This is a genomic window from Thermanaerovibrio acidaminovorans DSM 6589 (genome assembly GCF_000024905.1).
GTDB classification, from domain to species: domain Bacteria; phylum Synergistota; class Synergistia; order Synergistales; family Synergistaceae; genus Thermanaerovibrio; species Thermanaerovibrio acidaminovorans.
This window is the reverse complement of record NC_013522.1, coordinates 1322421-1380091: the sequence shown is the minus strand read 5'-3', so window position 1 is coordinate 1380091 and position 57671 is coordinate 1322421. Positions and strand designations below refer to the sequence as shown.

Here is a 57671-nt window from a genome sequence, read left to right as displayed (position 1 = left end):
GACCTACCTGGACGTGGTGGGAAACAACATAGCCAACGTGAACACCACCGGCTTCAAGAGGTCTAACGTGCTGTTCCAGGACCTGCTCTACCAGAACGTCAGGGGAGCCATGGCCCCCGACGCGGGTCAGGGCAGGGGGGGCATAAACCCCATGCAGGTAGGTCTTGGCAGCATGGTGGGGGCGGTGGAGACCATCCACACCCAAGGTACCATGCAGTACACGGGCAACCGGAACGATTTCGGCATATCCGGAGATGGTTATTTCGTGGTCAAGACCGGTGCCGATACCTTCTACACCCGTGCCGGTTCCGCCACCATGGACTCCGGTGGCAACTTGGTCATGTCCGGAATGGGCTACATATACCAGGGCTACAAGATGTCGAAGGATCCCACGGATCCGACCAAGTACGTAGAGGGTCCTTTGGGGGACATAAACATACCGGTGGGGCAGAAGCTGGAGGCCAACAAGACAACCCTGGGGGGTTACCGGTGCAATCTGGACAGCCGGGTCAAGGCCCACCTGCCCATGGGGATAACCGGCAACGACTCGGAGTTCAAGATCGTGCTGGGGACCAACACCTACACCCTGAACCAGGTGTCCGAGGGGGGGGCGGTGGCCAGCTTTATGACCTTATCGGATGGCACCAACTCGGTTACGTTGGGCTTCCCTGCCGCGGGTCCCATAGTTGATCCTACGTCGCTTCTTCCCAACCTCACGCAGATAACCACCGCCGGGGCCTTCACCGGCGCCTCCTACGACCCCGCCACCGGGAAGCTGACCGTAACCGACGGCACCAACTCAAGCACCGTGGACCTGGCGGCCCTCATGGACTTCCAGGTGCTCAGCGTGAAGGATGCGCTCAACAACACCTACTACTACCTGGCGGAGTTCAACGACGTGGCCACCACGGGGGACAAAGAGCTGGTTCTCTGGGGGCCCGACGCCTCCGCTGGCGGCGCCATGACCCGCTACTCCGTCACGGTCCCAACCAGGAGGGACGGGACCTTCGATCTGAGCGCGGCCACCAACCTGCTCGCCGCCGCCCAGTCCCCCACGGGGAATGCGGTAACCGTTCAGGCCACCACCGACGGGCTGGGGCTGGTGGTCAAGGATGGGGCCACCACGGTGGCCACCCTGAACCAGCGGCTCTCCAGCGTCCACACCAGCAAGATGGACATATACGACAGCCTGGGCAACGCCCACACCCTGGAGGTCTCCTGGGAGAAGATAGATAACAACCAGTGGCGCTGGCGGGCCTTCCTGCCCAGCGAGCCGGGGATCACCATGACGGACAACACGGGGGTAATAAACTTCACCTCCGAGGGAAAGATCGAGGGGGTGGACACCTTCGACGTGACCATCAACTTCGCCGCCCTCGGGGCCGAGGACTCCACCGTGAGGCTGGACTTCAGCGGTAGGTCTTTCGACAAGGACGCAATAGAGGGGGTCACCCAGTACGGGTCCGCCTTCACCACCAAGGCCTACTACCAGGACGGCTACCCCATGGGGGTGCTTCAGGATTACGCGGTGAGCTCCGACGGCACGGTCCAGGGGGTGTACAGCAACGGTCAGAGGCAGCCCCTTTACAAGCTGGCTTTGGCGCTTTTTGCCAACCCTCAGGGGCTTTTCAAGGAGAGCGGCACGGTCTTCTCCCAGTCCGCCAACTCGGGGATAGCCCAGATAGTTAAGCCCATGGAGGGCGGGGCGGGGCGGATAATGGGTAGCAACCTGGAGATGTCCAACGTGGACCTGTCCCAGGAGTTTGTGAACCTGATCGTGGCCCAGAGGGGTTTCCAGGCCAACGCCCGGGTCATCACCACCTCGGACCAGGTTCTTGAGGAGCTTATAAACCTCAAGAGGTAGTTGGCCTCATGATAGAGCTCACTCGGTTCGGCGGCGGCAAGTTCGTGGTGAACTGCGAGCTCATAGAGACCGTTGAGGCCACACCGGACACGGTGGTGACGATGACCAATGGACATCGCTACGTGGTTAAGGAGCCGCCGGAGGATATAATAGAGAAGGTGGTGCGGTTCAAACGGAGGCTGTGGTCTCCCCCGGGGATCGGTGACGGATCCGGGGGGGCGTGAGCCCCCGGGGTTTGGGGATCTACACTTGATTTCATCGAGGTGAGGCGCCGGTGGATCTTGCGAGCGTGATAGGTTTTCTTTTGGCCTTGATTCTGGTCATCGGGGGCATATTGGCGGGTGGAGACCCGGGGGCCTTTGTGGATGCCCCTTCACTTCTCATAACCGGTGGAGGTACCCTTGGTGCCGCCATAATGGCTAACCCGATAGAGAGGACCAAGGCATTGCCCAAGATCATCCGGAAGGCCTTTTTCAACGACCCGATAGATCTTCCTGGGCTCATTCAGACGCTGGTGAGCTTCGCCGAGAAGGCCCGCTGGGAGGGGCTTCTGGCCCTGGAGGAGGACGCAGCCCAGCTGGACGATCCTTTCCTCAAGAAGTCCATCCAGCTGGTGGTGGATGGCACCGATCCGGAGCTGGTGAAGTCCATCCTTGACACGGAGATAGGGCTCCTGGAGGAGCGTCACGGGGCCGGTAAGGCCTACTTCGACACCATGGCGGAGCTGGCCCCCGCGTTCGGCATGTTGGGGACCCTGATAGGGCTGATCCTGATGCTTGGCAACCTGGACGACCCGGACGCCCTGGGGCCCGGAATGGCCACGGCGCTGATCACCACCTTCTACGGGTCATTCATCGCCAACGTGCTCTGCATCCCCACCAGCAAGAAGCTGGCCTACCGGTCCAGCCAGGAGGTGCTGGCCCGGGAGCTCATGGTGGAGGGTATATTGGCTATTCAGGCGGGAGAGAACCCCCGGATAGTGGAGGAGAAACTCAAGGTCTTCCTCTCCCCGGACCTCAGGGCCAAGATGGAGGAGGAGAAGGAGAAGGAGCAGGGGGGGTGATGACCGTTGGCTCGGAAGAAGAAGCAGCCTGAGGGCCCCACCGGGGCGCCCCTATTCATGGCCACCTACGGGGACATGGTCACCCTGCTTCTCACCTTCTTCGTGTTCCTGTACTCCTTCTCGTCCATAGACGTCCAGAAGTTCCAGAAGATGATCTTCTCCTTCCAGGGGGCACTGGGGGTTCTGCCTGGGGGGAAGACCATCCAGGAGGATGCGGGGGTCTACCAGGGTAAGGTTGGCCAGGATGCGGGGGACTCCATAAAGAGGACCCAGGAGTTCAAGGAGGGCATAGCCAGGCAGCTCCAGGCCCTGGCCAAGGAGGAGGGGCTTCAGAGCCAGATGAAGGTTCATGTGGACCAGCGGGGGGTGACGGTCTCCATGTCGGAGCAGTTCCTCTTTGCTCCCGGTAGTGCGGAGCTGAGCCCCTTTGCCAGGCGGGTGCTCTTCAAGGTTGGACAGGTGCTGCGGGTTGTTCGGTTCCCCCTCTCCTTTGAGGGGCACACGGACAACACCCCAATGGAGGGGGGCCTCTACGGGGACAACTGGGGCCTCTCCGCCGCCCGGGCTGCGGCGGTGGCGTCCTACATGGTTAACCGGATAGGCCTGTCGGACAAGAACGTCCAGGCGGTGGGCTACGGGCCATCCAAGCCCCTGGTGCCCAACGACACGCCGGAGCATCGGGCCATAAACCGGCGGGTGGACATAGTGATACTGACGGAACACTCCATTTGAGCGAGGGGGAGGGACCATGGCTAAGAAGGCTTTGATCTTTGGGGTGATCGGGGTGGTGGTCCTGCTCCTCGGCATAGGGGGCGGGGTGATGGTGGGGCTCAAGTTCTTCGGCTCCGACAAGCCGGAGGAGAAGCTGCTCCCCCCGGGGCCCACCGTTTCCCTGGGAAGCTTCACCATCAACCTGGCGGACCCGGAGCCCCATCTAATTCAGCTGGGGGTTACTTTGGAGCTGGAGGACCAGGAGACCGCCACAATGCTGGCGGATCCCGGGTGGATGTCCAGGATAAAGAACGAGGTGATCCTTACGGTCAAGGACCGTAGGTACGACGACCTGAAGAGCTCCGAGGGGGCCCAGATCCTGGCTCAGGACCTGAGGGGTAAGCTGAACTCCATACTCCCCAGGACCAAGAAGACCCGCAAGGTGCCGGTTAGGCAGGTGTTGTTCGATCAGTTCATGCTGCAGTAAGGGGGTGAGACGATGGTGCCGGAGGTACTCTCCCAAAACGAAATAGACTCCCTGCTGCAGGCCCTCTCAAGTGGAAGCGTTGACCTGGCGGCCATAGAGAGCAAGGACGACCGGAAGATAAAGGTCTACGACTTCCGGCGCCCGGACAAGTTCAGCAAGGACCAGCTGCGGGCCATCCAGATGATCCACGACTCCTTCGCCAGGCAGCTGACCACCTCCCTGTCGACCCTGGTGAGGTCCATGGTCTCCTCCGAGGTGGTGTCGGTGGATCAGCTGGCCTACGACGAGTTCATAAGGTCCCTGGTGCAGCCCACGGTGATCGGGGTGCTGGAGATGTACCCCTTGAGCGGCAACGCGGTGCTGGAGATGAACCCCCACCTGGTTTTCGCCATAATCGACCGGATGTTGGGGGGCAAGGGGGAGCCCATAAGGAAGCCAAGGGACCTGACCGATATAGAGCGGACCGTGGTGGAGCGGGTGATGCTCAAGATCCTTGAGCACCTGGAGGAGAGCTGGAGCACCGTGGTGGACATCCGGTTCCGGTTCGAGAGCATGGAGAGCAACCCGTTCTTCGTCCAGATATGTCCCGGCACTGACATGGTGCTTTTGGTGACGCTTAAGGTTCAGGTGGGCGAGGCGGAGGGGATAATGAACCTGTGCATCCCCTACTTCGTGATGGAGCCCATGATAGACAAGCTGTCGTCCCAGCACTGGTTCGCCTCCACGGGGAGGAAGAACGTGGAGGGTGCTCGGGAGATAATAGAGGCCCGGCTCAGCAAGGTGGCGGTTCCGGTGGCGTTGGAGCTGGGGCACACGGTTCTCTCCCTGGGGGACGTGCTTCAGCTCCGGGAGGGGGATGTGATCCGCCTGGACGCCAAGACGTCGGACCCGCTGGGCCTCAGGGTGGGCAACCGGGTCAAGTTCCTTTGCGAGGCGGGCAGCTTCAACAAGCACTACGCGGCGAGGGTCCTCGAGGTTCTAAGCAGCGAGGAAGGTCTCGCCCATCAGGGGGAGGATTAGGCCATGGGCGAGGATTTCCTTAGCCAAGACGAGATAGACGCCCTCCTATCGGGGGGCAAGCCCTCCGGGGGCGGACCGTCCGGTGGCGGATCCATCGGCGGTGACGAGATGGAGATACTTAGGGAGGTGGCGTCCACCGCCGCCTCGTCGGTGGGCAACGTGATGGGCATGCTGGCCGGCAGGTCCGTGTCGGTCAACGTCACCAACTGCGAGGTGGCCCCCCAGAACTCGGTGGTGGAGAAGGTGGGGGCCATGTCCATCTTCGTCTTCTCCATGAAGTGGGATGGGCTGGACGACGCCCCCGCCAGGCTGGTGACCAGCGACAAGGGGGCCCTGACCCTGGCGGACCTGATGATGGGTGGGGATGCGAAGGAGCTCCCGGAGGAGCCCAACGACCTCTACCTCTCCGCCTCCCAGGAGGGCTTCAGCCAGCTGATCGGCTCCGCCCTTACCAGCATAAGCGGGCTTCTCAAGGGGGCCAAGCTGGCGCCCAAGGACACCTCCGGTGGTTTGGCGGACTTCTCCTGGGTGCCCTTCGACCAGCTGGCGGTGACCGATGAGGCATGGATAGCGGGCATGGAGGTGGCGGTGGACGACGTGGCCCCCTTCCCCCTCTTCCTGGTGCTGCCCGCCCCCAACGCCAAGGATCTGGCGGAGCGGATCAGGGAGGTCTCGGTCCCCAAGGAGGAGCCGAAGCAGGAGGCCAGGGCCCCTCAGGCTGCGGCGGCCCCCAGGGCCCCCCAACCCGCTGCCCCCGCCCGGGACGAGGGGTTCTACGCCCCCAGGAGCGCCTCCATATCCACCGCCCCGGTGGACGTGCGTCCCGCGGAGTTCGCCCCCCTGGGCGGACAGGAGGTGGCTATTTCTGCCAGCGCTATTGACCTGATATCGGACATTCCTGTTAGAATAACCGTTGAGCTAGGCCGGACCCGGAAGACCATCGGGGAGATATTGAACATGAGCCCCGGCTCCGTGGTAGAATTGAACAGGATGGCCGGTGAGCCCGTGGACGTCCTGGTTAACGGCAAGCTGATAGCCAGGGGCGAAGTGGTGGTCATAGACGAGAACTTCGGGGTCAGGGTGACCGAGATCGTCAGCCGGGCGGAGCGAATCCGCTCCATGGGCGTTTGAAGTAGCCATTTTCTTCCAGGAAGGAGAGGGCGGAATGGGAACCAGGGTTCTTATAGTAGATGACGCGGCCTTCATGAGGATGATGCTGAAGGATATCCTCACCAAGAACGGTTTCGAGGTGGTGGGCGAGGCCGAGAACGGCAAGATGGCGGTCCAGATGTACTCGGAGCTGAAGCCCGACGTGGTCACCATGGACATAACCATGCCGGAGATGGATGGCCTTGCGGCGGTGAAGGAGATCAAGCAGCAGGATCCCAACGCCAAGGTGGTCATGGTGAGCGCCATGGGGCAGCAGGCCATGGTCATAGAGGCCATAAGGGCCGGGGCGGCGGACTTCATCGTGAAGCCCTTCCAGCCCGACCGGGTCTTGGAGGCGCTGAGCAAGGCCCTCTCCTAGACGTTATGGGCCTCATCCCCAAGGGGGTGGCGGGGCGGTTCCCCCGGCGCCCCCTTGTGTTTATTTGATCATATTAAATTACGGTTTGGGGTGTCTGATTTGGAAGGGATCTCTATCTGGAACTACCTTCTGAAGGTGGCCCTTGGGTTGTCGGTGATAGGGCTCATGGCCTTTGGAGCCCTCCGACTGTCCCCCAGGTTCAGGGGGATTGGTGGCGGTGGAGTGGTGTCGGTTTTGTCCGTTACGCCCGTTGGGAGGGACCTGCTGTACGTCCTGAGGGTTGGCCCGTCGGTGATGGCAGTTATCTCCTCCCCAAAGGGGGAATTCGCGGTGCTCGATCGGTGGGACTGGGAGAGCTGGAGGGCCGAGGTGGGAGAGGGGGCGAGTGGCGGTGAGGCTTAGGTTGCCGCTGATTTTGGCGCTGGTCCTTGCGGCCTCTGCCGCTTGGGCTCAGCCGGTGCCTCCGACGCTTCCGATACCTGCCATAAGGGTTGGAGTGGAGGCCGCCAGATCCCAACAGGATGTGGCCTTGACGCTTCAGATAGTGGCGCTGATGACGGTGCTCAGCATGGCTCCCGCCATAATCCTCATGCTAACCAGCTTCACCCGGATCCTGGTGGTGCTGGGGTTCGTCAGGAACGCCATGGGGCTCCAGCAGATGCCCCCCAACCAGGTGATAGCCTCCCTGGCCCTGTTCCTAACCTTCTTCACCATGAGCCCCGTATGGGACCAGGTCTACAAGGGGGCCCTGGTGCCATACATGAGGGGGGAGATATCCGCCCAGAGGGCCTTCGATGGGGTGGAGGGGCCGGTGAGGGCCTTCATGCTGAGGCAGACCCGGGAGCCGGAGCTGTCCCTCATGGTGCGCCTGGCCAAGATGAAGCAGCCCAAGAACCCGTCGGAGGTGCCCACCCGGGTGCTGATCCCCGCCTTCGTCATAAGCGAGCTGAAGACCGCATTCCAGATGGGGGTGGTGATCTTCATACCCTTCATCGTGGTGGACATGATAGTCTCCAGCGTGCTGATGAGCATGGGGATGATAATGCTGCCCCCCATGATGATCTCCCTTCCATTCAAGGTGCTCCTCTTCGTGATGGCCGACGGATGGGACCTGGTGATCGCCAGCCTGGTCTCCAGCTTCAAGTGAGGTGACGGACCGTGGAATCCCTCAGCGTGGCGGACGCCTTCCGGCAGGCCCTTTGGATCTCCATGATAAGTAGCATGCCCATCCTGGTGATAGCCATGGTGGTGGGGCTGGTGATAGGCATACTTCAGACCGCCACCTCCATCCAGGAGCAGACCCTGTTGTTCATCCCCAAGATCCTGGCGATCATAGGGGGGCTGCTGATCCTGGGACCCTGGATGGGCAGGACGGTGGTGGACATGGCCCGGTTCCTGTTCCAGTCCCTGCACCGGTTCGTGTCATGAACTACGAGGCCCTGGTGGACGTTCTGGCGGTCCACCTGCTGTGCTCAATACGGGTGCTGGGGCTTTTGATGTCAAGTCCGGTCTTCATGCTCCCCTCCTGGCCCATACCGGTAAGGATGTGGCTGGCCCTGATGCTCTCCCTGCTCATGGTCCCTTCGGTTGATCCCCAGGTGCCCATGGTTCTCCTGGCTACCTGGACTGGCATGGCCATCTTCGCAGTTCGGGAGTTCCTGGTGGGGGCCATGGTGGGGCTCCTTTCCGGGCTCCCCCTCTACGCCCTGCAGCTTTCCGGCTACCTGGAGGGGAGCCAGATGGGGCTGGCCATGGCCACCCTGTTCGATCCCACCCAGGAGGGGAACGTGGCCCTGTTGGGGCAGGTGAAGTACCTGCTGGGCATCTGGTTCCTGCTCCACTGGAACGGGCACCTGGTGCTGATCGAGGCGATTAACCGCAGCTTCAGCCTGATCCCCCTGGGCAAGGGGGTGCTGGACCTGCCGCCGGGACAGCCGTTTGGCAGGTGGATCACCGACCTGTTCCTCCTGGCCATCCGGTTCTCCCTGCCCATCATGGGGGCCCTTCTGCTGGCGGACGTGGGGCTTGGGTTCGTGGCCCGGACGGTCCCCCAGATCAACGTCTTCATCCTGGGGATACCCCTGAAGATAGGCCTGGGGCTCATCCTGCTCATGGCGGTGATCCCCTTCGTGGTGGACCTCTTCTACGGAACCCTCGGGGGGGCCGTGACCGGGGCCCTGGAGGGGGTCATGATGTGGAGGTAGCCCCCATCCGATTGGACCTCCAGTTCTTCGCGGAGGAGAAGACCGAGCCCGCCACCCCGAGGAAGAGGCGGAAGGCCCGGGAGGAGGGGCAGGTGACCAAGAGCCAGGACCTCACCGCCGCGGTGGTGATCGCCTCCGGGCTCCTGGGGGTCCTGGTCTTCGGCGGGTTCTTCTTCCGCCGGTTGCAGCTTCTCTTCGCCCAGGTGATGGGTTACCTGAAGGACCCCTCAATGGGGGGTGAGGAGTGGCTGTTGCTCCCCTTCTCCCGGGCCCTCGGGTCCTACCTTCTCATATGGTTTCCCCTGGGTCTTGCCTGCGCCCTGGCCGCCCTGGGGCTCATGGCCTACCAGGTGGGGCTTATGATAACGCCCAAGCCCCTGGTGCCGAACCTGAACCGGATGAACCCGGTGAGCGGCATGAAGAAGATGTTCTCCGGCCGGTCCTTCGTGGAGATGCTGAAGGGGGTGCTGAAGGCCCTTATATTGCTTCTCATGCTCTATGGGGCCCTGAGGAAGGACCTTTTGACCCTGCTTGGGGCCATAGGGCAGCCCTTCGGGGAGGGCTTGGGGCTTGTAATGTGGCGGGTCTGGGTGCTCTGCATGAAGATGACCCTGATGCTAATGGTGCTGGGTCTCTTCGACTACGCCTACCAGCGGTGGGAGTTCGAGCGGTCCATCAGGATGTCGAAACAGGAGATAAAGGAGGAGTACAAGCAGATGGAGGGGGACCCGCTGGTCAAGCGCCGGATAAGGCAGCGGCAGCGGGAGCTGGCTCGGCGTCGGATGATGTCCGACGTCCCCAAGGCGGACGTGGTGATAACAAACCCGACCCACGTGGCGGTGGCCCTGAGCTACGACCGGAAGGTGGCGGAGGCTCCGGTGGTCCTGGCCAAGGGGAAGGGGCTAATCGCCCAGAGGATAAGGGAGATAGCCCGGGAGAACCGGGTGCCGGTGGTTCAGAACCCCCCCCTGGCCAGGGCCATATACGCCCAGGTGGAGGTGGGGGAGGAGATCCCCGAGTCCCTGTACAAGGCCGTTGCGGAAGTGTTGGCCTTCGTGTACCGTTTGAGGGGCGGGGCCCGGAGGGGCTGAGGGGTTTTAGCCTGGCTTTTTAGGAGGTTTTCATGGGAGGATCCGCTTCGGTTTCCAACAAGGTTCTGAGGTACGCGGACGTGGGAATGGCCGTCCTTTTGGTGCTCATCGTGGGGATGATGATAATCCCCCTGCCCACCTGGCTTCTGGACGTTTTGCTGGCGCTCAACATCACCTTCGGGGTGGTGATACTGCTCAGCACCTTCTACGTGAAGCAGGCGCTGGAGATCGCCGCCTTCCCCACCATACTGCTCATGGCCACCCTGTTCCGGCTTGCCCTCAACGTCTCCACCACCCGGTTGGTGCTGCTCAACGGCTATGCGGGGGAGATAATCAACGCCTTCGGCAACTTCGTGGTGGGGGGCAACTACGTGGTTGGTGGCGTGGTGTTCCTGATCCTGGTGATAATCCAGTTCCTGGTGATCACCAAGGGGGCCGAGCGGGTGGCGGAGGTGGCCGCCCGGTTCACCCTGGACGCCATGCCGGGCAAGCAGATGGCCATAGACGCGGACCTCAACGCGGGGATGATTGACGAGCAGGAGGCCCGGAAGAGGAGGGCCAACGTCCAGCGGGAGGCGGACTTCTACGGTGCCATGGACGGGGCCTCCAAGTTCGTAAAGGGGGACGCCATCGCGGGGCTCATAATAACCGCCATAAACATCCTGGGTGGCCTGGCCATCGGGGTCCTTCAGCGGGGCATGGAGCTACGGCAGGCGCTTAGCACCTACAGCCTGCTCACCGTTGGGGACGGTCTGGTGGCCCAGATCCCCGCTTTGCTGCTGTCCACCGCCACGGGCATAATAGTCACCCGGGCGGCGGGGGAGAGCGACCTGGGCAGGGACATGGTGGCCTCCATGACCAGGAACCATCGGCCCCTGTACATAGGTTCGGGCCTCCTCTTCGCCCTGGCGGTGGTGCCCGGGTTGCCCACCATCCCCTTCGCCCTTTTGGGCTCCGCCATGGCCGCCATGGCCTACGGGATCCAGCGGGAGGCCGCGGAGGCGGAGGTTCCCGCCGGCAGGGGTGAGGGGTCCCCCCAGCCCAAGGGGGCGCCTGGTGCTCCGTCCGCCCCTCCCTCCGCCCCCTCGGGGCCCGAGAACGTGCTGCCGCTGCTTACCGTGGACCCCATGGAGGTGGAGATAGGCTACGCCCTGATCCCCCTGGTGGACCCCTCCCAGGGGGGGGACATCCTGGAGAGGATAGGCACCATAAGGCGCCAGATGGCCATGGACCTGGGGTTGGTGGTGCCCCCGATCCGCATAAGGGACAACATCCAGCTCAAGCCCACCGAGTACGTCATAAGGGTGAAGGGGGCGGAGGTGGGCCGGGGGGAGCTGCTGCCGGATCACTACCTGGCCATGAGCACCGGTGGAGAGGACCTGCTGGTGGGGATCCCCACCAAGGAGCCCGCCTTCGGCCTGCCGGCCCTATGGATATCCCCCGAGATCCGGGACCAGGCGGAGGGGCTGGGCTACACGGTGGTTGACTGTCCGTCGGTGCTGGCCACCCACCTGTCGGAGGTGATCAAGAGGTACGGGGCGGACCTGATGACCCGTCAGGAGGTGCAGAAGCTGGTGGACCTGGTGGCGGAGACCAACCCGGCCATAACCAAGGACCTCCTGGACGTGCTGAGCCTGGCGGACGTGCAGAAGGTGCTGCAGGGGCTCATAAGGGAGCAGGTGTCCATAAGGGACCTGGTGACCGTATTCGAGACCTTGGCGGACCACGGCAGGTATACCAAGAGCCCGGACTATCTGATGGAGCGGGTGAGGGAGGCCCTCTCCCGGGTCATAACCCTGAAGCTCCAGGACCAGGACGGGGTGCTTGGGGTCTACACCCTGTCCCCCCGCTGGGAGCAACGGATAAAGGAATGCATCAAGGGGGACCTTATGCAGGGCTGGCAGCTGAACATGCCGCCTAAGGAGATGCAGGAGCTGATGGAGGCGGTGGGGGCCGCCGCGGAGGCCATGGTGATGGGGGGGCTGACGCCGGTGTTGCTCACCCATCCGGACGTGAGGCTGGTGGTGCGCCGCATAGTGGAGGGGAGCCTTCCCCAGCTCTTCGTGGTAAGCTATAACGAAATAGCCCCTTCAACTCAGCTTAGATCCCTGGGAGTGGTGGAGTGATGCGGGTCCTCAAGCAGATAGAGTTCGAGGCCAAGGATGACGCGGAGGCCATGAGGATCGCCTCCCGCCGGCTGGGGCGGGATGCGGTCATACTGAGCACCCGGCCGGTGAAGAAGGGGGGCTTCATGGGCCTCTTCGGTAAGCGGGTTTTGATGGTGACCGCCGGCATCCTGGAGGACGACGAGCCGGTGATGGATCAGGAGTCCAGGCAGAGGCTCTTCTCCTTTCAGCAGCTTCTGGACATGCGCAAGGAGGTCCAGCGGGCGGTGTCCGGGGTGGAGGCACCCCCCCCGGTTCAGCCCCCGGTGTCGCCCCAGCCCATGGGCCCGTTGAGCCAGGCGGCGGCCCTGGAGGCCTACGGGGCCGCCAGGAGGCCCGACCTGGAGGCCCAGGTGGAGGAGCTTCGCCGGACGTTGGACCAGGTGGTGAAGCGGGTTGGCTCCGGGGAGAGGTACCTGGGGGAGGACCCGGAGGTGAGGCGCCTGGTGGAGGCGGATGTGGACCCGGAGGTGGCCCAACGGATCCTGTCGTCCCGCCGGGGCGGTGAGGACCTGCTGGAGCTTCTGTCCTCCCGAGTGAGGGTCATGGGGTCCGATCCGGTGTCCGCCATGGGGGGGCGTCGGGTCATGTTCGTGGGTCCCACCGGGGTGGGGAAGACCACCACCATAGCCAAGCTGGCGGCGGTGCACTCCCTGTGGGAGGGCCGGAAGGTGGCCCTGGCCACCGCAGACACCTACCGGATAGCGGCGGTGGAGCAGCTTAGGACCTACGCAAAGATCCTGGGCATCCCCATGGAGGTGGTCTTCGAGGCCAAGGACTTTGAGGGGCTTGTGTCCAAGCACCAGGGGTGTGACCTCATAATGCTGGACACCGCCGGCAGGAGCTCCCGGGACGCCAAGAAGATGGAGGAGCTCAAGTGGCTCTACGACGCCTTCCAGCCCGACGCGGTGCACCTGGTGCTGGCGGCGAACCTGAAGTACAAGGACATGCTCAAGGTGATCGACCGGATGGCGGTGGTCCCCATCGGGTCGGTGATATTCACCAAGCTGGACGAGACCTACTCCTTCGGCCCCCTGCTCAACGTTTTGGAGGACTTCAACCTGCCGGTGTCCTTCTTCACCGTGGGTCAGAACGTGCCCAACGATATAGAGGTGGCCAAGTCGGAGCGGCTCGCCCGGCTAATACTGGAGGGGGACCAGATTGGATAGGCCCAACGGCAGGTTCGATCAGGCCTGGGCGCTTAGGGAGGCGGTCATGTCCTCCCGGCAGGCCCAATCCCGCTTCCGGGGGCTTAGGTCCATAGCGGTCGTTAGCGGCAAGGGTGGGGTGGGGAAGACCAACCTGTCGGTCAACCTGGCCCTGGCCATGGGCCAGCTGGGCCGGGACGTGATGTTGATGGACGCGGACATGGGGCTCGCCAACGTGGACCTGCTCCTGGGGGTGGTGCCCAAGCACCACCTGGGCCACGTGATCGGGGGGACCATGGGGCTGGAGGACATAGTGATATCGGTGAACGACCGGGTGAGGCTGATCCCCGGGGGGGCTGGGTTCTCGGACCTGGCGGACCTGGACGAGCAGAGCCAGGCCATGCTGATAGAGCGGTTCTCCGCCATGGAGTCCCAGGCGGAGGTGTTGCTGGTGGACACCGGGGCGGGGATCCACAGGAACGTCATATCCTTCGCCGCCGCGGCGGACCAGGTGTTGCTTCTCACCACCACGGAGCCCACCGCCATAAGGGACGCCTACGGGGTCCTCAAATCCCTGGTCATGGGGGTGTCCTGGAAGCCCAACGTGTCCCTGGTGGTGAACATGGCCATGAGCCAGGAGGAGGCCCTATCGGTGGCGGACCGGGTGAGGATGGCGGCCAGCCAGTTCCTGGACCTGGCCATAGACTACGTGGGGTACGTCCCTTGGGATCAGTCGGTGATGGAGTCGGTGAGGCGCCGGAGGCCTTTCCTCCTGGAGATGCCCGACTCTCCCGCCGCCTCCTGCGTCAAGGTTATAGCCCGGAGGCTGGTGTCCGGGGGGCAGGACCAGGAGGCCCCCCAGGGGCGGGGGCTCAAGGCGTTCATGCTGCGGCTGGGCAGGAGGATGCGGCTCAAGTCCTGATGTTTGGGGGTGGTCTCCTTGGGGTCTCAGGGGTCGAATGCGGGCGTGGCGGAGTTCCCCGTTGGGGCCAAGGCGGAGTTCAAGGTCCACGACGGGCTCTTCAAGGGGACCTACGCTAGCCGGGTGGAGGATTTGAGGGACGGCATGGTGGCGCTGGCGCACCCCATGTTCAAGGGGGGGCTGTTGCCGGTCTACCGGGACATGGAGTGCGAGGTGATATCCGAGGACTCCCGGTCCCCCATGAGGGGCAGTTGTGTGGTGGTCCGGAGCGACCTCTCGTCCCCGGTGCCCCTGCTGTGGGTGAGGATCTCAGGTCCGGTGGAGAGGGTTCAGCGCCGGCGCTACCTCAGGGTAAGCTGCGTCAAGGAGTTCAGGGTGTTCCCCCTGGAGGTGGAGCACCGTTCCCCCCTGTCGGGCCGTTGGCTCCGGGCTGTGGGGGTTGACCTGAGCCTTGGGGGCATCCGGTTCAGGCTGGCGTTCCCCTACCGGCTGTCCAGGGAGGACTCGTTCCTGGGCATGCTACCCTTCGGGGAGGCGGGGGTGCCGGCGGTGCTCAGGCTGACAAGGGTGGAGAGGACCGCCGACGGGCTGTTAGACTGCGGATCCTCCTTCGAGTCCATCCCGGGATGGTCGGAAAAGTATATAATAGAGTTCATACGGACCCAGGAACTTAATTCCCGCCAGGGGAGAGATGCGCCATGACGACCAGCAGAAAGATAAGGGTTATGGTGGTGGACGACTCGGCCTTCATGCGCAAGGTCATCGGCGACATCCTTTCCTCCGATGGCCGTTTCGAGGTGGTGGCCCGGGTCAGGGACGGGGAGGAGGCCCTTCAGAAGTTGCAGGAGGCCTCGCCGGACGTGATAACCCTGGACGTGGAGATGCCCCGGAAGAACGGCCTGGAGGCGCTCAAGGAGATAATGGAGCGGCGTCCCACCCCGGTGGTGATGGTTTCCAGCCTGACCCGGGAGGGGGCGGAGGTGACGTTGCAGGCCCTGTCGCTGGGGGCGGTGGATTTCGTAACCAAGCCGTCGGGCACCATATCCCTGGACATGAACAAGGTGGAGGAGGAGCTCAAGCAGAAGGTCTGGGTGGCCAGCACGGTGGACCGGAGCCGGCTCGGCCTTCGCAGGTTCCCTCCGGAGAGGCGGCCTCAGCCCCCGGTGTCCCAGCCCTCCGCCCCTGCGGCGGCTACGGCGCCCAGGAGGAGGCCCCAGCGGGTGGATCTGTTGCTCATCGCCTCCTCCACCGGGGGGCCCAGGGCCCTTCAGGAGGTGATCCCCGCCATAAGGAAGGACTTCCCCTGTCCCGTCCTGGTGGTTCAGCACATGCCCCGGGGTTTTACCGCCTCCTTCGCCGAGAGGCTGGACGACGCTAGCCAGCTGAAGGTGGTGGAGGGCTACGATGGATTAAAACCGCAAAGGGGTATGGCGGTGATAGCCCCTGGAGGTTATCATATGGTGGTGGACAGATCCGGTGCGGACCTGGTCTGCAGACTCTCCGACGCTCCACCGGTCAGATCCGTGAAGCCCGCGGCGGACATGTTGTTCATGAGCGTGGCGGACGTGGTGGGCGGTTCGGTGGTGGCGGCGGTCCTGACCGGCATGGGCAGGGACGGGGCGGACGGAGCCCTGGCGCTGCACCGAAAGGGAGGGATAATCTTGGCGGAGAGCCCAGAGACTTGCGTTGTCTATGGCATGCCTAGGGCGGTGGTGGAGGCTGGCATAGCGGACGAGGTGATCCCTCTCTACGAGATGCCGGAGGCCTTTCATCGCTGGACCGTGGGTCCTTAGGTTCTAGACTCTAAAAATCCCGTGAACCTGGAGGCGGATAGCCGATGACCAACATGGACATGAGTCAGTACATAGGAGCGTTTCTGGACGAGGCAACGGATCAGCTGAAGAACCTGAACGAGCTGCTCCTGGCGGCGGAGCAGAACCAGTCCGACATGGGCATAATAAACGAGATATTCCGGGTGGCCCACACCTTCAAGGGCATGTCCGCCACCATGGGCTTCGACTCCATGGCGGGTCTGACCCACGCCATGGAGGATCTGCTGGGGTTAGCCCGCAGCGGAGAGCACGTGCTCAACTCCGAGGACGTGGACCTGCTCTTCAAGTGTCTGGATGCCATAACCGCCATGGTGGACAACATAAGGGGTGGGGGTAGCGACAAGGACGTGGACGTGAAGGCCCTGGTGGAGCAGCTCCACCGTTTGGTCAACAAGGCCCACGAGGCCCCCGCCGCCAAGCCCGCCAAGGTGGGGAAGAAGGTGGAGCTCACCGAGCAGGAGAGGGGTTGGGTGAAGGAGGCCCGTCATCAGGGGATGGCGGTCTACGAGCTCAGGGTGGCTTTGAGCCCCAGTTGCATGTTGAAGGCCGCCCGGGCCTACATGGTGGTGACCCGTCTTGGGGAGATGGGGGAGCTGATAAAGACCCAGCCCGGGGTGGAGGACCTGGAGAGGGAGGCCTTCGACACCGAGTTCTGGGTCTACGTGGCCACCCATGAGACCGGGGAGGCGCTGTCGTCGGTGGCGTCCTCCATAAGCGAGGTGGCGTCGGTGGAGGTGACGCCCCTCAACTTCGACGAGGACGGTGGGCTCTCCATAGGGGACATGGAGGACGACGAAGACGAGGAGGAGCAGTCCTCCTCTGGAACCCCCCAGGTTTCCCAGGGGCAGCAGCCTCAGGCGGGTGCGGCCCAGGCGCCCCAGCAGGGTTCCAAGAAGGGTAGCCGCACTGTCCGGGTGGACATAGGGCGCCTTGACAAGCTCATGAACCTGGTGGGGGAGCTGGTGATCGGCCGGGCCAGGATAGAGCGGCTGGCCCAGGAGACCAAGATAAAGGCCTTCGACGAGCCCCTGTCCCAGCTGGGGCGCATATCCGGCGAGATCCAGGAGCTGGTCACCAAGCTCCGGATGGTGCCGGTCTCCATGGTGTTCGACCGGCTGCCCCGGCTGGTGAGGGACCTGTCCCGTCAGATGGGCAAGGAGGTCCGGCTGGTGGTGGAGGGCCGGGAGACCGAGCTGGACCGGACGGTCATAGACGAGATAGGGGACCCCATGGTTCACCTGCTCAGGAACTCCCTGGACCATGGGCTGGAGAGCCCGGAGGAGAGGGAGAGGAACGGCAAGCCCCGGGAGGGGACCATCACCGTGGCGGCCTATCAGGAGGGCAACGGGGTCATCATAGAGGTTCAGGACGACGGCCGTGGGATAGACACCGCCAAGGTAAGGCGGAAGGCGGTGGAGCGGGGCATAGTGACCGCCGAGCAGGCCCAGATGATGACCGACGAGGAGGCCATCCGGCTCATCCTGCTACCTGGGTTCAGCACCGCCGACGTGGTTACGGACCTCTCAGGCCGTGGAGTTGGCATGGACGCGGTGAAGAGCAAGGTGGAGTCCCTGGGGGGCCAGTTCCAGGTGTTTTCTAAGCTCGGAGAGGGGACCCGGGTGGTCATAAGGTTGCCCTTGACGCTGGCCATAGTGTTGGCCCTGCTGATCCGGGTGGGGGATGAGATCTACGCCATATCGCTGGAGAACGTGGAGGAGACCCTGCTGGTGCCCAAGAGCGAAATAAAGTACGTGCACGGTACCCCGGTGACCACCGTGAGGGGAGAGATACTGACCCTTTCGGACCTGGCGGGGATCCTCTCAACCCCGGTGGATCGGGAGGGGGTGGAGGAGCATCCGGTGGTGGTGGTCCGGGTGGGCCGGGACAGGAACCGCATAGGCTTCGTGGTGGACGACTTCGTGGGCCAGCAGGAGATAGTGATAAAGCCTCTGGGCAAGCTGTTGCAGAAGGTCCGGGGCGTGGCGGGGGCCACAATCCTGGGGGATGGCAATGTGGCCCTGATATTGGACGCCGCCTCCCTGTAGGGGCGTACCTTGGATGGAAGAGGGTTTGGGTGAGGCCATGTCGGTTGATTTCGATTCCTTCAACAGCATTCAGATGGACGCCATAAGGGAGGTGGGGAACATAGGGGCCGGCAACGCCGCCACCGCACTGTCCAAGCTATTGGGCCGCATGGTGGACATGGACGTTCCGGTGGCGGAGCTGGTCTCGGTCTACGAGATAGCCAACCACTACGGTTCCCCCGAGGACCTGGCGTGCGGGGTGTTGATCCGGGCGGACGGGGAGTTCTCCTGCAACATCATATTCCTCATGTACGAGGAGGAGGCGTCCACCCTGGCGGATCTTCTCATCTCCATGGACCTGAGCTCCATGGAGGAGGAGGTCCGGATGCAGATAAGGGACAGCGCCCTGGCGGAGGTGGGCAACATAATCCTCGGGGCCTTCCTGAACGCCCTGTCTTCCATGACCGGCTGGGCCCTTCCCGTGTCAGTGCCGGCGGTGGCCCACGACATGCTGGGCTCCATAATGGACGTGGTGGCCGCCATGTTCGGCATAATGGGTGACACCGCCCTTCTGGTGAAGACCACCCTCAAGATCCAGGACTCCGACGCAGAGGCCCGAGGTATGGTGATCATGGTCCCCGATCCTGGGTCGCTGGAAGTGCTCCTTAAGAGATTGGGGGTGCTCTAGCCCATGTCGACCTCCGCTATACACGTTGGGATGGCGGACCTGGTGGCGGTGAGGCACCCCGCCACGCTGATAACTCTGGGGCTGGGGTCCTGCATAGGTCTGGTCATATACGATCAGGCCGCCAGGGTGGCCGCCATGGCCCACATAATGCTTCCGGACAGCCGGGACGCCAAGGAGGTCTTGAAGCCCGGCAAGTTCGCCGACACGGCGGTGCCCCTCATGATGGACAAGCTGATGGAGCTGGGGGTCAACAAGTCCAAGCTGAAGGCCAAGATGGCCGGCGGGGCCCAGATGTTCAACATCCCCGGCAAGGAGAGCTCCCTCCTGGCGGTTGGGGCCAGGAACGTGGAGGCCACCACTGCCATGCTGGCCAAGTTCGGGGTGCCCCTGGTGGCATCCGACGTGGGGGGTAGCAAGGGCCGTAGTGTTGAGTTCTCCACCGACACCTGGGTCCTGGTGGTCAAGACCCTTGGCACCGGGGTCAAGGAGCTCTAGGGGGGCATTTGATGGATGAACGTTTCCCGCCGGGTGATGTGACACCGGTGCCCGATAGCCTGGCTTCGCTGATCCCCGCCCACGTGGTGGAGGATCTGGCGTCCCTTTTGGGGTGTCCCAAGGAGGCGGTCCTGAGCGCCATCACCTCCTCGGGGGTGGACTACGAGAAGGCCGTTGCCATGCTGAGGGCGGCGGCCCCCACTTATGTGGCGGTGAAGGGGCGGTTCGAGACCCGCCGCAGGGGTGACGTCCAGGGGGCCTTCTGCTACGTGGCGGAGGGCATAACAGGGGAGGTTAAGGACCTCACCTTTTGGGTCGGGGCGGGGGGGCTACCGGAGTCCTTCGATGTCTACGCCGGCTGGGAGTCTGTCCGGGCCGCCATAAGGTCCATCCCGGCCTCCCCGGACAGGAGCCTGTACAAGCAGATGGAGTCCCTGCTGGAGAGGCTCTTCCCCCCCACCGCCATAAACTCCCTCTTCAGGGACCCGTCCTCCGCCCCGGCCAAGGCCCATTCGCTCAAGGAGGCCCTGTCCCAGTCCCTCAAGCTTGACGTCAGTTGCACCCTGGAGGTGGAGCGGTTCCACCGGATCCGGTTGGACATGTCGAGCCTCGGGAGGCGGGATGAGGTCCCAGAGCCTAAACAGCAGAAGGAGGATACCAAGTCGAAGCCCTCGGAGCTAACCTTGGCCTGCAAGCCCTACCTGGACCCGGTCAAGGGGTTGAGCGTGGGGGAGCTGAACGTGGGGGCGGTGGTCCCGGTGGACCTGGACGACTCGGGCCCCCTGGGGAGGCTAATTGGCCGCTTCCTGGCCAGGGCGGGGCGCAACGCGGAGTTTCCGGTGGAGTCGGTGGAGAGGTCCCCGGCGGGGGATGCGGTGGTGAAGCTGGCGGTGTCGGATGGCATATCCGCGGTCTTCAAGATGTCCCGGGACATGAAGATCCGGGTTTCCCCCACCTCCCGGCCGGAGCCCATGTCCGCCCCCAGGGGCGGTCCGCTGGCGTTGTTCCTGGGGGCCCTGGGACTCTTCCTGCTGGTGCTCATCCTTCTGCTCAAGAGGTGATCCCGTGAGGTCCGACGACGCCATCCTGTGGGAGGCCTACGCCAAGGAGCCCACGGGGGAGAACCGGGAGAGGATCGTCAAGAGGTATATTCCGCTGGTCAAGTATGTGGCGGGTCGCATGGCGGTGACCCCGCCGCCGGGACTGGACTACGACGACATACTTAGCTTCGGCGTAATGGGGCTCCTGGACGCCATGGACCGGTTCGACCCCTCCAGGGGCTTCTGTTTCCAGACCTTCGCGGTGCCCCGGATAAGGGGGGCCATCCTGGACGAGCTTCGCCGGTATGACTGGATATCCCGGACCGGGAGGGACAAGCTTCAGCGGCTGGAGCGGGCCATGGAGGAGGCGGCTGCGGAGGGCACCCTTCTGGACGACGAGGCCCTAATGGAGAGGCTAGGGATGAACGAAAAGAGCTACAGGGAGCTTTTGGAGATCGCCAGCCGATCCTACGTGGTGTCCCTGGATGAGGTCCTGGGCCTGGAGGACGGGGAGGTCAAGCGGGATGGCCTCTTGGAGGACCCGTCCCCCTCCCCCCAGGAGGAGGTGGAGCGCCGGGAGGAGCTGGCCCTGGTGCGGCGGGCCCTGGAGGAGCTGCCCGAGAGGGAGCGGTTGCTCCTCTCCCTCTACTACCAGGAGGGGCTGACCCTCAAGGAGGTGGGGGCGGTTCTGGGGGTGACCGAGTCCAGGGCCTCCCAGCTTCACGGGCGGGCCATAGCCATGTTGCGCTCCAAGCTCCTTTAGAAACGGGAGGTGTGCTGATTTGGATCGGCCTTTCAAGCTGAGCGTCAGGGATGACGGGATATACCTCACTGTGGAGCCCGAAGGGGAGCTGGTGCTGTCCGATGTGGTGGCCCTCCTCAAGGAGAAGCAGATAGAGGACTACGATGGTCAGCTGGTGGCCAGGGCGGTCCAGGAGCGCACCGGCGAGAGCGTCAAGATAGCGGAGCGGAAGACCGACCTGGACCGTCCCGCCAAGATGGAGATCCGGATATCCGAGGACGGCCTCAGCTGCTCCATGAAACTGACGCCCCCCTTGGGGAAGCTTCCATTACCGTCCCCGGAGGACATAGAGCGGTTCCTGCGGGATCACGGGGTTGTGGAGGGCTTTAAGGCGGACGTGATCCGGGCCCTGGCGTCGGGGTCGCACCTGAACCAGTGGGTGGAGGTGGCCCGGGGCCGCGAGGTGGTGCACGGCAAGGACGCGGCCATAGTCTACAAGGTGGACCTCCAGCGACTGAAGCCCAAGGAGACCCAGGAGGGCAAGCGGGTGGACATGAAGGACCTGGGGACGGTGATAAACGTCCTCAAGGGACAGGAGCTGGCGGAGAAGACCCCCCCGGTGCCTGGGCAAGACGGGATGACCGTCATGGGGAAGCCCATAAAGGCCCAGGCGCCCAAGGACAAGAACCTTCCGGCGGGTTCCGGCACCGAGATGTCCGAGGACCGGATGCACCTCTACGCCGCCCAGGACGGGCACCTGTCCATAAAGGACGGCAAGCTGTGCGTGTTGCCCCTCTTCGAGGTGAAGGGGGATGTGGACTACGGGGTCGGGAACATCCAGTTCGTGGGGCCCGTGATGGTCCGCGGCTCCGTCCGGGAGGGCTTCTCGGTGAAGGCCGGGGGGGACCTGTTCGTGGACGGGGTGGTGGAGGGGGCGCACCTTTCCTGTGAGGGCAACATGGTCATAAAGGTAGGGGTCCGGGGGACCGGCAAGGCCCTGCTGGAGGCCAAGGGGGACGTGTCCTGCGCCTACATAGATCAGGCCCACGTGAGAGCCGGGGGGGACGTAAGGGTATCGGAGGCCATAATGCACAGCCAGGTTTCCGCCCGGGGCTCGGTGATCGTCCAGGGGAGCAAGAAGGGGCAGATCGTTGGGGGCCGGGTCCAGGCGGGCATCGAGGTGGTGTGCGAGACCTTGGGGAGCGAGATGGGCACCAAGACCGAGGTGGTGGTGGGGGTCCCGCCGGAGCTCATGGAGGAGAGGCGGAGGATCGTGGAGTCCCTCAAGGACCTGAAGGCCAAGATGGGGGACGTGAACACCAACCTGGGTTACCTCAAGAAGCTGGAGGAGCGGGACCTGCTGGACGACCAGAAGAGGGCACTCATGGTGCGCCTCACCCGGGCCAAGTTCCAGCTTCAGGGGCAGATATCGGTCCTGGAGAAGCGGATGGCGGCCATCGAGGCGGAGGTGGAGAGCAGCAAGGCCTCCGGGCGGGTCCGGGTGAAGGGGACCTGTCACAACGGGGTGGTGGTCTCCATCCGGGGCATGAACTACATAGTCCGATCGGATCAGAAGTTCGTCAGCTTCGCGGTGGAGGAAGGGGAGATAAGGATAAAGCCCTTCGACTACTAGGGGGTGATGGTCCGTGTCTTTGCGGCCCGTGGACTGGCAGCTATCCATGTGGAACCTGGAGCAGAGGGCCCAGGAGGCGCCCAAGGACCCCCTCTCCGCCGCCCTTGCGGCCTCCCGCCAGGTGGAGTCCCAGCGGAGGCAGGAGGATCAGCGTAGGCGCCTGGCGGAGGCGGAGGCCTCCAGCGCCGACAGGCCCCTGGAAGGGGCCGCCGAGAGGGAAGCTGGATCCGGCGGCGGTCGTCGAGGGAACAAGCGGGGTGGTGGACCGAAGGAGGGCCCGGGGGATCCGGAGGGTGGAGCTTCCGGGTCCTTTGAGGTTTACGGTTGAGCGGAGGGATTGTATGGCCTCTGGGGTGAGCGCCGCTTACGTGGTGGTGGACGAGAGGGACGGGCTTTACGTGGGGGCCGCCCTGGTGGTGGATAACCGGGGGGTCCCCTTGGATTTCAGGTACACGGAGCCCTTGAGGCCCACCAAGATAGAGCGGATCCTCTACGGGGGGGCCCTGGATGTGTACCTGAAGGAGGACGTGATCGTGAAGGGTCTGGTGGACGCCCTTGAGGTCCGCCCCAGCCTGTGGTTGGTGAGGGAGATGGACGCCCTGGGGGCGGTGCGCCAGCACGGCAAGGGGCCCACCGCCCTGGTGGAGTCCACCTCCCTGGCGCCCCTGGACCGGACGGGTCAGGCGGATCTCCAGGGGGAGCTGGAGTTCCTGCTTCAGGTGGATCCCATAAGCTCCCCGGTGAGGGTGGTGCTCACCAAGGATCAGCTTCAGCAGGCGAGCAAGGTCTTCGAGCAGCTGGTCTCGCTGGGGGAGACCATGGAGGTGTTGGAGCCCTTCGGCCGGGTGATCAGGGCCCTGGAGGCCCTCAAGGACGAGCCCCTGTGAGGGGGACGTTGGACTGGGCCCTGGAGGCCCTGGGCCGGATCTTCCTTGGCCGGGTGAGGGTGAGGAGCGGCCTGCGGTCCCGGATGGGCCGAGTCCTGGGCGGCCTTCCCCACCGGGAGCTCCGGGTGATTCGTCGGGCACTGGAGGCCCGGTTCATCTCCGCCTCCTTCGTCCGCTGGCGGTCCGTGCGGGTGGCCTCCGCCTCCCGGTGGGTGCTGGACCCCAGGTCCGTCAGGGTGTCCGGGGGGCTCTCCCTCCCGGAAGGGCGGGTGCTTGGGTTCCGGGTGCGGGAGAAGGAGCCTTGGGTTGGGACCGTGCCCCTTGGCAGGTGCCCTGCGGTGCTGGAGGGGCTTGGGCTGGTGGCCTCCCTGCCCCAGGAGAGGTCAAACCGCATAAGATATGCTCCCATGGAGCTGAAGGGGGCTAGCGCCATGGCCCTTTTCTACCCTATAATGAGGGACATAGTGAAGCGAAGCGTTTTGGACAAGAGGTCCGGGAGGCTTCTGTTGTGGTACCATGGGGCCCAATCGGGTGGCAAGCCCGCTCGGCTCCTCATGGTGAGGGTCTTCGGGGCGGAGGATCCGATCCGCTGGGTGTGGCTTTAGGTTTCCCCCCTGGGGGACAGACGACATAAAACTGGAGGGTCGAGCGGCAAATGGTGGAAGACAAGACGGCAACTACCGCCGGGGTGAACGTGGGTGACGTGGTCACCGGGACGGTGGAGCACATAGCTCCCTATGGGGCCTTCGTCCGGCTGGAGAACGGCCAGAAGGCGATGGTCCACATATCGGAGCTGTCCCACAGCTACGTCAAGAAGGTGGAGGACGTCCTGGAGCTCCAGCAGAAGGTGACCGCCAAGGTCATCAAGATCGACGAGCGAGGACGGATAGACCTCTCCATCAAGGCCCTGAAGCCCCGGGAGAGCCGGCCCCCCCAGCGGGGCTACGGTGGGGGTGGGGAGATGGACTTCGAGAAGAAGCTCTCCATGTTCCTCAAGGCCAGCGACGAGAAGATAGCCGACCTGAACAGCAAGATGAAGGACTCCAGGGGAGGTAAGAGGAAGCCGGGGAAGCGATGAGGTGGCAGGTGCACGCGCCGGGGGGCGGCTGCCCCCCGGTTTTCTACGTTCCCCCCGGCTCTCTTGAGGTCCCCTGGACCCCGCCGGATCGGATAAGGGACCTGTCGGTGGTTAAGGGGTTCTGCGCCCCGTGCCGGCGGGGCTTTCCCCGGGTCCTGTTCTGCGGGCCCCTGGGGGCCAGGGGGCCCTTCCCCACCACCTTCTGGCTGGTGTGTCCCCATCTGGCGGTCCGGTGCGCCGAGAGGGAGTCCCGTGGGGCGGTGGGCAGGATGGAGCTGGCCATGGGGTCCCGTTTGGACGAGATGAGGGTTTATCATCTGATGCACGCCCGTCTCAGGGGGAGCCTGCTGGGTCCCTGGGAGGCCTCCAGGGTGCGGAGGGATCCGGGGTTGCTTCGGGCCATATGGGGCAGGGGGGTCGGTGGGGCTGGCTTCGTCCATGGCTTCGGCGCCAAGTGTCTTCACCTGCACGTGGCCTCCTGGCTGGGGCTTGGGTACCACCCAATGGCTTCCTGGCTGGCCCTGGAGGTGGGGGCCTTGGAGTGCGGAGGACCCGGATGTGGAGGTGAGTCTCTTGTGGAAGGGTAGGTTCAGGGGGGAGACGGACGTTAGGGTCCGGGACTTCACCCAGTCGCTGGATCTGGACTGGTGCCTGGCGGAGGACGACATCCGGGGCAGCCTGGCCCACGCCAGGATGCTTGAGCGGGTTGGGATAATATCCCAGGAGGACCTTCGGCGCATAGAGGAGGGGCTGAGCGAGATCCTGGAGGAGATCCGGAACGGGTCCTTCGAGCCCGATCCGGCCCTGGAGGATGTTCACATGAACGTGGAGGCCCGGCTCACCGCCAAGGTGGGGCCCTCGGGGGCCAAGCTCCACTCGGGCCGTAGTAGGAACGACCAGGTGGCCACCGCGGTGAGGTTGCACCTGCGTCGCAGGCTCAAGGAGCTCAAGGGGGCCCTGGGGGGCCTTCTGAAGGTGTTGCTGGAGCTGTCGGAGCGTCATCAGGAGGTGATAGTGCCCGGCTACACCCATCTGCAGCAGGCCCAGCCCATAAGCCTTGGGCACTACTGGATGTCCCACTTCTGGGCGTTCCTCCGGGACGGGGACCGGCTGGACTTGGCCTTGATGTCCATATCCCGGTGTCCCCTGGGTTCCGGGGCCCTGGCGGGGTCCACGCTTCCGCTGGACCGGTTCATGGTGGCCCGGGAGCTGGGCTTCGAGGGGCCCACCCAGAACAGCCTGGACTCGGTGGCTCAGCGGGACGCGTTGCTGGACGCTCACTACTTCTGCGTATCCTGCGCGCTTCACTGGAGCAGGCTCTGCGAGGACCTGATAATCTACGCCTCCCGGGAGTTCGGCTGGCTGGACCTTCCGGACCAGTTCTGCACCGGTTCCAGCATGATGCCCCAGAAGAAGAACCCGGATGTGCTGGAGCTGTCCCGGGGTAAGGCGTCGGGGGTGCTGGGCCGGTTTGTGGACCTGGCGTGCATGGTGAAGGGGCTGCCGCTGACGTACAACCGGGACCTCCAGGAGGACAAGCGGGGTCTTTTCGAGAGCCTGAGCGTGACAGGGTCAGTGCTGGAGGTGCTGTCCGCCCTTCTGGAGCGGGTGGAGGTGGACCAGACCAGGGCCATGGAGTGCTTCTCCGACGGGTTGGCCCTGGCCACCGACGTGGCGGAGTACCTGGTGATGCGGCGGGTGCCCTTCCGGGAGGCCCACGAGAAGGTGGGGCGCCTGGTCCGGTGGTGTGTGGACCAGGGGCGGCGGTTGCACGGGCTCAGGTTGGATGAGATAATGAGGTTCATCCCCGAGGCGGGGGAGGACCTGCTTCCCCTGTTGGATATAAGGACGTCGGTGGAGCGGCGGTGCACCTACGGGGGCACCAGCCCCTCGGAGGTGAGGAGGCAGAGAGAGGAGGGGGCCCGGCTTCTCGAGTCGTGGCTGGGCTCCGGGAGCCTTGACTAGGGCGGTTTTTCCTGTAGAATCATCCGATGTGGCGAGCCGTTAGCTCAGTTGGTAGAGCACCGGACTTTTAATCCGGGTGTCGTGGGTTCGAATCCCACACGGCTCACCAGGAGTAGAAGTGGGTCCCATCGTCTAGTGGTCTAGGACACCGCCCTTTCAAGGCGGCGGCACGGGTTCGAATCCCGTTGGGACCGCCACAGACACGTGCCGGTGTAGCTCAGCAGGTAGAGCAGCGCACTCGTAATGCGCAGGTCGGCGGTTCGAGTCCGCCCGCCGGCTCCAGAGGATGATCCCCCTTCGGTCTAGGAGGGGGATTTTTTTATGACCCGGCCATGGAGGTGACCCTTTTGGCTTGCAGGATCTTGTTGGTGAGGCACGGCAGGACCGGCTGGAACGCCAGTTTCCGCTACCAGGGGCGAACCGACGTCCCCTGCGATGAGGAGGGGATGAAGCAGGTGGAGCTCACCGTCCGGCGGATCGTCCGGTGGGAGCCCACGGGGATCTACTCGAGCCCCCTGGTGAGGGCCCGGTGTCTGGGGGAGGCGCTGGCGGAGGCGGGCTCATCGGATCTTCGGGTGGACCCGCGGCTCACGGAGCTGGACTTCGGCCGCTGGGAGGGGCTCACCGTCCGTGAGATAGAGGAGCGGTACGGGGAGGAGTACCGGCTATGGCGCCAGGACCCCTTTGGCAGGACCCCGCCTGGGGGGGAGGATCTGGCCTCCATAACCGGAAGGCTGGAGGACTTTGTGGAGAGCTCCGGGATCCTTGGGGAGGAGAGGGCGGTGCTGGTGTCCCACGGTTACGCGTTGAGGGTCCTCATGGGGGTGCTGCTCAAGGTGAGGGACCTCAAGGTCTTCTGGCACCTCCGGGTGGACAACTGCTCCATAAGCGCCGTGGACGTCTATGGGGACTTCCGGATGCTGTGCTTCACCAACGACCGGCACCACCTGATGGGCTACCCGGATAGCCCCCTGGGGGAGTGACGCCCCCCTTGTGGTAGAATTCCCGTGGGTCGTCTATAGGATTGGGGGTGGTGTGTTGTCATCCGAGTCTATGGTTGGTCCAGGGGGTGACGAGGAGGCCCTTTGGGCCCGGTTGGCCCAGGGGGACCAGGAGGCCCGGGAGGAGCTGATCCTGGCGTACCGTCCCATGGTGTTCTGGCTGGCCCGTCGGCTTGGGAACCGGGCCTACCAGGACGTGGTCCAGGAGGGGATGCTGGGCCTCCTGGAGGCGGTGGACAACTTCGACCCGAGCCGGGGACATCGGTTCTCCACCTACGCCTACTACAGGATCCGGGGAAGGATGATAAACTTCCTATCCCGGGTGGAGGGGTCCTCGCCGATCCCGGTGGAGGATCAGGTGTTGGAGGAGCTGGGTCCCTGGGAGGACGGCTTCAGTCGGTTGGATTGGACCATGGACCTTCAGCTGGCCCTGGGGGCTCTCTCGGAGAGGGAGGCGGACGTGGTGCGATCCCTGGTCCTGGAGGACATGAGCGCCCGGGAGCTGGCGGAGGAGAAGGGGCTGGACGTGAGCTACATCCACAAGATAAGGAGGAGGGCGCTGGCCAAGCTCCGGGAGGTGCTCTCCCTTGGGGGGGCCTGATCCACTTTTCGATGCCCTTCGGGGATAACGTTAAGTGTCGGGATCCTTGAGGGTGGGGGTGGTTTCCCTTGGATGTGGAGTTGAGGCTCAAGCGGGTGAGGCGCTGGCTGGAGAGGCTCACCCGGGCGGTGGAGGCCTCCATGTGGGACAGCGCCCTGGCGGAGAGCCAGTGCCTGGAGGCGGAGGCCCGGTCATTGAGGGATCACGTGTCCCATCTGGTGGCGGGTGCCCCCGCGAAGGCCGGTGCCCGGTGGAGTCCCGCCCTGGTGGGGGCCGCCATGGCGTTGCTGGCCCTCCTGGCCTCGGTGGAGCCCTTAGCGGTGGGGGATGGGGTCCCCGTCCCGTCCGCATCGGTTCCCCGGGAGGAGAGGCCCGTCCCGGACGTCAAGCTGGTGGATGCGGTGCCGCCCCAGCGGTTGGATCCTGCGTCTCCGCCGGTGAGGGTGGTTTCGGTGGCCCCCGCCAGGGCGGCGGAGGGGGTCGCCAGGTCCAGGCAACCTAGGGTTGCGGAGTCCGGTGTGTCCCCCAAGGGGTCCCATGCAGTGCCCCCGGCGGAGCGTCCCGGGGAGTCCCGGCCCTCGCTGGGGCTGGACGAGGCCCTGATCCTGCTTAGGGCGGGTCAGAGGGCCCTGGAGGGGCAGTGACCCTCCTACTGGGGGACTTCATACCTTATAATGTTTAGACCGCAACAGAACGAGAGCAGAGGGTGGGTGGTCCCGTGAGGGTGTGGCGCGTTTTGTGCTTGGTTTCGCTGCTGGTTGCAGTCTTGGCGGTTCCCTCGTTGGCGGAGGAGGGGGCCAACGTGGCGGCGGTGGAGGTGGAGGGGCTCGAGAGGACCGTGGCGTCCTACGTCACGGGGGCCCTGTCCACCAAGGTGGGTCAGCCCCTTAGCTACGAGAAGCTTGACAGGGACCGGGATGCCATCTACGACCTGGGGTTCTACGAGACGGTGGACTACCGGGTTGAGGAGGTGCCCGAGGGGGTTCGGGTGGTGTTCACCGTGAAGGAGAACCCGGTGGTCCAGGCACTCCGCTTCAAGGGCAACGTGGCCTACCGGGAGGAGGAGCTGAAGGCCCTCTGCTTCACCTCCCCGGGCAACATCTTCAACCGGACCTTCTTCAGGAACGACCTTCAGCGGATCACCGACAAGTACCGCAAGGATGGGTACGTTATGATGCGGGTCCAGGATGTGGAGGTGAAGGACGGGGTGGTGGAGGTCACCATCCTGGAGCCCCGGGTCGGGGAGGTGGTGATCCAGGGGAACAAGAAGACCAAGGATTACGTGATCCGCCGGGAGCTGAAGCTCAAGAAGGGTGACCTGTTCAACGCCACGGTGCTTCGTCACTCCCTGAACCGCCTCCAGGCCAAGGGCTACTTTGAGGACATAAGCGTGGGTTTCGAGCCCACCGAGGATCCGGTGGTTATGGATCTTATCCTCACGGTGGAGGAGGCCAAGACGGGCAAGTTGGGTCTTTCGGTAGGTCACGGCAGCCAGAGCGGCTGGAGCGGCGGATTGAGCTACAGCGACAGCAACTGGCAGGGTCTCGGAACGAACCTTTCCGCCGGGTTTGAGTTGGGAGACAACGAGCAGTATTGGGTCTATTACAGCCAGCCCTACATGGATCAGGACACCTACTCCTGGAACGCTGGGGTCTACAAGCGCAAGTGGACCGACTACGACTACTACGACGAGAACAACAACTGGCGCTTCACCTACGATCAGGAGAAGATCGGCGCCTACGTGGGGGCGGGCCGGAAGTTCCGTGGTAACGACCAGCTGAGCTGGTTCGTGACCCTTGACTGGCATAAGGTGGAGAACACTGTCACCTCCGGTGATTCCAACAGGACCCCGGAGGAGAGGCGGGAGATGGAGGACGGCAAAAACTTCTCCGTAACCGCTAGCCTTACGAGGAACACCATGGATCCTTACTTGTCTTATCCCAAGGGTGACGTGGAGACGGTGAACTTCGAGAAGGGGTTCTCGTCCCTGGGGGGCGACTGGGACTACACCAAGTACTGGCTGGAGGCCCGTTTCTACACGCCACTCAAGAAGCTGATGGATTACCTGGACTTCGGCTCCAAGAGCGAGGACAACCCGGTGCTTCTGGCCTTGAGGGCCCGGGCGGGCTGGGGGAGCGGTGACATACCCTGGGGTGAGATGTACCTGGTGGGGGGTACCTCCACGCTGAGGGGGTACAAGGACAACCGGTTCCGGGGTGAGGAGATGCTGCTCTTCAACGCGGAGCTGCGGCTGCCGGTGGAGGACAACTTCTCGCTGGTGTTCTTCTACGATGCGGGGAAGGCGTGGAAGAAGTCCGATGGCGAGGGGATGGACCTTTCGGACCTGGCCCAGTCGAAGGGCATAGGCATAAGGGTCAAGACCCCGCTGGGGAACCTTCGGCTGGACTACGCCCAGGGGGACGATGAGACCAGGACCCACTTCGGATTCGGCGACATGTTCTAGGGGAGCTGATCTTAGGACTTCGGCGAGGGCTGCGGCTTTTGCCGCGGCCCTCGTTTTGGCCTGGTGTGGCCTGGCCCTGGGTGCCCCGAAGGCCTTGGTGGAGGGGGTGCCCCGGTGGCTTGTCCCCTCGGTGGAGAGGACCGTGCTGGCGGTCTACCGGGAGATGGGCACCTCCCGTCCTCAGGGGGAGCGGCTGAGGATACTGGAGATGGTCTGCGGCCGGCTCTTCGAGGGCTATCGGGTGGAGGCCTCCGCCGACGGGGACCTGCTCAAGGTTCGTCTGACTCCCTTGAACGGCCGCTCATGGAGGGTTACCGCCGCAGCGGGGAGTTGGAGGGAACCTGTTTCGAGCTGGATCGAGAAGGACTTGGGGGATCTGTCGTCCGAGTTGGAGCCCCAGCTTCAGGGTCTTCCCAACGAGGCTTTCACCTGGGGCAGGCGGGCCCTGGAGGAGCTGGTGCAGGAGGTCTGCTCCAGGCGAATGCGGGGCTTCCGGGCGGTGGTCACCCCCGCAGAGGGGGTCTTGAACGTGTCCCTCACTCCCGGGGAGCCCCTGGTGCTTGCCTTGAACCCTCGGGTCAGGTCCTCCACGCTGCCCGCCCTGGTCCTGGGTGAGATGAGGGATGAGGCCCTCACCGGGGCCTCCGCCTTCCTGGGGCTTCCGGTGGAGTACCTGAGGGGCAGGTCCTCCCAGGCGGCCAGCCACCTGTGCCGTTCGGCTGAATCCGGCTCCCTGGCGGGCAGGCTGGAGGTGGAGGCCCGGGCGGAGGTTAGGCCCGCCCCCATTGGGGAGCTCTTGATGGAGCTGGACAGCCGCCGTTACGTGATCTGGGGTTGGGTGGCGGCCCACGCCCTTTCGGATGGCCGGTCCAGCGAAGGGGGAGTTCACCTGGGCCGGAAGGTGCAGCTCTTACCCTCCTGGTGGATGGAGGCCTACGGTGAGTGGGTGGTGGATGGCGTCGACCTGTCGGTGGAGAGCCGTTGGGGGCTCAAGTGGCGGATCCTCCAGTATCTGTGGGCGGGTGTAGAGCGGACCTATCCCGGTGGAGAGTGGTTCCTTCGGGTAAATACCGATGTATTGCCCGATGACTTCTATCTGCACATGGCCATCGGTGATAGGGGTGGCAAACGGATTGGGTTAGGACGCCGGCTCTCGGATCACTTCTCGGTGGAGATCCGTTACGACTCCCGATACGATGACCCGGTGAGCCTCATGTTCCTGAGCAACCTTTAGTTCCCCCGTTGGAGGTGTTGGCCTTGCGCTTGGATGAGTTCGCTTCAATCATAGGGGGCCGTCCTGTGGGGGATGGGTCCATTGAGGTTGTTGGGGTGTGTCCCCCCCATGAGCCAGCGGAGGGGCACGTGATCTTCTGGAGGAGCCGGGGGCCCCTGGGCGTTTCGGTGGGTCCCGCGGGGCTGGTGGCCCTCAAGGGGTTGGTGAGGCCCCCCCTGTGGGGGGTGGAGGTGGAGGACCTGGACGGGGCCTGGGTCCGGGCCCTGGAGTGCTTCGATCCCCCCCTGGAGTTCCAGGGGTTGCATCCCACCGCGGTGATCCATCCGGAGGCCTCCATAGGCATGGGGGTTCACGTGGGTCCCTACTGCGTGGTGGAGCAGGGTGCGGTGGTGGAGGACGGGGCGTGGCTGCAGGCCTTCGTCTACGTGGGGAGGATGGCCAGGATCGGAGCCGGGTCGGTGCTCCAGGCCTTCTCGGTGGTTCAGGACCGCTGTGAGGTGGGAGCCCACTGCCGGATCCACAGCTGTGCGGTGGTGGGCTGCGACGGGTTCGGCTTCGTGGAGGGGGCGGATGGTGAGCGGATCAAGGTTCCCCAGATAGGGATAGCTGTCCTGGGGGATCGGGTGGAGATGGGATCCTGCTCCACCGTGGACAGGGCCACCGTGGGGGCCACCCGGGTTATGGAGGGGGTCAAGATGGACGACCACGTTCACGTGGCCCACAACTGCGAGATCGGCCCTAACTCGGTGCTGGTGGCCTACTCGGGGGTGGCGGGCAGCGCCCGGCTGGGCCGGTCGGTGGTGATGGCCGCCCAGTCGGGGGTGAGGGATCACGTCACGGTGGGTGACCGGTGCGTCATCGCCGCCCGGGGAGGGGTGGTGAAGGACCTGCCGGCGGGCTCCTTCGTCTCCGGCTTCCCCGCCCGGGACCACCGGGAGGAGCTGAGGCTTCAGGGGCTGGTCCGGCGCCTGCCGGACCTGTTGGAGCGCTTGAAGGCCCTGGAGGCCCGGGTGAGGGACCTGGAGTCCCGCCGGGGGGATGGGGCGTGAGGTGCTTCGGCCTCCGTGGGGAGGTGTCCTTTGAGGGGGTGGGGTTGCACTCCGGCCGGACCTGCGGCGTCACGGTCCGCCCCTTCCATCTCCCGGGGATATGGTTCTCCTCCGGCGATGGGCCGGTGCCGGCCCACCGGTGGCGCCCCTGCAGCGGTGACCGGAGGACCCACGTGGAGGTGGGGTGCCGGTCGGTGGAGACCTTGGAGCACCTCTTGGGGGCCCTGGCGGGGCTGGACATCTGGCAGGTCCTCATAGAGGTGGAGGGGCCGGAGGTGCCTATCCTGGATGGCAGCGCCATGCCCTTCGTCCGGGCCCTGGTGGACGCTAGGGTGGAGGCGGGGGATGTGGAGCCCGTGGGTGTCACGTCCCCCCTGGCCTTCGAGGATCCCGCGGGGGGCAGGATACTGTGCGCCTACCCGTTCGATGGTCTCAAGGTGTCGTGCCTCCTGGACTACCCGGGGACCCCGCTAGGCACCGTGTACGGGGAGTTCCCGGTGGATGCGGGGACCTTCGTTGGCAGGATAGCCCCCTGCAGGACCTTCGGATTTCGGGAGGAGGTGGAGGCCCTGCTCTCCCGGGGGCTCATAAGGGGCGGGGGGTTGGACAACGCGCTGGTGATAGACCGGGAGGGGCCCATGAACCGGTCCCATCTGCCCTTCAGGGAGGAGTGTCTGGGGCACAAGGTGCTTGACCTTTTGGGGGACCTGGCGTTGGTGGGCCGTCCGGTCCGGGGGGCCTTCGTGTCCATCCGGACCGGGCACGGGATCCACCATCGGGCGGTGGCGGTCTTGAGGGCCCTTGGGGGCCTTGTATCGGATAATGAAGGATAGATGGGGGTAGATGCCATGGACATACTGAAGATAATGGAGTTCCTGCCTCACCGGTATCCGTTTCTGCTGGTGGATCGGATCCTGGAGGTGGGTGAGGACCGGGTGGTGGGGCTCAAGAACGTGACGGTGAACGAGCCCTTCTTTCAGGGTCACTTCCCGTCGGAGCCGGTGATGCCCGGGGTGCTCATCCTGGAGGCCATGGGGCAGGTGGCGGCCTGTCTGGTGTCCCGGGTTCCGGGGCTGGAGGGGATGACCGCTTTCCTGACCTCCGTGGAGGACGCCAAGTTCCGTAGGCCGGTGCGTCCCGGGGATCAGCTGATCACCGAGGCCAGGATGCTCAAGTTCCGGGGCAGGATGGGCAAGGTGTCGGTCACCGGAACGGTGGATGGGGAGCTGGCCGCCCAGGCGGTGTTGGGCTTCGCCCTGTCCAGTAACCTTACGAAGGGGGGGGATTGATCGTGTCCGTGGCGGTTCATCCCACCGCTCAGGTAGATCCCGAGGCTCAGATAGAGGATGGGGTGGTGATTGGCCCCTACTGTGTGATAGATCGCCGGGTCAGGATAGGCCGTGGCACCGAGCTGGGGGCCTTCGTCAGGATATGCGATTGCGTGGAGATAGGCCCCTCCTGCCGGATATACGACCATGTGGTTCTGGGCAGGGACCCCCAGGACTTCGGGTTCAAGGGGGAGGAGAGTTGGGTGCGGATAGGTTCCGGGGTGGTTATTAGGGAGAACGTGACCATTCACCGGGCCTCCGGGGAGGGCAACGAGACCCGGGTGGGGGACGGGACGTATCTGATGGAGGGCTGTCACCTGGGGCACAACGTGGAGGTTGGGGAGCGTTGCGTGTTGGCCAACAAGGTGGGTCTGGCGGGCTACGCCAGGGTGGGTGACCGGGTCACCATAGGGGGCATGGCGGGGGTTCACCAGTTCGTCACCATCGGCCGGTCCTGCATGATAGGTGGATTGAGCAAGGTGGTTAAGGACGTGCCCCCCTTCACCCTGGCGGACGGGCGTCCCGCCCGGATCCATGGGCTGAACAAGGTGGGCTTGAGGCGCCAGGGGTTCACCCCGGAGGAGAGGCGCCGGATCCGGGAGGTGTACGATCTGCTCAGGACCGGTTCCCTGCCGCTCAGGCAGGGGCTGAAGAGCCTCCTGGAGGAGTGTGGCCAGGATCCGGTGGTGAGGGAGCTTTGGGAGTTCATGTCCCGGTGCCGCAGGGGCTGGACCCCCTGGGCCCATCGGTCGGAGGTGGAGGAGGATTGATCCGGCTCTTCGTCATGGACGTGGACGGCACGTTGACCGATGGGGGGGTCTCCTTCGATTCCGCCGGGGTGGAGAGCAAGAGGTACCACATCCAGGACGGGATGGGCATAAAGCTCCTTCAGGCCGCGGGGGTCAGGGTGGCCTTCCTGAGCGGCCGGCACAGCGACTCCACCTCCGCCCGGGCCAGGGACCTTGGGATAGACCTGTGCGTCCAGGGGGTCTATGACAAGCTACCGGTGCTTCGACGGTGGGCGGAGGAGATGGGGATATCCCAGGATGAGGTGGCCTACATGGGGGATGACCTGCCGGACCTGGAGTGTCTCGAGTGGTGCGGCTACGGGGTTGTGCCCTGCGATGGCCGGCCGGAGGCGTTGCGCCTGGCGGATTACGTCACCCCCAGCCGTGCCGGGGCCGGGGCGGTGAGGGATGCGTGCGAGAGGATACTGTTGAGGAACCGGAGGGAGGGGGAGGGTCATAAGGCCTAGGTTCGGTCACCTGGACCGGTTGATACTGATGGAGCTGCTAGGCCCCTTCGCCTTCGGGGTGGCGGCCTTCACGGTGCTCATGGTGGCGGGGAGCCTGCTCTTCAGGATAGCGGACCTGGTGATCCAGCGGGGGGTCTCCCTTGGGGTGGTGGTGCGGCTCTTCCTGTACTATCTGCCCGGGGTGGTGGTGACCACCATACCCATGGGGAGCCTGCTTGGGGCGCTGATGGGTTTCGGGAAGCTGTCGTCCCACTCGGAGATAGTGGCCCTCAAGGCCTGCGGGGTCCCCTTTCGCCGGATGGTTCGCCCCCTGGTCGTGGCCTCCGCCCTGGCGTCGGTGGTGACCTTCGTCCTCAATGAGACGGTGGTGCCCCTGTCGGAGCGGGCCGCAAGGAACGTGTTGGCCTATGAGATTATGAGGGAGAGGCCCCCGGAGTTCAAGGAGCGCATGTTCCTTAGGGAGGAGGGCTCCTCGGGGCTCCGGCGGGTGATATACATGGACCGGATCCGCCCCCGGACTGGGGAGATGGAGGGGGTCCTGGTGCAGGAGTTCGAGGGAGGTCGTCTGTCCAGGCTCACATCCGCCCGGCGGGCGGTGTGGCGGGATGGCAAGTGGACCATGGAGGAGGGTAAGACCTTCGAAGTGGCCCCCGACGGGGGTGTCAAGTTCCTCTACTCCTTCGCCCGGGAGTCCTTGAGGCTGGACCTGTCTCCCGCCAGGGTGGAGGCCCAGTCGACGGACCCGTCCCAGATGAGCGTCTTCCAGATGGCGGAGCAGATAGGGCTGATGGAGCGGCAGGGCAGCGACGCCACTAAGCTCCGGGTGATGTTTCATCTCCGGCTGGCGGTTCCGTGGGCTAGCCTGGTGTTGGCCCTGGTGGGGGCCTCGGCGGGGGTGCGTCCCCAGAGATCCGGCGGCGCCGGGGTTGGGTTGGGGTTGAGCGTGGTGATCGTCTTCCTCTATTATGTGGTGCTCTCGTTCTGCCAGTCATTGGGGGAGGCGTCGTACCTGCCGCCGGTGGTGGCCGCCTGGGTGCCGAACCTGGTCTTTGGGGTCGCGGGGCTGTTCATGGTCCGTCGGGGGGACTGACCGGGTTATTTTTCGGAAGGGGGCTTGGGCCTTTGGTTGTGGCGCTTATAGCCGGCGAGGGGGACCTGCCGGTGGAGATAGCGCGGCGTCTCACCGACCTGGGTGAGCCGCCGGTGATCTATTCGTTCCGGGAGAAGGCGGGGGGCATATCCAAGTACGCCTTGGAGGTGGTGTCCCTGCACCGGTTGGACCTGGGGGGCACGTTGATGGACATGGCCTCCAGGGGGGTTCAGCGGGTCTACATGGCGGGTGTGGTGCCCAAGACGCTGCTATACCAGCCCGCCATGCTGGATCAGCGGGTGAAGGACCTGGTGGAGGGGCTGAGGGACCGGGACGATCACAGCCTACTAGGGGCGGTGGTGAGGGCCTTCGAGGAGGCGGGGATGGAGGTGAGGTCCTACCGGGACCTCATCCTGGACCTGATGGCCCCCCTGGGGCACGTGGCGGGGCCTGAGCCGTTCCCGTGGCAGCTGTCGGACGTGGAGTACGGGGTCTCCGTGGCCCGCAGGATAGTGGGGCTCTCCTTTGGCCAGACGGTGGTGGTGCATAGGCGGAGCGTGGTGGCGGTGGAGGCCATGGAGGGCACTGACGCCACCCTCCTTAGGGCGGGCTCCCTCTGCCGGGGGGGCACGGTGGTGAAGATGATGAGGGCGGACCAGGACGAGAGGTACGACATCCCCACCGTGGGACCCCACACGCTGAAGCGGATGGCCAGCGCGTCGCTCAAGTGTCTGGCGGTGGAGGCGGGGCGGACCATCATCCTGGAGCCCCAGGTCTTCGTCCCCATGGCCCAGTCGGAGGGCATATGCGTCCTGGGGGTGTCCGGTTGTCCGTCTTCGTGAGTTGTGGGGAGGCCTCGGGGGACCGCTACCTGGGGGATCTGGCGTTCCGCCTCTCCCGGCGGGGCTTCCGCCTGTGGGGCATGGGGGGTCCCAGGTGCAGGGAGGCGGGGGTGGAGACCCGGTGGGACATGGGGGAGCTCCAGGTGATGGGGTTCACCGAGGCCCTTGGGGCCCTGGGGAGGCTCATCCGCCTCCGGGACCGGATCGCCCTTGAGGTGGCCCGGGCCAACCCCTCCTGCGTGGTGCTGACCGACAGCCCGGACTTCCACCTGCCCCTGGCCCGGCGGATCCGGCGGGAGGGTTACCGGGGGCCCATGGTTAGCCTGGTGCCCCCGGCGGTGTGGGCCTGGCGCTCCGGCAGGGTCAGGCACCTCAGGGAGCTCTTCGACCTGTGCCTTCCCCTGTTCCCCTTCGAGCACCGGTTCCTGCAGGATCACCGCTGCCGGTCCGCCTTCGTGGGTCATCCGCTCCTGGACCGGATATCCCAGGCGGAGCTGGATCCCTCCTGCCGTACGGTGGCCTTCATGCCCGGAAGCCGTGGGGGGGAGGTGAGGCGTCACCTTCCGCCCTTCGCCCGGGCGGCGGAGCTCCTCAAGGGGGAGGGGTATCGGCCGGTCTTCTCCGTGGCGTCCTCCCTAGGGGAGGACGTGGCCCGGTGGATGGGGGACCTGTTGGGCCCATTGGGGGTGGAGGTGAGCCGGGAGGACGGGGTTTCCCTCCTGGCCCGCTCGGTTGGGGCGGTGATGGCCAGCGGCACCGTGTCGCTGGAGGCCATGTTGGTGGGCCGTCCAGGTGTGGTGGCCTACAGGACGTCGTGGTTGTCCATGGCCCTGGCCCGGCTCCTGGTGAGGTCCCCCCATTGTGCCCTGCCCAACATCCTCCTGGGCAGGGAGCTCTACCCGGAGCTACTGCAGGGGGCGGTGAGAGGGGACCTGTTGGGCCGCAGGATCCTGGGGGTGTTGCGGCAGGTGGAGGACCCGGAGGGGCTCCGCGGGTGGCTTTCCGCCTTTCGGGAGGGGCGGACCCTGCTTGGGAGGGCCGGGGCCTTGGACCTCTGGGAGGAGGTAGTTTCGGAGATGGCGTCCCGATGAAGCGTTGGATGGGTGATTTGGGGGGCGGGGTGTATGGGCGGCTCCTTGGGTTCCTGAGGCCTCACCGGGGCAGGCTAATGCTTGGCGTGGCCTGCATGGTGCTGGCCTCGGTGCTGGGGGTGATACCCCCGTGGCTCATAAAGAACCTGGTGGACAAGGTCCTGATAGACAGGAACCGGGGTCTGCTTGGGCTCATCATCGGTGGCATAGTGGGGATCTACGCCCTGAAGGGGTTCTTCTACTACTGGCAGACCTATCTCATGACCTGGGTGGGGCAACGGGTGCTCTTCGATCTTAGGCTGGCCCTGTACCGGAAGGTGCAGCGGTTGCCGTTGGGGTACCTGTACTCCAAGAGGACCGGGGAGTTGCTGTCCCGGATAACCGGTGACGTGGCGTTCCTTCAGGACCTGGTCTCCTCCGTGCTGGTGGACCTGGTGGTCCAGGGGGTCACCTTCGTGGCCATAGTGGGGTTCCTTTTGACTTTGAACTGGAGGCTGACGTTGGCCACCTTCGTGATCCTTCCCATGGCGGCATTGGTGATCGGGTTCACTACCGCCAGGATGAGGCAGGTGGGCCACGCCATCCAAGAGCGCCTGGCCCGGGTGTCCGCCTCCGCCCAGGAGGCCTTGGGGGCCATGAAGGTGGTGAGGGCCTTCGCCACCGAGGAGATGGAGTACCGTAGGTTCGCGGAGGAGAACCGGTCCCACTTCGGGGCCCTGATGAGGGGCACCCAGCTCCGGGGTTTGCTGGAGGGGGTAGTGGAGCTGATCCTCATGGCCGCCATGGGGTTCATCATATGGCTTGGGGGCAGTCACGTGGTGAGGGGGGACATAACCGCCGGTCAGCTCATGGCGTTCCTCACCTATCTGGGGCTGATGGTGCAGCCCATAAGGGTCTTGAGCCGGGTCTTCGGCCGGGTACAGCAGGCCCTTGCGGCGGCGGAGCGGGTCTTCGAGGTGCTGGACCAGCCGGAGGAGGCCCCCTCGTCGGGGATGTTGCGGCCGCCGGTCATCCGCGGCCGGGTGGACTTTGAGGGGGTCTGGTTCCGGTACGGGGAGGACCTTCCCTGGGTGCTTCGGGGGGTGGATCTCACCGTGTCCCCCGGGGAGAGGGTTGCGTTGGTCGGGTCCACCGGGGCGGGGAAGTCCACGTTGGCGGACCTGATCCCCCGGTTTTTCGACCCGGTCCGGGGCAGGGTTTTGATAGACCGGGTGGACGTGAGGGAGCTGGATCCCCGGTATCTGAGGCGTCGGGTCGGGGTGGTGCTCCAGGATCCGGTGCTGATGAAGGGCAGCTTCGCCTTCAACATAGCCTATGGGTTTGAGGGGGCCACCATGGATCAGATCCGTCAGGCGGCCCACCTGGCGGGGATCGGGGACTTCATAGAGTCCCTCCCGGATGGTTACCAGACCGAGATAGGGGAGCGGGGGGTGACCTTGAGCGGTGGCCAGAGGCAGCGGGTGGCCATAGCCCGGGCCATCATAAGGGATCCGGCCATACTGATCCTGGACGAGGCCACCTCCTCGCTGGACGCGGAGGTGGAGCGAACCATCCAGGAGTCGTTGGAGCGGGTCATGGAGGGGAGGACGTCCTTCATCCTGGCCCATAGGCTCTCCACGGTGCGCCGGGCGGACCGGATCCTGGTGCTTCACCAGGGGGTCATCGTGGAGCAGGGGACCCACCGGGAGCTCATGGCCCTGGACGGGCGGTACGCGTCGCTGGTGAGGGCCCAGTTCGGTCATGGGGCTTCTTGACAGCTACCTGAGGCACATATCCCGCGGGGGCCCCTCCCCCTGGTGGCTGCTGTCGCCGTTGCACCTGGTGTCCAAGTGGTGGGTGCTGGGGCGGAACTTCATGTACGATCACGGCCTACTCTGCGCCACCGAGGGGCCCCTGCCGGTGGTGAGCGTGGGGAACCTGACCCTTGGAGGAACCAACAAGACCCCCATGGTGGAGGCCCTCTGCAGGTTGGTGTTCTCCCTGGGCTTGAGGCCCGGGGTGGTGAGCCGGGGCTACAGCGGAGCTGGAGGGTGTGAGCCCCTGGTGGTGCCCCCCGATGGGGAGCGGAGGATCTACGGGGACGAGCCCCTCATGTTGGCCCGGAAGCTCCGGGGCACGCCGGTGGTGGTCTCCCGGGACAGGGTGGCGGGGGTGAGGCTTTTGAGGTCCCTGGGGGTTCAGGTGGCGGTGGCGGACGACTGCTTCCAGCACCGTCAGCTGGCCCGGGACGCGGATCTGGTGTTGGTGGATGCCACCTGTCCCTTCGGCAACGGGCTCATGTTCCCCGCGGGGATGCTTCGGGAGCCGGTGAAGTCCTTGAGGAGGGCGGATCTGGTGATAATAACCAAGGCGGACCAGGTGGGTGCTCAGGAGCTGGAGGGGCTTGAGGCGGAGATCCGCCGGCACGTGAGGCCGGACCGGATCTTCAGGTCCTCCCTGCTGGTGGACGGCTGGTCCGGAGGCGACCCCCGGGGGCCGGTGCTGGCCTTCTGCGCCATAGGCAACCCAATGAGCTTCCTTGGGCTCCTCGAGGGGCGGGGGGTTCAGGTGGCCTCCTTCCGGCCCTTCAGGGACCATCACCGGTTCGGTCCCGGTGACCTGATGGCCCTGGAGGATGAGGCGGAGAGGCTAGGGGCCCGGTGGCTGGTGTGCACCGAGAAGGACCTGATGAACCTGCCCGGGGGGTACCATTTCAGGCTTCCCCTTTCGGTGCTTCGGGTCCGGGTGGGGATCGAGGACGAGCCCCGATTCCTTCGGGAGCTGGCGGAGGTGTTGGCACCCCGGTTCGTGGTGGCCTCCAACGGTCACGGGGAGGACGCCATTGGAGCGGTGCTCTGTGGTCGCCTCAAGGCCAGGTTCCCCGCCGCACGGGTGGAGGCCTTCCCCCTGGTGGGGGAGGGGGTGGAGTACCGGGAGGGGGGCTTTCCGGTGTCCTCCCCGGTCTTGAGCATGCCCAGCGGTGGGCTGGTCAAGTACGGCTGGCGGTACCTTCTGGAGGATCTGCGGAGCGGGCTGGCGGCTCAGCTGATCCGCCAGCTGGCGGCCTGGAGGGGGGCTCCCCGGAGGACCCCCTTGTGCGTGGGGGATGTGTACCTCTTCCTTCACGCCCTGTGGGGCCGGGGGATGAGGCCTTTGCTTTTGGCCACCGCCAAGACGGTGTACCTGTCCGGTCACTGGCGTATCGAGGGGTTCCTCCTGAGGCACCGGGCCCTGGCGGTGTGGACAAGGGACCGGGAGACCCGGGAGGAGTTGGCATCGAGGGGTGTGGATGCCCGGTTCGACGGGAACCCCATAATGGACCTGGCGGATGTGGGGGGGGTGGACCCTTGGGAGGGCTCCTCTGGCCACCGGGTGTTGGTCCTTCCCGGGAGCCGTTCCGGGTACCTGAAGGACCTTCCGGTGATAGCCCGGGCGTGTCTGGAGCTTGGGGGCAGGCTTGGCTGTTCGTTCCTGTGGGTCCCCGCCTTGAGCCTGGACGTGTCCGGTCCCCTGGGGGAGCTTGGTCTCCCGGTTGGGGATGGGTGGTCGCCCCTGGTGGGGGATAGCCTGTTCCGGGTGTGCAGGTGCGGCGTTGGGGTTGCCGCCCTGGGGGCCCAGGTGGTTTTGGGCCTCGGGGGTACCGCGAACCAGATCTGCGCCGGGCTTGGGGTGCCGGTTGTGTCGTTGGACAGCCTGGGGAAGCGGGTCCAGAAGAGGCTTCTGGGGGACAGTGAGGAGCTCTGTCCCCGGGACCCGGTGGCCCTGGCGGATTGCCTGGAGCGGATATTGTCCGATCCGGACCTTAGGCACCGGATGGGGCAGGAGGGATCGAGACGCATGGGGCCTCGGGGGGCTCTGGACCGGGTGGTGGATTTTGCCGCCCGGGAGTTGGGTTGGGATTTGCTGTGCCTTCTCTGGGAGAGATTGGACATGGTGTCCCGGGGGTTTTGGGATCCTGGCGAAGTGAGGGGAGGAGTTTTCGATGGCAGGAGTTTTGGCGGTGATACCCGCCAGGTATGGCAGCACCAGGCTTCGGGCCAAGGCGCTGATGAGGATAGGGGGCAGGACGCTGGTTGAGCGGGTGTTGGCGGGGGTCGTTGGATCCCCGGTGGATCGGGTGATAGTGGCCACCGATCACGAGGAGATAGCCCGGGTGGTCCGGTCCGCCGGCGGGGAGGCCTGGATGACCCCTCCGGAGTTGCCCTCCGGAACCGACCGGGTGGCCTACGTGGCCAGGCAGCTTCCGGAGTATCACCTGGTGTTGAACGTCCAGGGGGACGATCCGCTGGTGGGGCCCGACATGATAGGCTCCCTGGTGGAGGCCCTGGAGGGGGATCCGTCCTGTCAGTTGGCGGTGTTGGCCAAGAGGATCGAGCGGGAGGAGGAGGTGTCCTCCCCCAGCGTGGTGAAGATGGTGTTTGATCTCAACATGAGGGCCCTCTACTTCAGCCGGTCCCCCATACCCTATCCGAGGAACCGGAACGACCGGTGGTACAAGCACATAGGCCCCTACGCCTACCGGCGTTCTTTGCTCATGGAGTTCGCCTCCTGGGAGGTTACGCCCCTGGAGAGGGTGGAGAGCCTGGAGATGCTCCGGGTGTTGGAGATGGGCCGGTCCATAAAGTGCGTCATAACCGAGCGGGACACCATAGAGATCGACACCGAGGAGGACGTTAGGGCCCTGGAGGAATACCTTAGGGACAGGGGGGAGCTCGATTGATCGGTTTCGAGGAGAGCGGGGTCAGCTTCGGTGCTGGGCGGCTTGCGGTGATAGCCGGGCCCTGTGCCCTGGAGGGGCTGGACCACGCGCTGATGATAGGGGAGGCGTGTCTTAGGGTCTGTGAGGACCTTGGGGTGGGCTACGTCTTCAAGGGGTCCTTCGACAAGGCTAACCGGACCTCCAAGGACAGCTTCCGGGGGCCCGGGATGGAGGAGGGGCTCCGGATCCTCTCGGAGGTTCACCGGCGCCTTGGGGTCCCGGTGCTGACCGACGTTCACGAGACCCATCAGGTGGGGGCGGTGGCGGAGGCGGTGCAGATCCTTCAGATCCCCGCGTTCCTGTGTCGTCAGACGGACCTGGTGCTGGCCGCCGCCGCCACCGGCCGGGTGTTGAACGTGAAGAAGGCCCAGTTCCTGGCCCCTGAGGACATGGCGTCGGTGGTGGACAAGTGCAGGTCCGTGGGGAACCGGCGGGTGTTGCTCTGCGAGAGGGGTAGCGTGTTCGGTTACAGGCAGCTGGTGGTGGACTTCCGGTCCTTCCCCATCATGAGGGGGTTGGGGTGTCCCGTGGTGTTCGACGCCACCCACAGCGTCCAGTCCATGGGGGGGCTTGGGGGCAGGAGCGGTGGGGACAGGCGGTTCGTCCGGCCCCTGCTCAGGTGTGCCGCCTCCCTTGGGGTGGACGCCCTGTTTCTGGAGGTCCATCAGGACCCGGACTCGGCCCCCAGCGACGGTCCCAACATGGTGCCCCTTCGGCTCTTCCGGCGTCTCCTGGAGGAGGCGAAGGGGATCTGGGACCGGGCCATGGAGGACGGCTTCGCCTGCTTGGATTGGGTTGATTGGCCATGATGTTGCCCTACGAGCGGGACCTTTCGAGGGTGGGGGACCTGGAGCTGTTGGAGGTGGGGCTTCAGGTGATCCGGCAGGAGGCCCGGGCGTTGGAGGATGGGGCATCGAGGATGGGGCTCGAGCTGGTCAGGGCCGCCAGGATGGTGGCCTCCTGTTCCGGCCGGGTGGTGGTCTGTGGCCTTGGGAAGTCGGGGCTCATAGGCCGCAAGATCGCCGCCACATTGGCGTCCCTGGGTTGTCCCGCCTTCTTTCTGCACGCTGCTGAGGGATCTCACGGGGACCTGGGGATGGTGTGCCGGGACGACGTGGGGCTCTTCCTCAGCAACAGCGGCACCACCCGGGAGGTTTTGGAGATGGTGCCCTTCTTTCGCCGGATAGGCTGTCCTGTGATAGCCCTAACGGGGCGTAGGGACTCCCCCCTTGGGCTGTCGGCGGACGTGGTGTTGGACTGTTCGGTGGGTCGGGAGGCGGATCCGTTGGGGATCGCCCCCACCAGCAGCACCACCCTTCAGCTGGCGGTGGGGGACGCCCTGGCGGGGATGGTGACCCGGCTGTTGGGCCTTCGGGTGGAGGACTTCGCCCTTTTCCACCCCGGGGGTGCACTGGGGAGGAGGTTGCTCCTGCGCCTGGAGGACGTGATGGCCGTTGGGGACCGGGTGCCCCGGGTCAGCCGGGACGCGTCGGTCAAGGAGGCCCTCTTCGCCATCACCGACAAGGGTTACGGGGCGGTGGCGGTGGAGGGGCCCTCGGGGGAGCTGGTGGGTATCTTCACCGACGGGGACCTGAGGCGCCTCATGGAGAGGGAGGGGGTAGGGTCCCTGGAGAGGCCCGTTGGGGAGGTGATGACCCGGAACCCCAAGGTGATGGGCCGGGACAAGCTGGCGGCGGAGGCCCTCAAGCTCATGGAGGAGATGGAGATATCGGTGGTTTTGGTGGTTGATGGTGCCCGGGTGGAGGGGATAGTTCACCTGCATGACCTCCTGAAGGCGGGGGTGGCTTGAGGTTGGGCCCCATCTCCCGCTGGGCGGTGTCGTCCCTGGTGAGCTCCGCTTTCGGCCTTCTTTCCCGGAGGCTGGCGGGGCGCTACAGCCGGGTGGAGGAGCGGCGGGGGCGGGTTCCCCGTTTGGGGGGTCCGGTGGTGTGGCTTCACGGGGTCTCCGTGGGGGAGGTCCAGGCCGCGTCGCCGGTGGTTAGCGCCCTGAGGCACATGGGGTTCGCCGGGTCCCTGGCGTTGAGCTCCATCACCGAGACGGGTCTTAGGGTGGCATCGTCGGTGCCGGGGGTGGACCTGGTGGTGGCCTACCCGTGGGACCGGGTGGGCTTCGTCAGGCGCTTCCTGGATGGGTTGGACCCCAGGGTTTACGTGGTGATGGAGACCGAGCTCTGGCCGGTGATGATATGGGAGGCCCGGCGGAGGGGAGTTCGGCTGGTGTTGGCCAACGGCCGGGTGTCGGACCGCTCCTACCGGCGGATGAGGGCCCTCGGGTGGCTCTACCGGGACCTTCTGGGCTGTTTCGACTCGGTCTTCCCCAGGACTGGTTTGGACCGGGAGCGGTTCCTGGAGCTTGGGGTGCCGGAGGGGGTCTTGGGTCCCGTTGGGGACGTGAAGGTGGATGCGGTGCTCAGTCGCCGGGGGACGGAGGACCTGTCGGGCTACGCCTTTCGGGGGGATCTGTTCGTGGCGGGGAGCACTCATCCTGGGGAGGATCGGGAGGTGCTGGTGGCCTACCGGATGGCCCGGGGGGTGGTGGGGGGTCTCAAGCTGGCGCTGGTGCCCCGGCATCCTGAGAGGGCGTCCGAGTGTCTTGAGCTCTGCTCCCGGGAGGGGTTGCGAGCGGTGCGGTTCTCCGAGGACCCGGGCCTTGCGGGACTAGCCGGCGGGGTCGACGTGGTGGTGGTGGACCGGGTGGGGGTGCTCTTCGGCCTGTACGGCCTGGCCCGGGTGGCCTTCGTGGGGGGGAGTCTTGTGCCCAAGGGGGGGCAGAACCCCCTGGAGCCCGCCTGCTGGTCCGTGCCGGTGTTATTCGGTCCCCACATGGAGGACTTCGCGGAGGTTAGGGACCGGATGGTCCGCGGGGGCTGCGGGTTCCCGGTGGCCTCCGGGGAGGACATGGGGGCTAAGTTAATTCAAATACTAACTTCTGGGTGTAAAATTGATCCTTGTGGTCTGTTGGATGGGTTGTCCGGCGCGTCCCGTAGGGTTGCGGACCGGGTGTTGTCCCTCCTTGACGAGGGGTGCAGATAAGAGGTGGTGTTGAGAGATGTTCGATGCTAGGGTAGCGGGCAGGATGAGGTTTGGCTGTGGCGTTTCCGCCTCGGTTGGAGAGGTGGTGAGGTCCCTGGGGGCGGATCGGGCGGTTTTGGTCACCGATTCCACCATGGAGTCCTTGGGTGTGGCGGACCGGATCTGTTCGTACCTTGAGGGGGCTGGGGTTGAGCCCTTCGTGTTCGCCGGGGTGGAGCCCGAGCCTTCGGTGGAGACCACCGATGCGGTGGCGGAGCTGGCCCGGGAGCACGACTGTCAGGCGGTGGTGGGGCTAGGTGGAGGGAGCTGTCTTGACGTGGCCAAGGCGGTGAGCGTCCTCATAACCAACGAGGGTAGTGCCGCCCGTTATCAGGGTCTTGGGCTGGTGAGGAACCCAGGGGTTCCCAAGGTGATGATCCCCACCACCGCGGGCACCGGTTCGGAGGTGACCTTCACTGCGGTGTTGATCCGGAAGAGCGACGGTTTCAAGGGGGGCATAAACGACGAGAAGCTCTTCCCGGACGTGAGCCTTTTGGATCCGGAGCTCACGGTCACCATGCCCCCGGCGGTGACCGCCAGCACCGGGATGGACGCGCTGGTGCACGCCCTGGAGGCCTTCAGCGGCAGGAGCGCCAGTCCCTTCAGCGACATGTTCGCCCGGGAGGCGATGCGGCTCATCGGCTCCAGCATCCGCACCGCCACATGGAATGGCCGGGATTTGAGGGCCAGGAGCGACATGCTGCTTGGGTCCTACTACGGCGGGGTAGCGCTGGCCAATGCGGGGGTTGGTGCCTGTCACTCGTTGGCCTACCCTCTTGGGGGCATGTTTGGGGTGGGGCACGGTTGTGCCAACGCGCTTCTGATCCCCTACGTGGCCAGACACAACGCGGTGGCCTGTGTTGATCGTTACGCGGAGGCCTACGGCCTCTTGGGTGGCGCATCCGACGGCTGGCCCCGGCGGGAGGCGGCCTTCGCCCTGGCGGAGCTGCTGGAGGAGCTGGTGATGGACCTTGAGTTGCCTTGCAGGCTCTCGGAGCTCAAGGCGGGCATAGAGGAGAGGCACTTCGATGAGATGGCGGACCGGGCCATGGCGGTGGCCCGTCCCATGGAGAACAACCCGAGGGTGATGGACAAGAGGGCCTGTGTGGCCATTTACAAGGAGGCGTACTAGGATGCCGGGATTTGAGCTCTTCGATCAGAGGGAGATAGACGCGGTGGCGGACGTGCTCCGCCGGAGGATAGTTCATCGTTACTCCTTCCAGGGGGTCAGGAACGACATATACAAGGTGGAGGAGTTCGAGGGGGCCTGCGCCAGGAAGTTCGGCGCCCGTCACGCCCTGGGGGTCTCCTCCGGGAGCGCGGCCCTCTACGTGGCGCTGAAGGCCTGCGGCATAGGGCCCGGGGACGAGGTGATCACCACCCCCTTCACGTTCATAGCCAGCGTGGAGGCCATCCTGGAGTGCGGCGCCATCCCGGTGCTGGGGGAGATAGACGAGAGCCTGAACCTGGATCCCAACTGCGTGGAGGACCTGGTGAGCGAGCGGACGAGGGCGGTGATGCCGGTCCACATGTTCGGCGCCTCCGCGGACATGGACGCCTTCAAGCGGGTGTGTGACGACTACGGCCTCATGCTCTTCGAGGACGCTTGTCAGGCCATGGGGGCCACCTACAAGGGGCGCTACTGCGGGTCCATGGGGCTGTGGGGCACCTTCAGCCTGGATCCCTACAAGATAGTCACCGTGGGTGAGGGGGGCATGGTGCTCACCTCCGACCAGGAGCTGTATCACCGGATGGAGTACTACCACGACCACGGTCACGTGCACGACAAGTCCATCGACCGGGGGGCGGAGAGGAAGGCGTGCCTCGGGTTCAACTTCCGGATGAGCGAGATCCAGGGGGCCCTGGGGCTGGTGGGGCTGGATAAGCTTGACACCGCCATCGGGATGCTTAGGTCCACCCGGGACCGGGTGTTGTCGGAGGTTAGGGATCTTGGGCTGAAGACCCGGGTGTTGCCCGATCCGGAGGGGGAGCTGGCCACCCAGATCGTTTTCCTGCTGCCCGACGGGGAGTCCGCCCGCCGGTTCCAGCGGGCCGCCAAGGAGGCGGGCTTCGGTTGCGGGATCCTGAGCGACAACACATGGCACTACGCCCGTCACTGGGACACCCTGAGGGACGGCAAGGTCTACTCCCGGGTCCGGTGTCCCTACGACTGTCATCATGCGGACCACGTGCCCTCCTACCGGCCGGTGGAGTGGCCGGTTACTCACTCGATCCTGGAGCGTGCCGCGGTCTTTGGGCTGGACATAGTGATGGACGACGCCCGGGTGGAGGCCCTGATCGGCGCCATCCGGGCGGGGGCCAAGGCCCTTTAGGTTCCAGGACGGACCGGAGGTACCATGGGGCTCACTGCCAGGCTCCTCATCCTGAGCGACGGGGTGGCGGGTCACGTCAACCAGAGCCGGGGGATCGCCCTGTGGTTGGGCCGGGCCCTGGCGGATAGGGACATATCCTTGAGGGTGGAGGAGCGGGAGGTGCCGCGTCTTGGGGGGGTGTCTCTCGCCAGGGCCCGGCTCTCCTCCCTGTTCCTTCGGTCCGGTGGTCGCCGCAGGTCCCGGGAGTGGCTGGGGGCCTTCGGCGGGGAGCTTTACCGGGCCTTCGGCGGCAACCCGGTCCTGGGTGGCCGGGTGGTGGTCCTGTCCGCCGGGAGCCGCTGTGCCCCTTACAATCTGGCTCTGGGGGTCCTTCTGGGGGCGGTGAGCGTGACCGTCATGACCCCGTCGTTGCTCGGGTTGGACCCCTTCGACTACGCCATAGTGCCCGAGCACGATCATCCCCCCCGGCGGAGCAACGTGTTCCCCACCCTCGGGGCACCCAACTCGGTGGACCCCGGGGCGTTGGAGGCGGAGGGCAGGGCCCTTGGGGACCTGTTCCCCCCCCGGTCGGTGAGGCGCTGGGGGCTGCTGGTGGGTGGTGACGACCGGAACTACCGGGTTACCCCCCGGTGGATAAGGCGGGAGGTGGGGGTTCTGCTCCGTCGGGCGGAGGCCTTCGGGGCGGACCTTTACGTCACCACCTCCCGGCGGACCTCCCGGGAGGCTGAGGAGGAGCTGGGGCGGCTCCTCAAGGGTAGCGGGGCGGTGAGGATGTACCTTCCCGCCGGGCGGTGTTCCGGCAACCCGGTGCCGGGGATGCTGGGGCTGTGCACCCGGATCTTCTGCACCGAGGACTCGGTGTCCATGGTGTCCGAGGCGGCCACCGCGGGGCACCGGGTGGTGCTCATGCGGGTGGAGCGTCCCGGGGGGCTGAGGCAGGGTCTCTCCAGGCTGAGCCGCCGGGCCGCCGCGGCGGGGCTGGCCCCCGGTGGGGCGGTCTTCGGCTCCAGCCGGTTCGACGAGCTCTTCTCCGCCCTGAGGCGGGAGGGGCGTATCGAGGAGTGGGGGTTGTGGAAGCGGGAGATGCCCATGGTTGACGGTCAGGGTCGTCCGGTGATACCCGAGGATCCTGGCCGCGTATGGGGTTTTAACGAGGCGAGGAGGTCGGCGGAGTGGCTGGCGGGAAAGCTTGTCTTCCGGTGGGGTGTTTGATGGGCTCGTCTGAGTCGGATAGGTGCATTAAGGGGTTTCAGTTGTCTTTCCTGTCAGCCTTTGTGGCAACCCCTCTCGGGCCGGTGGCCAGGTACCTTTTTTTCCTCATCGCCCTGGCCTTCATGATCAAGGGGCGCCTATGGAGGGGTATCGGTAGCGGGATCCCCAGGTACGTGGGGTGGTCTGTGCGGGGCCTTTTGGTGATGGGGGTCCTGTCGGAGATGGCCAACTTCATCGGGTTTGATGAGGCGGTGAAGGGGTACAGCCTGATCCTGGAGGCGGTGTTGGGGGCTTTCATGGGCTTGGTTTACATGTCGAGGCCAGGTGTGGGGGCCTTGCGCCGCTTTCGCTTCGCTTGCCTTTTGGCCCTGCTTATAGTTTCTGTTGGTGCGGTGGCTTACGTTGCTGGGGTTGGGCCGTGGATTGGCCTTTTTGATTACAAGGGTATGGTCTACTACGGGACTTTGGGACAGATGTTGATGCCCATGTTCCTTGCTGAGGCTGTCATGGCCCGGAACATGATGGACGGGGCCCTTGACCTGGTCCTGGTTGTGGTTTGCGGCCTCTGTGCGGTGTTATCCCGCAGCAGCGCCGCCATGCTGGGGGCCCTTTTCGGCTGTGGGATGGTGGTCCTGTCTGTCCTCTTTATGGGCAGGGGGAGGATCAGGGCCAGGCTCCTCTTGCTGTTGGGGGGGATCTCTTTCATGTTGATCTCGGGGGTGGTCTTGTTCCCTTCCGCCCGGTCAGCGGTGTTTCGGGAGTTCACCCAGCTTTCCGCCCTGAAGCGGTGGGATATGAAGGCTTTTACCACCCACAGGAGCACCATATGGGCCATTTCCTGGGATCTGCTCAAGCAGAGGCCCCTTTGGGGCTGGGGGTTGGGCAGGTTTGACCGGGTGTATGTCATGTGCAGGGATGTGGAGAGCTTAGGGGCGTGGAGATCGGCCAACCCCACCGGGGGGCCAAGTCATGCGCACAGTGACCCGTTGGATCTGGCGGTCTCGGTGGGTTTCTCCGGATTTCTGTTCTACGGGGGGATCGTTCTAGGAATTTTGCGGATGTGCTTTGGGGCGGTTCGCCGGTATGGTCTCAGGCATCCCCTGGCATTGGGTGTCCTGGGGGCCATGGGTGGGCTTGTCCTTTCCGGGTGGGCATCGGGGCTCATCGTATCGGGTCGGAGCACCAGCGGCATGTTCGCCTGGGCCTTGGCGGGGATTGCGGCGGGACTTCACTGCAGGGTTGGCCGGCGGGCTTTGGGGTGAATTCCGATTTGGCTGTTGATGACAAGGAGGGTGATGATATTGAGTTTTCGCGGTTTTGCGTCGGTCTTTGGTTTAATTTTCGTTCTGGGGTCAGGGGAGTGCATGGCGTCGGAGGTTGCTCCCCCCGTGTCGGTGGACGTCCCGGTTTCCGCCCCCGTTTCAATCCCTGGTGCCTCTTCGGATGTGACCTTGGAGTCTAAGGAGGCGCCCAAGGAGAAGGAGGCGCCCAAGGAGGAGGTTCGGGGCATGACCGCCCAGGAGGTCTTCAAGGATGTGGAGTTCCTGAAGCGGGAGGAGGTCTACGTGACCCCCTCCTGGCTTGCGGCGAACCTTGGCAGGGTGGTGGTGCTGGACGCCCGGGCCCAGGCGCTGTACCTGAAGGGTCACGTGCCCGGGGCGGTGAACGCCGAGTGGACCCATTTTGTTCGGTTGGGTGGGCGTCCTGGGGACAGCGGCTGGGGGGTCCGGCTTCCCATGCCGGAGCTGGCCCGGCGGCTTGGTGCCCTTGGGGTTGATGGGGAGAGGACCGTGGTGGTCTACGGGGATCTTGGGGGCTGGGGGCAGGAGGGTTTCCTGTTCTGGGTCATGAGGAGCTACGGGATCAGGAAGGTGAAGATCCTGGAGGGGGGGTACACCGGCTGGCTGAGCTCCGGCGGTCGGCGGGACCTGGTGCCTCACCGGGGCAAGGGGGGCAGGATGCCCCGGCTTTCCGACAAGGACGACACCCGGTGGAACGTGGACATCAAGTGGCTTTCTGAGAACCTGGACAAGGTCAAGGTGATAGACGTGAGGACCCAGCCGGAGTACGAGGGTGCCCGGTTCTTCCAGGAGCGGCGGGGTGGCCGGATACCCGGGGCTTTGCACCTTCCGTTCGACAGCCTCTTCACCAAGGAGGGGGCGTTGAAGGGTCAGGATGAGATCCGGGCCCTGATGGAGGGTCTTGGGGTCTCTCCCCAGGACGTGGTGATCGTTTACGACACCGCGGGGGTCAGGGGGGCCTACGCTTGCGTGGCGCTCAGGATGAGCGGCTACTACGCCAGGAACGTGGACGAGGGTTTCCAGCGTTGGGCGGGGATGCCGGACCTTCCGGTCTCCACCGGTCGGCCGTAGTAGGTCATTTGGCGGATGAATTTTCGGGGCGGGCCCATCCCGCCCCTTGTCATTTTCGGGGGGTTCATGTATAGTACCCGGTGAGGACCATGACATAGCTTGGAGCTTCGCTGTGACCCCTGAGGGCGGGAAAGGAGGTGTGGATGCCCCCAAGCCATAAAGGGCGAGCGGAGTTTCGGGGGCCTTTGGGTCCGGGACGGCTTGTGGGATCCGCCTTGAGTGCAAGGGAACTAGGGTTCTTGCGGATGGGCTTTCCCCCGGGTCTTCGCCGGTTCCGAGGTCTAAAATACAGACTCAAGGGGGTAACAAGACAATGAAGAAGAGCTTTGTGCTTTTCGCGGCGGCCCTTCTCGTGGCCTTCGCTGCGCCGGCCTTCGCGGCCAACCCGTTCATGGACGTTCCCATGAACCACTGGGCTTACGATGCGGTGAGCCAGCTGGCCTCCAAGGGGGTCATCTCCGGCTATCCCGACGGTTCCTACAAGGGCGGTCAGCCCGCCACCCGTTACGAGATGGCGTCCATAGTTGCCCGGGCGCTTGCCAAGGTGGACCTTGACAAGGCCAGCAAGCAGGACGTGGAGATGCTGAAGAAGCTGGTTGTGGAGTTCAAGGACGAGCTAGACGCCCTGGGTGTGAAGGTTGACAAGCTGGACAGCCGGGTGGCGGTGCTCGAGAAGGACCTGGGGGGCTGGAGCCTCGCCGGTGAGTTCCGCTTCGACGCCAAGTTCGCCAACGAGGACAACACCAAGTACGACTTTGACGGCAAGAACGAGTTCTCCCTGAACCGTTACCGCATCTGGATCAAGAAGCGGATCAACGAGACCACCACCTTCACCTCCAGGCTCGGTTACAAGCACGACAGCCAGGGCTACGACAGCGCCAAGTGGGACTACTACTACGTGACCACCAAGCTGCCCTACGACATCACCATGACCGCTGGTCTGCAGAACATCGACTGGGAGGACGAGAGGGGCCTCTATGTGGACAACGAGGCCTTCGTGGGCGACTGGACCCTCAAGGGCTTCCGGTTCCAGAAGAGCTTCGGGATGGTGGACTTCGATGCCTTCGTGAGCCACTGGGACGATGGCATCGATTCCGTGGACGAGTACTTCATGTACGGCGCCCGGATGGACTTCAACTTCAACGAGCAGTTCCGCCTGGGCGTCATGGGGGTCTGGAGGAGCTACGACTACGCGGAGGGCTCTAGGACCGCTAGCCCCGATGTCGACAACACCTACGGGGCCGATATGGAGTTCAAGTTCAACCCCTCCGTGTCCCTGAAGGGCGCCTACTACAAGCAGAACCTGTGGGGTACCGTGTCTAACGACTCCCCGGTGGCCTACAAGGTCATCCTGGACGTGAAGCAGGACCTGCTCAAGTTCACCAGCCTGTGGCTCGAGTACGCAAAGATCGACGATTCCTTCGTGATGACCGGCGACAGGGACTCCAGTGCCTACAGCAACTATGGTGCCGAGGTCCTGGCGAACCGTGGTGCAGCAGCTAGCAGCAACGACGATACCACCGTGTTCTTCGCCCGCGCCGAGCAGAAGTGGAACGACAAGTGGTCCACCTTCCAGCGCTATCTGACCGCCGATGTGTCCGGCGCCGGTGTGGACGACACCAAGAACTACACCTTCGGGGTGGCCTACCAGTACAACCCGGCGGTTAAGTTCGAGCTGGTCTACGACAAGATCGACTACGGCACCGACAACCCCAGCGGTTTCTCCGGGGACGACAACCTGGTTCGGTTCCGGACCCACGTGGTGTTCTAAGCGCAACCCTGAAGGACGCGGGGGATATCCCCCGCGTCCTTTCTTTTTTGCCCCCCGGGTGATACCATACCCCCCGGAGGTGGTCCCCCATGTCCAGTCCGCTTCTCTTGGCCCTCCGCAGGCTGGAGGCCCTGGACCTTCAACCCTCCCACCGGGAGGTGCTGGAGGAGGTGCGCTCCAGGCTCTCCCGGGGCCGACTCTACGTGGCGGCGGTGGGGGAGTTCAAGCGGGGCAAGTCCACCCTGCTCAACGCCCTGGTGGGATCCTTGGTGCTCCCCACCGGCGCTCTACCCCTCACCAACGTGATAACCCTCCTGGAGCACGGGGAACCGGGCCTAACGGTCACCTTCCGGGACGGCTCCACCCGGGACCTGCCAATCGATCAGCTCCAGTCCTTCGTCTCCGAGGACCTGAACCCGGGCAACCGCCTCCAGGTCCGCTGGGCCCTGGTCAGGTGCCCCTCCCCCTTCCTCCAGGGGGGCCTGGTCCTGGTGGACACCCCGGGCTTCGAGAGCCTCCACTCCTCCCAGACCCAGGAGGCCCGGGAGTACCTCCCCCGCATAGACCTGGCCCTGTTCGCCCTCTCGGTGGACTCCCCCATGTCCGCCAGGGAGATGGCGCTGCTCAAGGACCTGTCATCCACCGTCCCGGAGGTCATCCTGGTGCTCAACAAGATCGACTTCCTCTCCCGGGATGAGCTGGACCGGATGATCCGCTACCTATCCTCCGCGGTGGAGCGGGAGCTCTCCCGCCCCTTGCCGGTCTTCCCCGTCTCCGCCCGGCTCAGCCACCAGGACCCGTTCGCCTGGGGCCTTGCGGCCCTGAGGGAGCACCTGTCCTCCACCCTCAAGTCCCAGGGGACCCGGATCCAGCTCTCCGCCAACGAAAGGCGCCTGCTCTCCGTGGTGGGCTCCATCTCCGCCTCCGCCTCGGTGGAGCTGGACTCCCTGAGACAGCCGGTCCAGGTCCTGAAGGACCGGATAGACCGGTTCCTGTCCGGCGTGGAGGAGCTTCGGCTGCGCAGGTCCGACGCGGAGGCGCTGGTCATGAAGGACGTGGACTCCCTGGTGGCCCGGATGGACCGGGAGCTAGATCGCCTGAGGCGGGATCTCCCGGATCTGGTGGTCCAACGCCTCCAGGACCAGGCCCGCCGGATATCCGCCTCCTCCCGGGGGGACATGGCCCGGGCGGCGGAGGAGGCCATGGACCTAAAGTCCGCCGCCCAGGACCGGCTGGAGGAGCGGGGCCGGGAGCTGACCCACCTCCTCCGGCAGCTTGAGGAGATAGAGCGGGAGATATCCCCCCGGGACTAGCCCAGGGAGAGCAGCTCCCGGTAGCGGGGGTAGGGCCACAGATCCCAGGGACAGGCCTCCTCCGCCCGGTCCACCGCCTCCCGGATCCGGTTCATCACCTCCACGCACTCCTCCGAGGCCCGGCAGGCCTCGAAGAGGTCCGGCTGGGCCTTGAGGTCCTCCATGGAGCCCTCGAGGCCCCTCACCCCATCCCGGACCGCCTCCAGGTCCCCCAGCAGGGCCTCCAGCGGGTCCCCCTTGGGGGAGAGCCCAGCGGCCCTGAACGCACTAAGGGCCTCCGCCTCCAGGGCGGCGCTGCGCTTGAGGGCGGGCAGTACCCCCTCCAGCAGCATGGACCTCATGACCCCCATCTCTATCCGGGTCCACTTCACGTGCTGTTCCAGCCGGGTCTGGCAGAAGGTCTCGCACTCCCCGGGAGACATGACCTTCAGGGAGCTCAAAAGCTCCACGTTCTCCCGGGCTATCAGCCGGGACAGGGCCTCGGTGGGTCCCTTGGCCACCAGAAGCCCCCTCCTCCGAGCCTCCGCCTCCCACTCGGGGCTGTAGCAGTTCCCCTCGAAGATGACCCCCCGGGCCACCCGGACCGCCTCCCTCACCGCCTCCAGCGCCGCGTCCTTGGGCTCCATGCCGGAGGCGATCCTGGCCTCCATCCGGTCCCCTATCCAGTCCAGCCCCCTGGCCCAGATGGCGGCCAGCATGGTGAGGGGCCCCGCGATGGACTGGGACGAGCCCGGGGAGCGGAACTCAAGCTTGTTCCCCGTGAAGGCTATGGGGGCGGTCCGGTTCCGGTCCGTGTTGTCCGCTCGGATGGATGGTAGCCGATTGAGCCCCAGGTCCATGGGACGCCTGCCCCCGATCTGGTCGATCTCCTCGTCTATCCGGTCCAGCACCCGGGTTATCACCTCCCCCAGGTAGATGCTCATGATCACCGGCGGCGCCTCGTGCCCTCCCAGGCGATGGGTGTTCCCAGGACACGCGGTGGCGGCCCTGAGAAGCCCCCCGTGCTCCCAGAGCCCCAGCACGAAGGCCGCCAGGTACGTGAGGAACTGCACGTTCCGGCGGGGGTTCGACGAGGGGGAGAGCAGGTTCCGCCCCTCGCTGTCCACCAGGGAGAAGTTCACGTGCTTGCCGCTGCCGTTCAGGTTGGCGAAGGGCTTCTCGTGGAGGAGCAGCCTCAGCCCGTGCCTGTGGGCCAGCCGCCGCATGGTGAGCATCATCACCTGGTTCTGGTCGCACGCCAGGTTGGCCTCGCAGTGCTGGGGGGCGAACTCGAACTGACAGGGGGCCACCTCGTTGTGCCGGGTCTTCACCGCCACCCCCAGCCGCAGCAGCTCCTCCTCCACCTCCTCCATGTACCCCAGCGCCCGGTGGTGGATGGACCCGAAGTAGTGGTCCTCCATCTGCTGGCCCTTGGGGGGCTCCGCCCCTATCAGGGTCCGTCCACAGTGGAGGATGTCCGGCCGCCTCCTGGCCCGGTCGGAGTCGATGAGGAAGAACTCCTGCTCCGCCCCGCAGGTCATCTTTATCCACCGGACCCCCCGGTTGCCGAACAGGCGGGATATCCTTAAGGCCCGCCCCTCCAGGGCGCTCAGGGCCCGAAGGAGCGGGGTCTTCATGTCCAGCGGCGTCCCGTCGAAGGCGATGAAAACCGACGGCACGCATAGGGTGCCCCCCCGCTCGCTCCGCACCACGAAGGCGGGGCTGGAGGGATCCCAGGCGGTGTACCCCCGGGCCTCGAAGGTGGACCTGACGCTCCCGCAGGGGAAGCTGGATGCGTCCGGCTCCCCCTGGATCAGCTCGAAGGCGCTGAAGGACTCCAGCGGGGTCCCGTCCCCGTCCACGGTGAGGAACGCCATGTGCTTCTCCGCGGTCATCTCGTTCCGGGGATGGAACCAGTGGGCGTAGTGGGTGGCCCCCCGAGACACCGCCCACTCCTTCATGGCGGAGGCTATGACCCCCGCGATGGCCTCGTCCAGCTTGCCGGTCCCCTCCATCACCTCCAGGAGCCGGGCGTACACCTCCCGGGGAAGCCGCTCCCTCATGGCCCGCCGGTCGAAGACGTCGCATCCGAACACGCATGTAGGCCTATCTCCCATAACTACCACCTCTCATCCCAAAAATATGGCTAGTTGTAGCATGATGTTTGATATCATGCAAGTCTAACGAGCGATTTAATCGATTGTGATCTGGAGCCCACTGGGCTTGAAGGGCCGCCATGGGTGGTGCAAAATCGAATGGAGCAGAGGGAGGTGATGAATTGGACGTGCGGATCGGTCTTTGCGCCCTGAAGGACCTGA

The 57671-nt window shown here is 65.1% G+C and carries 58 protein-coding genes and 3 tRNA genes (2 of these 61 cut by a window edge); 60 read left to right on the top strand and 1 reads right to left on the bottom strand.

Annotated elements, in window-relative coordinates; genetic code table 11:
• From TACI_RS06840 to TACI_RS06550, 59 genes are all read left to right on the top strand, one after another.
• A protein-coding gene (locus TACI_RS06840) for a flagellar hook protein FlgE (protein ID WP_012870070.1) crosses the window boundary here: on the top strand, positions 1-1864 show its 3' portion. Its footprint begins 47 nt before the window's first position; 1864 of the gene's 1911 nt are visible here — the last part of the coding sequence; its start codon lies beyond the left edge, outside the window; its stop codon occupies positions 1862-1864.
• An 8-nt stretch (positions 1865-1872) separates the two neighbouring features.
• Entirely contained in the window at positions 1873-2088 is a 216-nt protein-coding gene (locus TACI_RS06835) for a flagellar FlbD family protein (protein WP_012870069.1), read from the top strand.
• A gap of 50 nt (positions 2089-2138) precedes the next feature.
• On the top strand, positions 2139-2927 hold the full coding sequence (locus TACI_RS06830; protein WP_012870068.1) for a motility protein A: 789 nt from the start codon (positions 2139-2141) through the stop codon (positions 2925-2927).
• Positions 2928-2933: 6 nt separating this feature from the next.
• Positions 2934-3659, top strand: a complete 726-nt coding sequence (locus TACI_RS06825) for an OmpA/MotB family protein (RefSeq protein ID WP_012870067.1) — start codon at positions 2934-2936, stop codon at positions 3657-3659.
• 16 nt (positions 3660-3675) lie between these two features.
• Positions 3676-4125 carry a flagellar basal body-associated FliL family protein gene (locus tag TACI_RS06820; RefSeq protein ID WP_012870066.1) on the top strand — a complete coding sequence of 150 codons (450 nt, stop codon included), beginning with the start codon at positions 3676-3678 and terminating at the stop codon, positions 4123-4125.
• 12 nt (positions 4126-4137) lie between these two features.
• Positions 4138-5145 carry a flagellar motor switch protein FliM gene (gene fliM, locus TACI_RS06815; RefSeq protein WP_012870065.1) on the top strand — a complete coding sequence of 336 codons (1008 nt, stop codon included), beginning with the start codon at positions 4138-4140 and terminating at the stop codon, positions 5143-5145.
• A 3-nt stretch (positions 5146-5148) separates the two neighbouring features.
• Positions 5149-6276, top strand: coding sequence for a flagellar motor switch protein FliN (gene fliN, locus TACI_RS06810; RefSeq protein ID WP_012870064.1), 1128 nt, complete (start codon positions 5149-5151; stop codon positions 6274-6276).
• Between the two features lie 34 nt (positions 6277-6310).
• On the top strand, positions 6311-6673 hold the full coding sequence (locus tag TACI_RS06805) for a response regulator (protein ID WP_012870063.1): 363 nt from the start codon (positions 6311-6313) through the stop codon (positions 6671-6673).
• 99 nt (positions 6674-6772) lie between these two features.
• Positions 6773-7075, top strand: a complete 303-nt coding sequence (locus tag TACI_RS06800) for a hypothetical protein (RefSeq protein ID WP_164925196.1) — start codon at positions 6773-6775, stop codon at positions 7073-7075.
• On the top strand, positions 7065-7820 hold the full coding sequence (gene fliP / locus TACI_RS06795) for a flagellar type III secretion system pore protein FliP (protein WP_242601089.1): 756 nt from the start codon (positions 7065-7067) through the stop codon (positions 7818-7820). Before TACI_RS06800 ends, fliP begins: the two co-directional genes overlap by 11 nt.
• 11 nt (positions 7821-7831) lie before the next feature.
• Positions 7832-8101: a flagellar biosynthesis protein FliQ gene (gene fliQ / locus TACI_RS06790; RefSeq protein WP_012870060.1), complete on the top strand. Its 270-nt coding sequence runs from the start codon at positions 7832-7834 to the stop codon at positions 8099-8101.
• Positions 8098-8877 carry a flagellar biosynthetic protein FliR gene (gene fliR / locus TACI_RS06785; RefSeq protein ID WP_012870059.1) on the top strand — a complete coding sequence of 260 codons (780 nt, stop codon included), beginning with the start codon at positions 8098-8100 and terminating at the stop codon, positions 8875-8877. The genes fliQ and fliR overlap by 4 nt, the downstream gene beginning before the upstream one ends.
• Positions 8868-9968, top strand: a complete 1101-nt coding sequence (gene flhB / locus TACI_RS06780; protein WP_012870058.1) for a flagellar biosynthesis protein FlhB — start codon at positions 8868-8870, stop codon at positions 9966-9968. The genes fliR and flhB overlap by 10 nt, the downstream gene beginning before the upstream one ends.
• A gap of 32 nt (positions 9969-10000) precedes the next feature.
• A complete protein-coding gene (gene flhA, locus TACI_RS06775) occupies positions 10001-12094 on the top strand; it encodes a flagellar biosynthesis protein FlhA (RefSeq protein ID WP_012870057.1) in 2094 nt (697 codons plus the stop codon).
• A complete protein-coding gene (flhF, locus tag TACI_RS06770; RefSeq protein ID WP_012870056.1) occupies positions 12094-13302 on the top strand; it encodes a flagellar biosynthesis GTPase FlhF in 1209 nt (402 codons plus the stop codon). The genes flhA and flhF overlap by 1 nt, the downstream gene beginning before the upstream one ends.
• A complete protein-coding gene (locus tag TACI_RS06765) occupies positions 13295-14203 on the top strand; it encodes a MinD/ParA family protein (protein WP_012870055.1) in 909 nt (302 codons plus the stop codon). Before flhF ends, TACI_RS06765 begins: the two co-directional genes overlap by 8 nt.
• A gap of 9 nt (positions 14204-14212) precedes the next feature.
• Entirely contained in the window at positions 14213-14905 is a 693-nt protein-coding gene (locus TACI_RS06760; protein ID WP_164925431.1) for a flagellar brake protein, read from the top strand.
• The gene (locus TACI_RS06755) at positions 14902-15996 is read left to right on the top strand and encodes a protein-glutamate methylesterase/protein-glutamine glutaminase (RefSeq protein ID WP_012870053.1); all 1095 of its coding nucleotides are present in this window, start codon (positions 14902-14904) and stop codon (positions 15994-15996) included. The genes TACI_RS06760 and TACI_RS06755 overlap by 4 nt, the downstream gene beginning before the upstream one ends.
• A 44-nt stretch (positions 15997-16040) precedes the next feature.
• On the top strand, positions 16041-18080 hold the full coding sequence (locus TACI_RS06750; protein WP_012870052.1) for a chemotaxis protein CheA: 2040 nt from the start codon (positions 16041-16043) through the stop codon (positions 18078-18080).
• Between the two features lie 13 nt (positions 18081-18093).
• Positions 18094-18747: a chemotaxis protein CheC gene (locus TACI_RS06745; protein WP_012870051.1), complete on the top strand. Its 654-nt coding sequence runs from the start codon at positions 18094-18096 to the stop codon at positions 18745-18747.
• Positions 18748-18750: 3 nt separating this feature from the next.
• The gene (locus tag TACI_RS06740) at positions 18751-19242 is read left to right on the top strand and encodes a chemotaxis protein CheD (RefSeq protein WP_012870050.1); all 492 of its coding nucleotides are present in this window, start codon (positions 18751-18753) and stop codon (positions 19240-19242) included.
• 11 nt (positions 19243-19253) lie between these two features.
• On the top strand, positions 19254-20303 hold the full coding sequence (locus TACI_RS06735; RefSeq protein ID WP_012870049.1) for a hypothetical protein: 1050 nt from the start codon (positions 19254-19256) through the stop codon (positions 20301-20303).
• Between the two features lie 4 nt (positions 20304-20307).
• Positions 20308-21045: a FliA/WhiG family RNA polymerase sigma factor gene (locus tag TACI_RS06730; protein WP_012870048.1), complete on the top strand. Its 738-nt coding sequence runs from the start codon at positions 20308-20310 to the stop codon at positions 21043-21045.
• 19 nt (positions 21046-21064) lie between these two features.
• Positions 21065-22657 carry a DUF342 domain-containing protein gene (locus TACI_RS06725; RefSeq protein WP_012870047.1) on the top strand — a complete coding sequence of 531 codons (1593 nt, stop codon included), beginning with the start codon at positions 21065-21067 and terminating at the stop codon, positions 22655-22657.
• A gap of 13 nt (positions 22658-22670) precedes the next feature.
• A complete protein-coding gene (locus TACI_RS06720; protein WP_012870046.1) occupies positions 22671-22985 on the top strand; it encodes a hypothetical protein in 315 nt (104 codons plus the stop codon).
• Between the two features lie 13 nt (positions 22986-22998).
• Positions 22999-23544, top strand: coding sequence for a hypothetical protein (locus TACI_RS06715; protein WP_012870045.1), 546 nt, complete (start codon positions 22999-23001; stop codon positions 23542-23544).
• A complete protein-coding gene (locus TACI_RS06710) occupies positions 23541-24149 on the top strand; it encodes a hypothetical protein (protein WP_164925194.1) in 609 nt (202 codons plus the stop codon). Before TACI_RS06715 ends, TACI_RS06710 begins: the two co-directional genes overlap by 4 nt.
• 50 nt (positions 24150-24199) lie before the next feature.
• Positions 24200-24622, top strand: a complete 423-nt coding sequence (locus TACI_RS06705; RefSeq protein ID WP_012870043.1) for a S1 RNA-binding domain-containing protein — start codon at positions 24200-24202, stop codon at positions 24620-24622.
• Positions 24619-25209: a DUF501 domain-containing protein gene (locus tag TACI_RS06700; RefSeq protein WP_012870042.1), complete on the top strand. Its 591-nt coding sequence runs from the start codon at positions 24619-24621 to the stop codon at positions 25207-25209. The genes TACI_RS06705 and TACI_RS06700 overlap by 4 nt, the downstream gene beginning before the upstream one ends.
• On the top strand, positions 25196-26587 hold the full coding sequence (argH, locus tag TACI_RS06695; protein WP_012870041.1) for an argininosuccinate lyase: 1392 nt from the start codon (positions 25196-25198) through the stop codon (positions 26585-26587). Before TACI_RS06700 ends, argH begins: the two co-directional genes overlap by 14 nt.
• Before the next feature lie 33 nt (positions 26588-26620).
• A tRNA-Lys gene (locus tag TACI_RS06690) sits at positions 26621-26696 on the top strand.
• Positions 26697-26708: 12 nt separating this feature from the next.
• Positions 26709-26784, top strand: a tRNA-Glu gene (locus TACI_RS06685).
• A gap of 9 nt (positions 26785-26793) precedes the next feature.
• Positions 26794-26869: transfer RNA gene (locus tag TACI_RS06680), tRNA-Thr, on the top strand.
• Between the two features lie 50 nt (positions 26870-26919).
• The gene (locus TACI_RS06675; protein ID WP_242601088.1) at positions 26920-27570 is read left to right on the top strand and encodes a histidine phosphatase family protein; all 651 of its coding nucleotides are present in this window, start codon (positions 26920-26922) and stop codon (positions 27568-27570) included.
• Between the two features lie 52 nt (positions 27571-27622).
• Positions 27623-28189 (top strand): sigma-70 family RNA polymerase sigma factor, encoded by a 567-nt coding sequence (locus TACI_RS06670; RefSeq protein ID WP_242601087.1) that lies wholly within the window; start codon positions 27623-27625, stop codon positions 28187-28189.
• Positions 28190-28257: 68 nt separating this feature from the next.
• Positions 28258-28833: a hypothetical protein gene (locus tag TACI_RS06665; RefSeq protein WP_012870038.1), complete on the top strand. Its 576-nt coding sequence runs from the start codon at positions 28258-28260 to the stop codon at positions 28831-28833.
• A gap of 92 nt (positions 28834-28925) precedes the next feature.
• On the top strand, positions 28926-30653 hold the full coding sequence (locus TACI_RS06660; protein WP_242601086.1) for a BamA/OMP85 family outer membrane protein: 1728 nt from the start codon (positions 28926-28928) through the stop codon (positions 30651-30653).
• Between the two features lie 55 nt (positions 30654-30708).
• The gene (locus TACI_RS06655; RefSeq protein ID WP_012870036.1) at positions 30709-31887 is read left to right on the top strand and encodes a hypothetical protein; all 1179 of its coding nucleotides are present in this window, start codon (positions 30709-30711) and stop codon (positions 31885-31887) included.
• 14 nt (positions 31888-31901) lie between these two features.
• Complete coding sequence (gene lpxD / locus TACI_RS06650; protein ID WP_242601201.1) at positions 31902-32936, top strand: UDP-3-O-(3-hydroxymyristoyl)glucosamine N-acyltransferase; 1035 nt, start codon at positions 31902-31904, stop codon at positions 32934-32936.
• Positions 32933-33769, top strand: coding sequence for a UDP-3-O-acyl-N-acetylglucosamine deacetylase (locus TACI_RS06645; RefSeq protein ID WP_012870034.1), 837 nt, complete (start codon positions 32933-32935; stop codon positions 33767-33769). Before lpxD ends, TACI_RS06645 begins: the two co-directional genes overlap by 4 nt.
• Positions 33770-33784: 15 nt before the next feature.
• A complete protein-coding gene (gene fabZ, locus TACI_RS06640) occupies positions 33785-34225 on the top strand; it encodes a 3-hydroxyacyl-ACP dehydratase FabZ (protein ID WP_012870033.1) in 441 nt (146 codons plus the stop codon).
• A 2-nt stretch (positions 34226-34227) separates the two neighbouring features.
• Positions 34228-35034 carry an acyl-ACP--UDP-N-acetylglucosamine O-acyltransferase gene (gene lpxA / locus TACI_RS06635; RefSeq protein WP_164925190.1) on the top strand — a complete coding sequence of 269 codons (807 nt, stop codon included), beginning with the start codon at positions 34228-34230 and terminating at the stop codon, positions 35032-35034.
• Positions 35031-35519, top strand: a complete 489-nt coding sequence (locus TACI_RS06630) for a KdsC family phosphatase (protein ID WP_012870031.1) — start codon at positions 35031-35033, stop codon at positions 35517-35519. Before lpxA ends, TACI_RS06630 begins: the two co-directional genes overlap by 4 nt.
• Positions 35520-35538: 19 nt before the next feature.
• Complete coding sequence (gene lptG / locus TACI_RS06625) at positions 35539-36609, top strand: LPS export ABC transporter permease LptG (protein ID WP_012870030.1); 1071 nt, start codon at positions 35539-35541, stop codon at positions 36607-36609.
• A gap of 32 nt (positions 36610-36641) precedes the next feature.
• Positions 36642-37451: an LpxI family protein gene (locus TACI_RS06620; protein WP_012870029.1), complete on the top strand. Its 810-nt coding sequence runs from the start codon at positions 36642-36644 to the stop codon at positions 37449-37451.
• Complete coding sequence (gene lpxB, locus TACI_RS06615) at positions 37436-38542, top strand: lipid-A-disaccharide synthase (RefSeq protein ID WP_012870028.1); 1107 nt, start codon at positions 37436-37438, stop codon at positions 38540-38542. The genes TACI_RS06620 and lpxB overlap by 16 nt, the downstream gene beginning before the upstream one ends.
• Positions 38539-40296 (top strand): ABC transporter ATP-binding protein, encoded by a 1758-nt coding sequence (locus TACI_RS06610; protein ID WP_012870027.1) that lies wholly within the window; start codon positions 38539-38541, stop codon positions 40294-40296. Before lpxB ends, TACI_RS06610 begins: the two co-directional genes overlap by 4 nt.
• Positions 40283-42598: a tetraacyldisaccharide 4'-kinase gene (gene lpxK, locus TACI_RS06605; protein ID WP_012870026.1), complete on the top strand. Its 2316-nt coding sequence runs from the start codon at positions 40283-40285 to the stop codon at positions 42596-42598. Before TACI_RS06610 ends, lpxK begins: the two co-directional genes overlap by 14 nt.
• Positions 42504-43241, top strand: a complete 738-nt coding sequence (kdsB, locus tag TACI_RS06600) for a 3-deoxy-manno-octulosonate cytidylyltransferase (protein ID WP_012870025.1) — start codon at positions 42504-42506, stop codon at positions 43239-43241. Before lpxK ends, kdsB begins: the two co-directional genes overlap by 95 nt.
• A complete protein-coding gene (gene kdsA / locus TACI_RS06595) occupies positions 43238-44089 on the top strand; it encodes a 3-deoxy-8-phosphooctulonate synthase (protein ID WP_012870024.1) in 852 nt (283 codons plus the stop codon). The genes kdsB and kdsA overlap by 4 nt, the downstream gene beginning before the upstream one ends.
• Positions 44086-45090 (top strand): KpsF/GutQ family sugar-phosphate isomerase, encoded by a 1005-nt coding sequence (locus tag TACI_RS06590; protein ID WP_012870023.1) that lies wholly within the window; start codon positions 44086-44088, stop codon positions 45088-45090. Before kdsA ends, TACI_RS06590 begins: the two co-directional genes overlap by 4 nt.
• Positions 45091-45092: 2 nt before the next feature.
• On the top strand, positions 45093-46334 hold the full coding sequence (locus TACI_RS09440; RefSeq protein WP_164925189.1) for a 3-deoxy-D-manno-octulosonic acid transferase: 1242 nt from the start codon (positions 45093-45095) through the stop codon (positions 46332-46334).
• Between the two features lie 16 nt (positions 46335-46350).
• The gene (locus tag TACI_RS06580; RefSeq protein ID WP_012870021.1) at positions 46351-47505 is read left to right on the top strand and encodes an iron-containing alcohol dehydrogenase; all 1155 of its coding nucleotides are present in this window, start codon (positions 46351-46353) and stop codon (positions 47503-47505) included.
• Position 47506: 1 nt separating this feature from the next.
• On the top strand, positions 47507-48706 hold the full coding sequence (locus TACI_RS06575; protein ID WP_012870020.1) for a DegT/DnrJ/EryC1/StrS family aminotransferase: 1200 nt from the start codon (positions 47507-47509) through the stop codon (positions 48704-48706).
• A gap of 24 nt (positions 48707-48730) precedes the next feature.
• Complete coding sequence (locus TACI_RS06570) at positions 48731-49918, top strand: mitochondrial fission ELM1 family protein (protein ID WP_012870019.1); 1188 nt, start codon at positions 48731-48733, stop codon at positions 49916-49918.
• Between the two features lie 62 nt (positions 49919-49980).
• A complete protein-coding gene (locus TACI_RS06565) occupies positions 49981-51180 on the top strand; it encodes an O-antigen ligase family protein (protein ID WP_164925188.1) in 1200 nt (399 codons plus the stop codon).
• A 132-nt stretch (positions 51181-51312) separates the two neighbouring features.
• Positions 51313-52290, top strand: coding sequence for a sulfurtransferase (locus TACI_RS06560; protein WP_242601085.1), 978 nt, complete (start codon positions 51313-51315; stop codon positions 52288-52290).
• A gap of 313 nt (positions 52291-52603) precedes the next feature.
• On the top strand, positions 52604-54061 hold the full coding sequence (locus TACI_RS06555) for an S-layer homology domain-containing protein (RefSeq protein WP_012870016.1): 1458 nt from the start codon (positions 52604-52606) through the stop codon (positions 54059-54061).
• 89 nt (positions 54062-54150) lie between these two features.
• Positions 54151-55374, top strand: a complete 1224-nt coding sequence (locus TACI_RS06550; protein ID WP_012870015.1) for a dynamin family protein — start codon at positions 54151-54153, stop codon at positions 55372-55374.
• Here the strand turns inward: TACI_RS06550 and TACI_RS06545 are convergent.
• Positions 55371-57470 carry a glutamine synthetase III domain-containing protein gene (locus tag TACI_RS06545; RefSeq protein ID WP_012870014.1) on the bottom strand — a complete coding sequence of 700 codons (2100 nt, stop codon included), beginning with the start codon at positions 57468-57470 and terminating at the stop codon, positions 55371-55373. The two genes, TACI_RS06550 and TACI_RS06545, sit on opposite strands and share 4 nt — an antisense overlap.
• Positions 57471-57637: 167 nt before the next feature.
• On the opposite strand from TACI_RS06545, the gene TACI_RS06540 reads away from it, so the two are divergent.
• Positions 57638-57671, top strand: the beginning of a protein-coding gene (locus tag TACI_RS06540) for a DUF72 domain-containing protein (protein WP_242601200.1). The gene runs 815 nt beyond the window's last position; the window shows 34 of its 849 coding nt (coding positions 1-34); it begins with the start codon at positions 57638-57640; its stop codon lies beyond the right edge, outside the window.

Excerpts from the sequence above, each read along its gene's own strand:
- TACI_RS06835 (WP_012870069.1), top strand. The coding sequence starts at position 1,873 with ATGATAGAGCTCACTCGGTTCGGCGGCGGCAAGTTCGTGGTGAACTGC.
- TACI_RS06820 (WP_012870066.1), top strand. The coding sequence starts at position 3,676 with ATGGCTAAGAAGGCTTTGATCTTTGGGGTGATCGGGGTGGTGGTCCTG.
- fliM (WP_012870065.1), top strand. The coding sequence starts at position 4,138 with ATGGTGCCGGAGGTACTCTCCCAAAACGAAATAGACTCCCTGCTGCAG.
- fliN (WP_012870064.1), top strand. The coding sequence starts at position 5,149 with ATGGGCGAGGATTTCCTTAGCCAAGACGAGATAGACGCCCTCCTATCG.
- TACI_RS06805 (WP_012870063.1), top strand. The coding sequence starts at position 6,311 with ATGGGAACCAGGGTTCTTATAGTAGATGACGCGGCCTTCATGAGGATG.
- fliR (WP_012870059.1), top strand. The coding sequence starts at position 8,098 with ATGAACTACGAGGCCCTGGTGGACGTTCTGGCGGTCCACCTGCTGTGC.
- flhA (WP_012870057.1), top strand. The coding sequence starts at position 10,001 with ATGGGAGGATCCGCTTCGGTTTCCAACAAGGTTCTGAGGTACGCGGAC.
- flhF (WP_012870056.1), top strand. The coding sequence starts at position 12,094 with ATGCGGGTCCTCAAGCAGATAGAGTTCGAGGCCAAGGATGACGCGGAG.
- TACI_RS06755 (WP_012870053.1), top strand. The coding sequence starts at position 14,902 with ATGACGACCAGCAGAAAGATAAGGGTTATGGTGGTGGACGACTCGGCC.
- TACI_RS06750 (WP_012870052.1), top strand. The coding sequence starts at position 16,041 with ATGACCAACATGGACATGAGTCAGTACATAGGAGCGTTTCTGGACGAG.
- TACI_RS06745 (WP_012870051.1), top strand. The coding sequence starts at position 18,094 with ATGGAAGAGGGTTTGGGTGAGGCCATGTCGGTTGATTTCGATTCCTTC.
- TACI_RS06740 (WP_012870050.1), top strand. The coding sequence starts at position 18,751 with ATGTCGACCTCCGCTATACACGTTGGGATGGCGGACCTGGTGGCGGTG.
- TACI_RS06735 (WP_012870049.1), top strand. The coding sequence starts at position 19,254 with ATGGATGAACGTTTCCCGCCGGGTGATGTGACACCGGTGCCCGATAGC.
- TACI_RS06715 (WP_012870045.1), top strand. The coding sequence starts at position 22,999 with ATGGCCTCTGGGGTGAGCGCCGCTTACGTGGTGGTGGACGAGAGGGAC.
- TACI_RS06705 (WP_012870043.1), top strand. The coding sequence starts at position 24,200 with ATGGTGGAAGACAAGACGGCAACTACCGCCGGGGTGAACGTGGGTGAC.
- TACI_RS06700 (WP_012870042.1), top strand. The coding sequence starts at position 24,619 with ATGAGGTGGCAGGTGCACGCGCCGGGGGGCGGCTGCCCCCCGGTTTTC.
- TACI_RS06675 (WP_242601088.1), top strand. The coding sequence starts at position 26,920 with ATGGAGGTGACCCTTTTGGCTTGCAGGATCTTGTTGGTGAGGCACGGC.
- fabZ (WP_012870033.1), top strand. The coding sequence starts at position 33,785 with ATGGACATACTGAAGATAATGGAGTTCCTGCCTCACCGGTATCCGTTT.
- TACI_RS06610 (WP_012870027.1), top strand. The coding sequence starts at position 38,539 with ATGAAGCGTTGGATGGGTGATTTGGGGGGCGGGGTGTATGGGCGGCTC.
- lpxK (WP_012870026.1), top strand. The coding sequence starts at position 40,283 with ATGGGGCTTCTTGACAGCTACCTGAGGCACATATCCCGCGGGGGCCCC.
- kdsB (WP_012870025.1), top strand. The coding sequence starts at position 42,504 with ATGGCAGGAGTTTTGGCGGTGATACCCGCCAGGTATGGCAGCACCAGG.
- TACI_RS06590 (WP_012870023.1), top strand. The coding sequence starts at position 44,086 with ATGATGTTGCCCTACGAGCGGGACCTTTCGAGGGTGGGGGACCTGGAG.
- TACI_RS06580 (WP_012870021.1), top strand. The coding sequence starts at position 46,351 with ATGTTCGATGCTAGGGTAGCGGGCAGGATGAGGTTTGGCTGTGGCGTT.
- TACI_RS06575 (WP_012870020.1), top strand. The coding sequence starts at position 47,507 with ATGCCGGGATTTGAGCTCTTCGATCAGAGGGAGATAGACGCGGTGGCG.
- TACI_RS06570 (WP_012870019.1), top strand. The coding sequence starts at position 48,731 with ATGGGGCTCACTGCCAGGCTCCTCATCCTGAGCGACGGGGTGGCGGGT.
- TACI_RS06555 (WP_012870016.1), top strand. The coding sequence starts at position 52,604 with ATGAAGAAGAGCTTTGTGCTTTTCGCGGCGGCCCTTCTCGTGGCCTTC.
- TACI_RS06550 (WP_012870015.1), top strand. The coding sequence starts at position 54,151 with ATGTCCAGTCCGCTTCTCTTGGCCCTCCGCAGGCTGGAGGCCCTGGAC.
- TACI_RS06545 (WP_012870014.1), bottom strand. The coding sequence starts at position 57,470 with ATGGGAGATAGGCCTACATGCGTGTTCGGATGCGACGTCTTCGACCGG.